At 60.9% G+C, this 56,708-nt stretch carries 51 protein-coding genes and 2 tRNA genes (1 of these 53 running past the window's edge); 24 read left to right on the forward strand and 29 right to left on the reverse strand.

The window, feature by feature from the left end:
• The coding region (locus AAFH49_RS07400; RefSeq protein ID WP_342296993.1) for a DUF6348 family protein at positions 1–499 on the reverse strand (499 nt) is incomplete at its 3' end.
• A 128-nt stretch (positions 500–627) separates the two neighbouring features.
• Between AAFH49_RS07400 and AAFH49_RS07405 the strand changes: the two genes are divergently transcribed.
• A complete protein-coding gene (locus tag AAFH49_RS07405) occupies positions 628–1,050 on the forward strand; it encodes a hypothetical protein (protein ID WP_342296994.1) in 423 nt (140 codons plus the stop codon).
• Positions 1,051–1,121: 71 nt separating this feature from the next.
• On the forward strand, positions 1,122–1,430 hold the full coding sequence (locus AAFH49_RS07410) for a hypothetical protein (RefSeq protein ID WP_342296995.1): 309 nt from the start codon (positions 1,122–1,124) through the stop codon (positions 1,428–1,430).
• Positions 1,431–1,566: 136 nt separating this feature from the next.
• Here AAFH49_RS07410 and AAFH49_RS07415 read toward each other — a convergent pair whose 3' ends face one another.
• Positions 1,567–2,220 (reverse strand): hypothetical protein, encoded by a 654-nt coding sequence (locus AAFH49_RS07415; protein WP_342296996.1) that lies wholly within the window; start codon positions 2,218–2,220, stop codon positions 1,567–1,569.
• Positions 2,221–2,587: 367 nt separating this feature from the next.
• Positions 2,588–3,169: a hypothetical protein gene (locus AAFH49_RS07420; protein ID WP_342296997.1), complete on the reverse strand. Its 582-nt coding sequence runs from the start codon at positions 3,167–3,169 to the stop codon at positions 2,588–2,590.
• Positions 3,170–3,447: 278 nt separating this feature from the next.
• Here AAFH49_RS07420 and AAFH49_RS07425 point away from each other — a divergent pair, with 278 nt between their 5' ends.
• Positions 3,448–3,774 carry a hypothetical protein gene (locus tag AAFH49_RS07425; protein ID WP_342296999.1) on the forward strand — a complete coding sequence of 109 codons (327 nt, stop codon included), beginning with the start codon at positions 3,448–3,450 and terminating at the stop codon, positions 3,772–3,774.
• 198 nt (positions 3,775–3,972) lie between these two features.
• Positions 3,973–4,401 (forward strand): hypothetical protein, encoded by a 429-nt coding sequence (locus AAFH49_RS07430; RefSeq protein WP_342297000.1) that lies wholly within the window; start codon positions 3,973–3,975, stop codon positions 4,399–4,401.
• A 58-nt stretch (positions 4,402–4,459) separates the two neighbouring features.
• On the opposite strand, the gene AAFH49_RS07435 is transcribed toward AAFH49_RS07430, so the two are convergent.
• Positions 4,460–5,407: an HNH endonuclease gene (locus AAFH49_RS07435; protein ID WP_342297002.1), complete on the reverse strand. Its 948-nt coding sequence runs from the start codon at positions 5,405–5,407 to the stop codon at positions 4,460–4,462.
• Between the two features lie 238 nt (positions 5,408–5,645).
• On the opposite strand from AAFH49_RS07435, the gene AAFH49_RS07440 reads away from it, so the two are divergent.
• The 3 genes from AAFH49_RS07440 (at position 5,646) to ppk1 (ending at position 11,889) form a co-directional block, all read left to right on the forward strand.
• On the forward strand, positions 5,646–8,945 hold the full coding sequence (locus tag AAFH49_RS07440; RefSeq protein ID WP_342297003.1) for a right-handed parallel beta-helix repeat-containing protein: 3,300 nt from the start codon (positions 5,646–5,648) through the stop codon (positions 8,943–8,945).
• 212 nt (positions 8,946–9,157) lie between these two features.
• A complete protein-coding gene (locus tag AAFH49_RS07445) occupies positions 9,158–9,652 on the forward strand; it encodes a SixA phosphatase family protein (RefSeq protein WP_342297005.1) in 495 nt (164 codons plus the stop codon).
• 164 nt (positions 9,653–9,816) lie between these two features.
• Positions 9,817–11,889, forward strand: a complete 2,073-nt coding sequence (ppk1, locus tag AAFH49_RS07450; RefSeq protein WP_342297006.1) for a polyphosphate kinase 1 — start codon at positions 9,817–9,819, stop codon at positions 11,887–11,889.
• A 117-nt stretch (positions 11,890–12,006) separates the two neighbouring features.
• Here ppk1 and AAFH49_RS07455 read toward each other — a convergent pair whose 3' ends face one another.
• Complete coding sequence (locus tag AAFH49_RS07455) at positions 12,007–12,444, reverse strand: CHRD domain-containing protein (RefSeq protein WP_342297007.1); 438 nt, start codon at positions 12,442–12,444, stop codon at positions 12,007–12,009.
• Positions 12,445–12,803: 359 nt separating this feature from the next.
• Here AAFH49_RS07455 and AAFH49_RS07460 point away from each other — a divergent pair, with 359 nt between their 5' ends.
• Positions 12,804–15,662 (forward strand): TonB-dependent receptor, encoded by a 2,859-nt coding sequence (locus AAFH49_RS07460; RefSeq protein ID WP_342297009.1) that lies wholly within the window; start codon positions 12,804–12,806, stop codon positions 15,660–15,662.
• A gap of 105 nt (positions 15,663–15,767) precedes the next feature.
• On the opposite strand, the gene AAFH49_RS07465 is transcribed toward AAFH49_RS07460, so the two are convergent.
• From AAFH49_RS07465 to AAFH49_RS07475, 3 genes are all read right to left on the reverse strand, one after another.
• Positions 15,768–16,865 carry a DUF6268 family outer membrane beta-barrel protein gene (locus AAFH49_RS07465; RefSeq protein ID WP_342297011.1) on the reverse strand — a complete coding sequence of 366 codons (1,098 nt, stop codon included), beginning with the start codon at positions 16,863–16,865 and terminating at the stop codon, positions 15,768–15,770.
• Positions 16,866–16,980: 115 nt separating this feature from the next.
• Positions 16,981–18,312, reverse strand: coding sequence for a GTPase HflX (gene hflX / locus AAFH49_RS07470; protein WP_342297012.1), 1,332 nt, complete (start codon positions 18,310–18,312; stop codon positions 16,981–16,983).
• A gap of 172 nt (positions 18,313–18,484) precedes the next feature.
• Complete coding sequence (locus tag AAFH49_RS07475; protein WP_342297013.1) at positions 18,485–18,781, reverse strand: c-type cytochrome; 297 nt, start codon at positions 18,779–18,781, stop codon at positions 18,485–18,487.
• Positions 18,782–18,952: 171 nt separating this feature from the next.
• Between AAFH49_RS07475 and AAFH49_RS07480 the strand changes: the two genes are divergently transcribed.
• Both AAFH49_RS07480 and rfbC read left to right on the forward strand, forming a co-directional pair.
• The gene (locus AAFH49_RS07480; protein ID WP_342297015.1) at positions 18,953–20,068 is read left to right on the forward strand and encodes a glycosyltransferase family 4 protein; all 1,116 of its coding nucleotides are present in this window, start codon (positions 18,953–18,955) and stop codon (positions 20,066–20,068) included.
• 189 nt (positions 20,069–20,257) lie between these two features.
• Positions 20,258–20,803 carry a dTDP-4-dehydrorhamnose 3,5-epimerase gene (gene rfbC / locus AAFH49_RS07485; RefSeq protein WP_342297016.1) on the forward strand — a complete coding sequence of 182 codons (546 nt, stop codon included), beginning with the start codon at positions 20,258–20,260 and terminating at the stop codon, positions 20,801–20,803.
• A 219-nt stretch (positions 20,804–21,022) separates the two neighbouring features.
• On the opposite strand, the gene AAFH49_RS07490 is transcribed toward rfbC, so the two are convergent.
• Positions 21,023–22,321, reverse strand: a complete 1,299-nt coding sequence (locus AAFH49_RS07490) for a UDP-N-acetylmuramoyl-tripeptide--D-alanyl-D-alanine ligase (RefSeq protein ID WP_342297017.1) — start codon at positions 22,319–22,321, stop codon at positions 21,023–21,025.
• A 108-nt stretch (positions 22,322–22,429) separates the two neighbouring features.
• Between AAFH49_RS07490 and AAFH49_RS07495 the strand changes: the two genes are divergently transcribed.
• Entirely contained in the window at positions 22,430–24,733 is a 2,304-nt protein-coding gene (locus AAFH49_RS07495; protein ID WP_342297018.1) for a T9SS type A sorting domain-containing protein, read from the forward strand.
• 177 nt (positions 24,734–24,910) lie between these two features.
• Here the strand turns inward: AAFH49_RS07495 and AAFH49_RS07500 are convergent, their stop codons facing one another.
• Positions 24,911–25,693: an amidohydrolase gene (locus AAFH49_RS07500; RefSeq protein ID WP_342297020.1), complete on the reverse strand. Its 783-nt coding sequence runs from the start codon at positions 25,691–25,693 to the stop codon at positions 24,911–24,913.
• Between the two features lie 205 nt (positions 25,694–25,898).
• Here AAFH49_RS07500 and AAFH49_RS07505 point away from each other — a divergent pair, with 205 nt between their 5' ends.
• Positions 25,899–26,495 (forward strand): DUF4136 domain-containing protein, encoded by a 597-nt coding sequence (locus tag AAFH49_RS07505; RefSeq protein ID WP_342297021.1) that lies wholly within the window; start codon positions 25,899–25,901, stop codon positions 26,493–26,495.
• A 110-nt stretch (positions 26,496–26,605) separates the two neighbouring features.
• Here AAFH49_RS07505 and AAFH49_RS07510 read toward each other — a convergent pair whose 3' ends face one another.
• From AAFH49_RS07510 to AAFH49_RS07520, 3 genes are all read right to left on the reverse strand, one after another.
• Positions 26,606–27,073: a DUF2721 domain-containing protein gene (locus AAFH49_RS07510; protein WP_342297022.1), complete on the reverse strand. Its 468-nt coding sequence runs from the start codon at positions 27,071–27,073 to the stop codon at positions 26,606–26,608.
• A 164-nt stretch (positions 27,074–27,237) separates the two neighbouring features.
• Positions 27,238–28,569: an NAD(P)/FAD-dependent oxidoreductase gene (locus tag AAFH49_RS07515; protein WP_342297023.1), complete on the reverse strand. Its 1,332-nt coding sequence runs from the start codon at positions 28,567–28,569 to the stop codon at positions 27,238–27,240.
• A gap of 76 nt (positions 28,570–28,645) precedes the next feature.
• Complete coding sequence (locus AAFH49_RS07520; protein ID WP_342297025.1) at positions 28,646–29,098, reverse strand: META domain-containing protein; 453 nt, start codon at positions 29,096–29,098, stop codon at positions 28,646–28,648.
• Positions 29,099–29,294: 196 nt separating this feature from the next.
• Here AAFH49_RS07520 and AAFH49_RS07525 point away from each other — a divergent pair, with 196 nt between their 5' ends.
• Both AAFH49_RS07525 and AAFH49_RS07530 read left to right on the forward strand, forming a co-directional pair.
• Positions 29,295–29,741: a DUF2141 domain-containing protein gene (locus tag AAFH49_RS07525; RefSeq protein ID WP_342297026.1), complete on the forward strand. Its 447-nt coding sequence runs from the start codon at positions 29,295–29,297 to the stop codon at positions 29,739–29,741.
• A gap of 250 nt (positions 29,742–29,991) precedes the next feature.
• The gene (locus AAFH49_RS07530; protein ID WP_342297027.1) at positions 29,992–31,638 is read left to right on the forward strand and encodes a hypothetical protein; all 1,647 of its coding nucleotides are present in this window, start codon (positions 29,992–29,994) and stop codon (positions 31,636–31,638) included.
• 9 nt (positions 31,639–31,647) lie between these two features.
• Here the strand turns inward: AAFH49_RS07530 and AAFH49_RS07535 are convergent, their stop codons facing one another.
• The 4 genes from AAFH49_RS07535 to AAFH49_RS07550 form a co-directional block, all read right to left on the reverse strand.
• Complete coding sequence (locus AAFH49_RS07535; protein WP_342297028.1) at positions 31,648–32,133, reverse strand: YdeI/OmpD-associated family protein; 486 nt, start codon at positions 32,131–32,133, stop codon at positions 31,648–31,650.
• An 89-nt stretch (positions 32,134–32,222) separates the two neighbouring features.
• Entirely contained in the window at positions 32,223–33,473 is a 1,251-nt protein-coding gene (locus AAFH49_RS07540; RefSeq protein ID WP_425293320.1) for a glutamate-5-semialdehyde dehydrogenase, read from the reverse strand.
• Position 33,474: 1 nt separating this feature from the next.
• A complete protein-coding gene (proB, locus tag AAFH49_RS07545) occupies positions 33,475–34,566 on the reverse strand; it encodes a glutamate 5-kinase (protein ID WP_342297030.1) in 1,092 nt (363 codons plus the stop codon).
• 307 nt (positions 34,567–34,873) lie between these two features.
• Positions 34,874–35,872, reverse strand: coding sequence for an aldo/keto reductase (locus AAFH49_RS07550; protein ID WP_342297032.1), 999 nt, complete (start codon positions 35,870–35,872; stop codon positions 34,874–34,876).
• 286 nt (positions 35,873–36,158) lie between these two features.
• Between AAFH49_RS07550 and AAFH49_RS07555 the strand changes: the two genes are divergently transcribed.
• Positions 36,159–36,863, forward strand: a complete 705-nt coding sequence (locus AAFH49_RS07555; protein WP_342297033.1) for a DsbA family oxidoreductase — start codon at positions 36,159–36,161, stop codon at positions 36,861–36,863.
• Between the two features lie 58 nt (positions 36,864–36,921).
• Here the strand turns inward: AAFH49_RS07555 and AAFH49_RS07560 are convergent, their stop codons facing one another.
• The 4 genes from AAFH49_RS07560 to mfd are packed head-to-tail and all read right to left on the reverse strand — an operon-like array spanning position 36,922 to position 43,041.
• Positions 36,922–38,400, reverse strand: coding sequence for a PAS domain-containing protein (locus tag AAFH49_RS07560; protein WP_342297035.1), 1,479 nt, complete (start codon positions 38,398–38,400; stop codon positions 36,922–36,924).
• 59 nt (positions 38,401–38,459) lie between these two features.
• Positions 38,460–38,912: a GNAT family N-acetyltransferase gene (locus tag AAFH49_RS07565; RefSeq protein ID WP_342297036.1), complete on the reverse strand. Its 453-nt coding sequence runs from the start codon at positions 38,910–38,912 to the stop codon at positions 38,460–38,462.
• 10 nt (positions 38,913–38,922) lie between these two features.
• Positions 38,923–39,612 carry a DUF6624 domain-containing protein gene (locus AAFH49_RS07570; protein ID WP_342297038.1) on the reverse strand — a complete coding sequence of 230 codons (690 nt, stop codon included), beginning with the start codon at positions 39,610–39,612 and terminating at the stop codon, positions 38,923–38,925.
• A gap of 9 nt (positions 39,613–39,621) precedes the next feature.
• Entirely contained in the window at positions 39,622–43,041 is a 3,420-nt protein-coding gene (mfd, locus tag AAFH49_RS07575; protein ID WP_425293321.1) for a transcription-repair coupling factor, read from the reverse strand.
• 243 nt (positions 43,042–43,284) lie between these two features.
• Between mfd and AAFH49_RS07580 the strand changes: the two genes are divergently transcribed.
• Together AAFH49_RS07580 and AAFH49_RS07585 are read left to right on the forward strand one after the other, a co-directional pair.
• Positions 43,285–44,025: a metal-dependent hydrolase gene (locus tag AAFH49_RS07580; RefSeq protein WP_342297041.1), complete on the forward strand. Its 741-nt coding sequence runs from the start codon at positions 43,285–43,287 to the stop codon at positions 44,023–44,025.
• Positions 44,026–44,411: 386 nt separating this feature from the next.
• Positions 44,412–45,419, forward strand: a complete 1,008-nt coding sequence (locus tag AAFH49_RS07585) for an NYN domain-containing protein (protein ID WP_342297043.1) — start codon at positions 44,412–44,414, stop codon at positions 45,417–45,419.
• A 75-nt stretch (positions 45,420–45,494) separates the two neighbouring features.
• Here the strand turns inward: AAFH49_RS07585 and AAFH49_RS07590 are convergent, their stop codons facing one another.
• A complete protein-coding gene (locus tag AAFH49_RS07590) occupies positions 45,495–45,974 on the reverse strand; it encodes a PaaI family thioesterase (protein WP_342297045.1) in 480 nt (159 codons plus the stop codon).
• 113 nt (positions 45,975–46,087) lie between these two features.
• Here AAFH49_RS07590 and AAFH49_RS07595 point away from each other — a divergent pair, with 113 nt between their 5' ends.
• Positions 46,088–46,393, forward strand: a complete 306-nt coding sequence (locus tag AAFH49_RS07595; RefSeq protein WP_342297047.1) for an Mpo1-like protein — start codon at positions 46,088–46,090, stop codon at positions 46,391–46,393.
• Here the strand turns inward: AAFH49_RS07595 and AAFH49_RS07600 are convergent.
• Positions 46,390–46,848: a GNAT family N-acetyltransferase gene (locus AAFH49_RS07600; protein WP_342297049.1), complete on the reverse strand. Its 459-nt coding sequence runs from the start codon at positions 46,846–46,848 to the stop codon at positions 46,390–46,392. The genes AAFH49_RS07595 and AAFH49_RS07600 overlap by 4 nt on opposite strands.
• A 104-nt stretch (positions 46,849–46,952) precedes the next feature.
• Here AAFH49_RS07600 and AAFH49_RS07605 point away from each other — a divergent pair, with 104 nt between their 5' ends.
• Together AAFH49_RS07605 and AAFH49_RS07610 are read left to right on the forward strand one after the other, a co-directional pair.
• Positions 46,953–47,444, forward strand: coding sequence for a YajQ family cyclic di-GMP-binding protein (locus tag AAFH49_RS07605; RefSeq protein ID WP_342297050.1), 492 nt, complete (start codon positions 46,953–46,955; stop codon positions 47,442–47,444).
• Positions 47,445–47,538: 94 nt separating this feature from the next.
• Complete coding sequence (locus AAFH49_RS07610; RefSeq protein WP_342297052.1) at positions 47,539–48,312, forward strand: TerC family protein; 774 nt, start codon at positions 47,539–47,541, stop codon at positions 48,310–48,312.
• Positions 48,313–48,399: 87 nt separating this feature from the next.
• Here AAFH49_RS07610 and AAFH49_RS07615 read toward each other — a convergent pair whose 3' ends face one another.
• A complete protein-coding gene (locus AAFH49_RS07615) occupies positions 48,400–48,810 on the reverse strand; it encodes a hypothetical protein (protein ID WP_342297053.1) in 411 nt (136 codons plus the stop codon).
• 45 nt (positions 48,811–48,855) lie between these two features.
• Positions 48,856–49,389, reverse strand: a complete 534-nt coding sequence (locus tag AAFH49_RS07620) for an RNA methyltransferase (protein WP_342297054.1) — start codon at positions 49,387–49,389, stop codon at positions 48,856–48,858.
• A gap of 249 nt (positions 49,390–49,638) precedes the next feature.
• On the opposite strand from AAFH49_RS07620, the gene mutS reads away from it, so the two are divergent.
• The 3 genes from mutS (at position 49,639) to AAFH49_RS07635 (ending at position 52,708) form a co-directional block, all read left to right on the forward strand.
• Complete coding sequence (mutS, locus tag AAFH49_RS07625) at positions 49,639–52,332, forward strand: DNA mismatch repair protein MutS (RefSeq protein ID WP_342297133.1); 2,694 nt, start codon at positions 49,639–49,641, stop codon at positions 52,330–52,332.
• 131 nt (positions 52,333–52,463) lie between these two features.
• Positions 52,464–52,539: transfer RNA gene (locus AAFH49_RS07630), tRNA-Gly, on the forward strand.
• A gap of 86 nt (positions 52,540–52,625) precedes the next feature.
• Positions 52,626–52,708, forward strand: a tRNA-Leu gene (locus tag AAFH49_RS07635).
• 224 nt (positions 52,709–52,932) lie between these two features.
• Here AAFH49_RS07635 and AAFH49_RS07640 read toward each other — a convergent pair.
• The 3 genes from AAFH49_RS07640 to AAFH49_RS07650 are packed head-to-tail and all read right to left on the reverse strand — an operon-like array spanning position 52,933 to position 54,292.
• The gene (locus AAFH49_RS07640; RefSeq protein WP_342297056.1) at positions 52,933–53,439 is read right to left on the reverse strand and encodes an XrtX-associated membrane protein; all 507 of its coding nucleotides are present in this window, start codon (positions 53,437–53,439) and stop codon (positions 52,933–52,935) included.
• Positions 53,432–54,016: an exosortase X gene (gene xrtX / locus AAFH49_RS07645; protein WP_342297058.1), complete on the reverse strand. Its 585-nt coding sequence runs from the start codon at positions 54,014–54,016 to the stop codon at positions 53,432–53,434. Before xrtX ends, AAFH49_RS07640 begins: the two co-directional genes overlap by 8 nt.
• 57 nt (positions 54,017–54,073) lie before the next feature.
• Positions 54,074–54,292: a PID-CTERM protein-sorting domain-containing protein gene (locus AAFH49_RS07650; RefSeq protein WP_342297059.1), complete on the reverse strand. Its 219-nt coding sequence runs from the start codon at positions 54,290–54,292 to the stop codon at positions 54,074–54,076.
• 310 nt (positions 54,293–54,602) lie between these two features.
• Between AAFH49_RS07650 and AAFH49_RS07655 the strand changes: the two genes are divergently transcribed.
• A complete protein-coding gene (locus tag AAFH49_RS07655) occupies positions 54,603–55,598 on the forward strand; it encodes an AAA family ATPase (RefSeq protein WP_342297060.1) in 996 nt (331 codons plus the stop codon).
• 74 nt (positions 55,599–55,672) lie between these two features.
• Here the strand turns inward: AAFH49_RS07655 and AAFH49_RS07660 are convergent, their stop codons facing one another.
• Positions 55,673–56,708: the 3' end of a T9SS type A sorting domain-containing protein gene (locus AAFH49_RS07660; RefSeq protein WP_342297062.1), read on the reverse strand. The gene runs 1,274 nt beyond the window's last position; 1,036 of the gene's 2,310 nt are visible here — the last part of the coding sequence; the start codon falls outside the window, past its right edge — the gene reads right to left on this strand; the stop codon is at positions 55,673–55,675.

Genomic DNA, 56,708 nt, shown 5'->3' on the forward strand with positions numbered 1-56,708 from the left:
ACGCCCCTTGCACCTGCAGCGGTCCCGCGACCGGGTGCCAGCGCGTGCCTTCCGGGAGGGCGACCCAGTCCAAGACCGGGTCGTGCCGGCCGTCTAAGGCCTGCAGCACCGCCGCCAGGACCCCGTCCACGTAAATCCGGGCCCCATTGGCGACCGCTTCGGCGGGGTCCGTGCCGTAGCCCACCAGGCAGTCGTCGATGGCCGTCGGGAAGTACTCGGGGTGGTGCACGCGCACGCCCAGGGTGCAGAGCACCGCCCCCGGGTGGCGGTCCACGCGGAACACCGTCGAGGTAAGGGGCAGGCCCAGTGGGGCCAGCTCCCATGCGTCGCCGCGGCTGACGACGCGCAGGTCGGGCGCGGCGGACTCGATGGCGGACCGCAGGCCCTGGCGAAGCGCTTCCAGCAGCGCAGGGGTAGCCGGGTCCTCGGGCGTGGCGCGTGGCGCAGCAGCGGGGGGCGGGGAACGAAAAAAATGCCGGAGGCGCTCAAACAAGCTCATGGAAGCATCCCACGCATAAGAAGCAAGGGGGCTGCAATAGTACTAGAAAAGCCACCATCTGATTCTCTGTTCACTTTTACGGTCGAACGAGCAAATGGAGCGTTTCTTTGGTGTGATGAATCGAGCGCATGATTGACCAACAGACCGGCCACTTGACTTTAGCCCCTTCGGTGTGCATCTGCGCCGGCGATTCGTTGGAAACGGTCGCTGCTCTCGTCGTGGGCGAATCGACGGAGGTGCGCGACTTGCACAACGGCTGGAAGTGGTTATCGACGCACAACGTCCCGGTAGGGCCGAACTACGTTCACTTCCACTTCTGTTTTTGCCAGAATTGCTTGCAGATGATTTCGGTGGGCATTTCGCCCGAGCGAACGGCACTACTTGGGAGTTGGGAAAACTGGTCGGAACGCGCTGAAAGGGAACGCTTAGGGGCATTGAAACACTGGGTGCGCGAAGAGCTAGGACGCGAAGGGCGCTTTTCCTGGGGAACCGTCACCGCGGATTATGACGAGAAGAGCGCCAGCAGCGGCATCACCATCACCTACAATTGAGCGCCCTACCGCTTCAAGGGTCGTGGCTTAAACGCGCTCCGTTCAAAAATAGGAGCGTCTAGCTTTGGTGAATGAGAGTTTCCACGCTGGTCCTGTCCGGGGTCACCGGCTGCGAAAGCAGAGCCCTCCGGTATTCGGCCTTTGAAGACTTAGTGGTGGGCTCGTATACCGTTCGCCTGTTCACCAACGGGGAGTGTGCAGTGGAAATGGGCCTGGGTTACCACGAAGGGCGCTACACCCTGCAGGGAGATACCATCCGCCTCACGTACCAGGAGGGCCCGCTGCGGGGAATGCCCACCCGCTTGCTGCTCACCCCCACTTACCTCGTTACCCTGCCTTCGCCGGAATATCCCCGGTCGACTAGGATGCACCGGCAATAGTTGACAGACGTTCAGCCAAACGGTGGCGTTTACGGACCGTGATTTCTGGCTTCGTGAGACTAAAATCACTTCTAAGCACCGGCCCTGTTGTCCCGAAGGGCCTGCCGGGCATTGCCGGGCTAACCCTTGCTCCTTTTTAGTATGGGTAGAGGCGCACGGACACAAGGACATCGTTTCGAAAAATGACCCGACAGTCACGGTCTACTTCTTCATTGCTTACGCGAATGGTGTCTGGATACCCGTTAAGTGTGCAGTCTTCGCAGATGGCTTTTATAAATTTTGCTTTGGGCATGCCAATGTCAATTCCGTGGCACATCCGGGCCAAGCGCTTGTCACTAATGAAAAGTTCGTCCAATAAGAAGTTGTAGGGGCTTTTACGAAACACAATCTTGGATTGATTTTTCGTCACCGTAATCAACGTATCCGTGGCGTTGTCATCGTAATGATTTTGCATGGTGGATTTCACGATGCTGGCGCTTCGAGACATTACACCTGCGATATCTTGCTCGTGCAGCTCGCGACAGAAAGGATCGAGAACAAAATCGCTTATTATCCGGGTGTCCTGCCGTCCGGCGGGCACTGGCTGCTTTTTACGGGGAATAGGTTCTGCTGGAGCAATGGACACCTCAACTCCGTTGGTGCGAGCAAGCGAATCGTTCGCCGTCGACAATTCGCCGGTGGAGACCGCGGCACTTCCTGTGGTTTTTGGGTCATTGCCACACGAAGCCACGAAGCAGGCCACGGTTAGCAGGCCGCAAAAAAAGATAGCAGGGGGCAACGCAAGGTTCATGTTCTTTTCTTATCATCGGCAGACCGATTAGCCGATGTGCAGACACGGCCTCGAAATATAAGTCAACGAAGGAGGGGAAGGCAATATGCTGCTTCCCTTCTGGGGCGATGGCGTCCGTTCAACAGGCGGAGCAAGGAGCCCGCGGGACGGGCCCACCCCGCCGCGGGGCAGATGCCCGCGGAGGACTACAGTTACTTCCTCCTACACGCGAGCGACAGCGCCACTGGTACTACGCCAGGTTCCAGCCTGTAAACACCGCTGATGGCTCCAGTATTCCAAGTTTACTTAAACGGTACTACGTTGAACGTGCTTCGTTCAGAAATTGGAGCCTTTGTGGAAGGTGTTAACCAGTCACAAGCCTGACTGGTCACTCCTGCACGGCGCCTTCGGGCAGCGTGTCGGGGAGCGGAAAATGAAAGAGGTCCTCCAGGCCTTGGGCGAGAACCGGCGCGGAGAAGGCCCCGGCGCACGGCGATGGCTTCCCGGACGACGCGCCCGCCTCGCGCAGCGCCTGTGCCAAGTGAAAGACGATTGCCTGGGGATCCGCGTAGGCCGCAACGGGGGCATTGCAGTACGAGAAAAGGCGTTGGCCTTTGCGGTAGACCAGCACCTTGACAATTGCCCCGTCCGTTGGCTCAATTCGAATGCCGCCCGTCCCGATTGAATCCAAGCGCACCACCTCTTGAGTTAAGGTCAGCACTTGCCGTCGTTGGGGTTCTGACAGGGCAAAACAATGGACGGCGGAGTCGGGCGCGTCCACGTTGAGGTGCAGCGCTTGTACCCGGCCAACCGAATCCATCCGGTAGGCCCACGTTTCGTTCTGGCCGTTAAAATGCAGCAGTTCCAGTACCTGGATGTCGTGCCCGGCGCCGGACGGCGCCCCGCAGCGCATGAACAGTGGCCCGGCCATGAGGAAAAAGAAGGCACCGCAGCGCGAAGGCATACTCATGGTTCAAATAAACGGTGTGTTGCACCGATTCCTAATGCTTTCTCCCTCTATCAGATAAACCGCTGCGCTTTAATGCCGAATTTCGGAGTACCAATTCAGAATGCAGAACGCGATATCATACCATACGCCGTAACCGGCCAGATACACGAAAATTTTATATCTAATAATGAGTGTATTACGATGAAAAACCCCTCCTTCCTGCCTGTTTTGATGCTGCTGGTTTCCGGCTCGCCGGGGCTTGGGGGGACGTTTGCGCTGCACTGCCCCCACACTTGCTCATGTCGTTAACCGCTTTCCTTGCTTTCCTGGCCAATATCCCGCTTAAGGGCGTGGCTGCTGGTGCCGCTGGTTTGGGGCTCAAGTCCCTGCTCAATACGCTGCTCACGAAGTTGCTTGACCGGCGAACTGAACGGCTGAAAGATGACCGCAGCGCGGTGGAACGTGAAAAGGACCGGCATCACGAAGCCAAGAAATGGCAGCACGAAGCCCAGGAACGCGAAAAGGACCGGGAGCACGAGGGTAAGAAGTGGAAGCACGAGAAAGCCCTGGCTCTCATCAACGCCCCGGCCCGCAGCACCAGCAGCAGCGTCATGGCTGTGGCTTAAGCCTCACCAGCAGCCCCGAAACGAGGTTTTAAAACCCTTTTCTCGTTTTGTCCCAATCACTCTGCTGCTGACTCACTGTAATCGATACCGTCGTGCCTTGAACGAGCTCTGTTCAGTTGAAGGAGGGTATGTTTAACATATCTGTGCCTGCGGCAACGTTACGACAACAATATATCCGTGGGACTACCCCTCATCCGTATGAAGTATGCACTCCCTGTAAAGCACAAAGGCGTATTGCTCCTGCTTAGTGGGATGTTGCTGTTCGGGTGGTATTGGGCACTTTGTGTACCTTCTCATAGAAGCTTATATGAAGCCCTCCGCTATATATATCATGAGGGAAGCCGGATAGGGCTCCTGGTTGAGTCCGCCCTGTTTTTCCTGCCGGCGGCCGCGGCACTACTACTGTATAGCAGTGCGCTCTTCCCTGCTAAACGGCGCATTAGAACGGGGGCATTCCTGCTGCTGGTGGTCGACACGCTGCTCAAGAGCTATATCTTCTTTGTATTGATAGCGCAGCAATACTTTGCCTTTTACTCAATGGATGTGCGTTTCCTGTTACCCTTTCCGAGCACCGCCCTCTTGTGGGTGCTTTTTTACATCACCCGGAAACGGGAACGAAGTGTCTGAATGGTCCCGATAGTAAAGACCAGTGTTCAGGAAAACGGTCAAAATAACAAACGGCAAGTCAGTGTCCCGCCTGCGCCGCCAGATTCCCCCGCCCCGGCCACCACTCCGGCCGGTGGGGCAGCCGCAGCTCCTGCCCCTCGAAGCGGCGCACGCCGTAGTCGCCGCCGCTGAGCTCGCCGAAATCCTCGGCCAGGCGCACACGGTAGTCGGCATCAATCCAGAACAGGTGGCGGTCGAAGGCGCGGTGCAGGTTGGGGCAGAGGGCCACGCCGTTGGGCAGGGTGTCGTCGTGGCTCACGGCCCAGGGCACGATGTGGCAGGCATCGAGCAGCGGCACGGGGCTGCTGCGGGTGCTGAGTAGCTTCAGGCCCGAGACGGCGCAGGTGTAGTCGTAGGCTTCGAGCACCACGCGCTTGAACACGCCGCTGCGCACCGTGAGGTCGAGCTCATCGGCGGGCGCTACGTGGGTGCGGTAGAGGGCGGCGGGCTCTTCCAGCATCTGGCGGCGGATGCCGGCCAGCGCCTCCTGGCCGGCGCGGGCGCGGTAGCGGCCCTGCGTTTGGGGGAAGTAGCGCGTGAGCAGGGCTTGCGTGAGGGCCGCCCGGTGGGCGGGCGCTTGCAGCAGCAGCCAGAGGTCGGCATCGAGGGCGGCGTAGGCCACCACGTCGCGCAGGTGGCGGAAGCTGCGGATGGAGCCCGAGCGGGTGAGCAGGATGTCGAGGCCGGGCCAGGTGTGCAGGTGCCAGAAGCCGTCGGAGCGCAGGTGGTAGAAGGGCAGGGCGAAGTTGGCGGCCGTGAACAGCGCCGAGGTGCCCAAATCGGTGCAGATGGCTTTGAAGGCCGCGATGAGCTCGGGCGTGATGCCGATGCGGTTGCCGGTGATGGAGCCGTCGGCGACGCCTTCGAGTACAGCCAGCAGCAGGGCGGGCTTGTAGGGGGCTTCGCCGTGCTGGCGGCTGGTGGCCACGCGCAGGTGCTGGAAGCGGCGGAGGTAGGTAGAGAGCATGAGAGGGCAGGAGAGGGCAGGGGGCCGGGCCCCGGGCAGTGGTCCCGGCCGGGCCGGAGCCAGCCGGGAAGGCGCGGGCGAGCTGGAAAAGGAATCGGGAAAAGGTACGCCGGGCGTCGCTTGCATCTGTGGCGGGCTCCGCGGACGAAGTGATTGATGGGCAGTCAGAACAGTGCAGGAGAGTAGGGGCAAAGGACGCTGGTAAGTTCAACCCATCATCACTTCCCATCCTAATCCTATGTTCAAACACTACTTTCTTGCCCTACTGCTGGCGCTGAGCTGTGGTCCGGCGTTTTCCGCTAAATTTTACGTGGCCCCCACGGGCAGCGACACCAACAGCGGCACCATTCAACAACCCTTCCTCTCCATTCAGCAGGCCCAGACGGCGGTGTCGGCCGGCGATACGGTGTGGGTGCGCGGCGGTGTTTACATGATGCAGAATTCGCAGATAGCGGGATACGGTGCCCCGTATGCCTACGTCACGCTGTTGAATAAAAGCGGCTCGGCCACGGCCGGCCGCATCAACTACTGGGCCTACCCGGGCGAGCGGCCGGTATTCAACTACGCCAACGTTAACCCCAACGTCACCAATGCCGGCGCTCCTTTCGTCGGCCCTTACCGCCTCAGCGCGTTTGAGGTGACGGGTTCGTACATCCACATTCGGGGGCTGGAAGTGGTGGGCGTGCGGGTGCCGTCCGTTAACAGCACCACCAACACGCTGTCCATCTGCTTTTCGCAGAGCGGGCAATTCGGCAACAACATCTACGAGCGGCTGAGTATGCACGACGGGCAGGCCATCGGCTTTTACCTGACCCGGGGCCCGAACAACCTCATCCTGAACTGCGACGCTTACCGCAACAACGACAATATCAACGCGCCCAACTCCACCGGCACCGCCAACGGCGGCAACGTGGACGGCTTCGGCTGCCACCCCAACCGGATAGACTACACGGGCAACGTGTTTCGCGGCTGCCGCGCCTGGCAAAACAGCGACGACGGCTACGACTGCATCTCGGCCTACACCGCCACCACGTTTGAGAACTGCTGGGCCTTTTACAACGGCTACACCCAGAACTTCGCGACCCGGGGCGACGGCAACGGCTTCAAGGCGGGCGGCTACGGCTCGACGGCCCTGACCGGCATCCCGTCGCCGGTGCCCAGCAACACCGTCCGGTTTTGCGTGTCGGTGCGCAACCGGTCGAACGGCTTCTACTCCAACCACCACCTGGAGGGCAGCACCTGGCTCAACAACACGGCCTATAACAACGCCGTGAACTTCGACATGCTGAACCGCAAGGCCCGTAATTCTACCGATTACCTCACCGATGTGCCCGGCTACCACCACACGCTGCGCAACAACATCAGCCTGCTGCCCCGCTCCACCAACGCCGCCACCCGCGACCTGAACAACTACGACGCAACGCCCGGGGCCAACACCACCGACCACAACACCTTCCTGAACCCCGCCGTGACGGTGGACCCCAGCGACTTCGTGAGCCTGGACACCACCCTGTTGCGGGCCCCGCGCCAGGCCGACGGCAGCCTGCCCGTGACCAGCCTGCTCCGCCTGGCCCCCGGCAGCGACCTGATTGACGCCGGCGTCGACGTGGGCTTTCCCTACAGCGGCACCGCGCCCGACCTGGGGGCCTACGAAACGGCCAACCCCACCATCTGGACCGGCGCGGTGAGCACCGATTGGTTTGACGCCGCCAACTGGACCGGCGGCGTGCCCACGGCCACCCTCGATGCCCTTATTCCGGCCGCAACCCGCTACCCGGCCATCGCCGCAGGCACTGCCACGGCCCAAAACCTGACCATCAGCGTTGGGGCAATGCTCAACCAAGGCGGCGGCACGCTCAGCCTTACCGGCAACCTGACCAACAACGGCACCTTCGCCGCCACCGAGGGCACGCTGGCTACCAGCGGCACCGTCAACCAGCTGTTGGGCGGCAGCAGCGCCAGCACCTATAAAAACCTGACCATTGGGGCCGGTGGCGCCGCCCTCGGCACCACAACCAGCATCCGGGGCGTGCTCACGTTGGTGGGCAACCTGGCCACCAACAGCAAAGTCCTGACGCTGCTCTCCAGTGTGAGCGGTGGCGTGGCCACCGACGCGCTGGTGGTGAACAGCGGCGGCCGGGTACTGGGCACGGCCACCGTGCAGCGCGCCATCGACCCGAGCGGCAACGCCGGGCTGGGCTACCGCCAGTACGCGGCGCCGGTGAGTAATACCACCGTGGCCGACCTGGCTACCAGCGGCTTCACTCCCGTGGTAAACCCCGCCTACAACTCGGCCGCCGCTCCGGGCAGCGTGCGGCCGTTCCCGACCGTGTACGGCTACGACGACAGCCGCCTGACCCTCACCAATACCATGAGTAGCTTCGATAAAGGCTGGTTCTCGCCGGATGCGCTGACCGATGCGCTGGCCGTGGGCCGGGGCTACACCGTGAATATCGGAGCCGGCGAGCTGGTCGATTTCCAGGGCACCCTCACCAGCGGCGACCAGGCGCTGGCCCTGCCCAGCAACCGCGCCAGCTACCCCGACGGCGGCTGGCAGCTGCTGGGCAACCCGTACCCCGCCCCGCTCGACTACTCCCTGGTAGCGCCCGCCGACCGCCCGGGCCTGGAGGCCGCCATGTATGTATTCGGCAGCAGCGCCCAGTACGCGGGGCAGTACCGCAGCTACATTAATGGCATCGGCAACCCGGTGCTGCCGGTGGGGCAGGCGTTTTTCGCCCGCGTGGCGGCCGGCCAATCCTCGGCCAGCCTCACCTTCCGCAACAGCCAGCGTCTGACCGCGCCCAGCGCCACCACCTTCCAGCGCACCACCGCCGAAACCCGGCCTCTGGTGCAGCTCACATTGCAAGGCGTCGGCCGCCCGCTGGTGGACGAGGCCACGGTTTACTTCGAAAACGGGGCTACCAGCGGCTTCGATGCTGCTTACGACGCCGAGAAGCTGCCCAACCCTTCCGGTCTTAACTTATCAACCAGCCTGGCTGGCCACCAGCTCAGCATCGACGGCCAGCCCGGCCTCGGCACCGCTCAGCGCGTGGTGCCGTTGGCCGTGGGCGTGCCGCAGGCGGGCACCTACACCCTCACAGCCAACCAACTGCTAAACCTGAACACCACCGCCGTGTACCTGCGCGACGTGCAGCTCGGCACCCTCACCGACCTCACGCAGCAGCCCACGTACCAGTTCACGGTGACCAATGCCGCCGCGCTCAACACCACACGCTTCGAGCTGGTATTTGCGGCGCGGTCGGCCCTGGCAGTAGCGTCGGCGGCTTTATCTCAGCAAGTAGCATTATACCCCAACCCGGCCAAAAATCAAGTGACCATTGAGTTCCCGCTCAGCCTAAACCGCCAGCCGGTAACGGCCGCTTTGGTTGATGCCCTGGGCCGGGTGGTGCGCCAGCAGGTGCTGCCCGCTGGTGCGGTTGCCCACGCGCTGGCCTTGCCTAACGTGGCGCCCGGCGTCTACTCCCTGCGCCTGACTACGGAAGTGGGAGTGGTGGTGAAAAAGCTGATTGTGGAATAATCGGAAAGCTGGGAAAAGCCCCGTCGCCAGGTTGGCGGCGGGGCTTTTTTGTTGCGGCTTCTATATTGAACGGTCATGCTTCGGCTCCGCTCAGCATGACTGTTCAATTAACACGACCGTTCAGCTGTTAAGACTTCTCAAGCAGACTTCTCCGCCCCTCATAACCTTTTCCTAATGCCCGGGGTAAGCAAAAGCCCGTTAGCTTCGCCCGTATGAAAACCCTCTATCTCCTTCGCCACGCCAAATCCAGCTGGAGCTTCGATGAGCTCAGCGACCAGGAACGCCCGCTCAACGACCGTGGCCGCGACGATGCCCCCCTGATGGGCCAGGCGCTGGCCAAGCGCCGCATCTGCCCCGATGTGATTGTGAGTTCGCCCGCCGTGCGCGCCATGAGCACGGCCGTGCTGGTGGCCCGCGAAATGCAGTACCCGCACGATAAAATCGTGGTCGAGTCCGGCATCTACGGGGCCGACGTGGACGATTTTCTGGCCATTCTTAAGGATTTGCCCGATTCGGCCGCCTCGGCCCTGGTGGTGGGCCACAACCCCACCATCACCGAAACGGCCAACACCCTCTCTCCCTCCAGCATCAATGAGATGCCCACCGCCGCCGTGGTCTGCCTGCGCTTCGAGTGCGAGCAGTGGGCCGAAGTGAGCAAGGTAAACGCCGAGTTTTATTTCTACGACTACCCGCGCAACGCGGAGTAGAAACGGAGCACTAATCAGGCCGGGGTAACAAAAAAAGAACGTCATGCTGAGCTTGTCGAAGCATCTCTACCGTAGAAGTAATCAATGCTCTTGCAACGAAGCGGTAGAGATGCTTCGACAAGCTCAGCAGGACGTTCTGCTCATTCTTAATCGACTTCCAAGAATTGAAAACCCTTTCCCGCGACCTGAGCTGGCTGCGTTTCAACGCCCGCGTGCTGCAAGAAGCCCAGACGGATACCGTGCCGCTGCTGGAGCGCCTCAAGTTCCTGGCCATTTTCAGCAGCAACCTCGACGAGTTTTTCAAGGTGCGGGTGGCCACGCTACGACGGCTGACTAAGCTCAAAAAGAAAACCCGCGCCAAGCTCGGCGAAAGCCCCAAGCGGCAGCTCAAAGAGGTGCTGGCCGAGGTGGCACGGCAGCAGGAGGAATTCGGGGCCACGTTCCGCGGGCAGCTGCTGCCCGAGCTCAACCGCCACCACATCCACCTGCTCACGGAGGCCGAGCTCACCGATAAGCAGCGCGAGTGGACGGCCCGCTACTTTGAGAAAAACGTGCGCGACCTGCTCTCGCCCGTGGCCCTCGATGATACCCTGCACCACCTTTTCCTGAAGGACCAGGCCGTCTACCTCACTTTCTTCCTGAGCCAGCCCAACGCTGCCACCAGCAAAGCCAAGAACAAGCACGCCGACGAGCGGGTGCTGATAATGGAGCTGCCCACCAAGCGCCACGGCGGCCGCTTCGTGCGCCTGCCCGATGAGGGCGAGGAGCGTTACGTCCTGTTTCTGGACGACGTAATCCGCGTAGGGGCGGCCGGACTGTTCCCTGCTTATCAGCAGGTGGAAGTCAATGCAGTGAAACTCTCACGCGATGCCGAGCTGGACATCGAAGAAGAGGTTTCGGGCGATTTGATGGAGAAAATCCGCAGCAGCCTGGCCAAGCGCACCACCGGATTCCCGGCCCGCATGCTCTTCGACCCCCAGATGCCGAAGGAAGTCCTGCGCGCCATCAAGCAGAAAACCGGCATCACCGACGAAGAATTGGTGGAGGGCAGCCGCTACCACAATTTTCGCGACTTCTTCGGCTTCCCCAATTTTGGCGAGGCCGACTTTCACTACCCGCCCCGGCCGGCGCTGCCGCACCCCACGCTGCCGCGCACGGGCAGCCTGCTGGCGGCCATCGGCCAGCGCGACCACCTGCTGCACCCTCCCTACCAGTCCTTCGACTACGTGACGCGCCTGCTGCGCGAAGCCGCCGCCGACCCGCGCGTGTCCGGCATCAGCATCACGCTCTACCGCGTGGCCAGCAAAAGTGCCGTAGTAAAAGCCCTGCTCAAAGCCGCTAAAAACGGCAAGCAGGTCACCGTGGTAGTCGAGCTGAAAGCGCGGTTCGATGAGGAATCCAACCTCTTCTGGGCCGATAAGCTGAAGCGGGCCGGCGCGCACGTCGTCTTCACCCCGCCCGAGCTCAAAGTGCACAGCAAGCTCCTGCTCATCACTCGCCGCGAGGACGACGAAACCACGCGCCGCTACGGCTATTTCAGCACCGGCAACTTCAACGAAAGCACCAGCGAGCTTTACACTGACCACGGCCTGTTCACGGCCGATGAGCGGCTGACCCGGGAATCAGCCGCCGTGTTTGAGTACCTGCGCGACCAAGCCACCGTGCCCGAGCTACACCAGCTGCTGGTGGCCCCTTTCGGCCTGCGCTCCGGCCTTTGTGCCCTGATTGACTACGAAATCAAACAGGCCAAAAAAGGCCACGAGGCCTACATCATCCTCAAAGTGAATGCCGTGGAGGACGAGGGCATGATTGCCAAGCTCTACGAGGCCAGCCACGCCGGCGTGCGCGTCGAGCTCATCGTGCGCGGCATTGGCCGGCTGGTGCCGGGCCAGCCCGGCTTCAGTGAAAATATCAGCCAGCGCGGCCTCGTCGACCGTTTTCTGGAGCACAGCCGGGTGTACGTGTTCGGCCACGGCGGCGAGGAAAAAGTCTACGTGTCTTCCGCCGACTGGATGACCCGCAACCTCGACCGCCGCGTGGAAGTCGCCTTCCCCATCCTCGACGAAAGCCTGCGTGCCGAGGTACGCCACCTGCTCGATTTCCAGCGCAACGACAACGTGAAGGCCCGCGATTTCGAGAATGCGTTCATCCCGGCCGTAGAGGGCGAAAAGCCCCTGCGCGCTCAGGAGGCCACCTATGCCTGGCTGAAAGGCCAGAAGCGCCGCCAGCGCAAATAGCGCAGCTTCGGCCGCTGTTAATAAGAAAAGGCCCGCTATCAGCATAGCGGGCCTTTTTTGCGGACTCAACTTGGGCTGTCCCACCGGCAATAATGAGCCGATAGCTGACCCGGCTGATTACTTCTTTTTGATGTCGCCGCGAATCTCGCCGTTCGGGAAAGCCGTCGAGTGCATGTTCACATACATGCCATTGTTGAGCAGCTGGGTAGCCTGGTCGTCCGTGAGCGTTACCGTGCCCGTGATGGGCGACGTCAGCGAAGAGAATGGAATGGCCACTGCTCCGTTGACGCCCGGGGCGCCCGAGTGGATGTGAGCCGCCGAAGGCGTAAAACCAGAAAACGTAACGGTGTACGTGAGCTGCTTATTGCTGCTGGTGTATACACCTGCAAAGGTCCCGGCGGCAGTGGTGCTGTTGGCCGGCACCTGCTGCGTCCCATTGATGGCAGCCGTTAGATTGGTGGTGGTGCTAGCTGCGGGCGTGGCGTCGTCTTTTTTGCTGCAGGCAGTAAAGAGGCTCAATGCGGATGCTGCGAAGATAATGTAGGACTTTTTCATTTTTTGAAATTGAGTTGGTGTCTAATTGGGCTTTGAAAAAAGTTTAAGTTATTGTGACTATAACTTAAACAAAAGGAAAAGGTTTAGGGTATTATTCCATAATGGGGACGTGCAGTTACACTCTATTGCGCTTTGACCCTGTTTTTTCCCAATTTGGGACAAATAACAGTTTTCCCTTTTCGGTCTCTAAAACAAGATTTTACCTGGACAGTAATAAGTCTGCAACTGGCTGTTTATAAAAGCAGAATAAGATTATTCCGGCTTGCTGTTGCGTTAAAAGTGTTTCGTTTACGACTCTTTTTTCTGCGCTGGGTTCAACATTTAGTCTTTTTATAATTTTTTTCTCCTCCCGTTTTCGCATGAATAATTTTACCCTGCGTTGTTTCCTATTGGGTGTTTCGTTGAGTCCGGCATTGCTACCGGCCACCGCCCAGGCGCAAACTCCCATTACCCCAGGCGAGGGTGCCGGGGCCACCACCGCCGGCAGCTCGTCGACCCTGACCGGCCAGGTCACCTCTGCCCAGGGACAGGTGCAGCCTAATACCTCGGTGTCAATCATCTCGCTGGCTACCAGCCAGCGCCGCACCGTGCAGGCCAGCCAGACGGGCACGTTCACCATTGGCGGGCTGGTATCTGGCGGGCCCTACGTGGTGCAGGTGCAGCAGCCCGGCTTCCGGGTGCAGAACATCACCAACGTGTTTCTGAAGGCCGGTGAAGCCACTGTGCTCACCGTGACGCTGAACCCCGAAACCGTAGCCGTAGGTACCCGTCGTAGCGACCGTACCGCCCTGGAATCGGCGGTGCCGGTAGATGTGGTGGAAATGAGCGAACTGGTGCGCACCGTGCCCCAGACCGACCTCACGCAGCTGCTGCAATACACGGTGGCGGCCTTCAACTCGACGCGCCAGACGGGGGCCGGCGGCTCCGACCACGTGGACCCGGCCAGCCTGCGCGGCCTGGGTACCGACCAGATGCTGGTGCTCGTGAACGGCAAGCGCCGCCACACCACCGCCCTGGTAAACCTGCTGAGCAACCGCGGCCTGGGCAGCGTGGGCACCGACCTCAACACCTTGTCTAGCTTGGGCGTGGAGCGTGTGGAAGTGCTGCGCGATGGTGCCGCGGCCCAGTACGGCTCCGACGCCATTGCCGGCGTAATGAACATCAACCTGAAGAGTGACAACCACGGCGGCAGCGTGCTGCTGAGCTCGGGCGTGACTTCGGAGGGCGACGGCCTGGCCACGCTGCTGGGCGTGAATAAAGGCTTCCGCTTGGGAGAAAAAGGGTTTTTGAACCTGACCGCCGACGCTGACTACCGCGGCCGCACCACCCGCGGTTACGCCCGCGACCCGCTGGTGAGCCCCGTATTCGTGGCCAACAACCCGGCCGCTGAGCAGGCCGCGCTGGCGGCCGCCGGCAAGACCTACAAAGACTTTGAGCAGCACAACGGCGATGCCCGCGTGCGCAACGTGCGCGGCTTGTTCAATGCCCGGGTGGAGGTATCGGAAGCCCTGGCGTTTTACGGTTTCGGCAGCTACAACTTCCGCCGGGGGCAGGCCAATACGCCGTGGGTACTGCCCGCCACCCAGCCCAACGAAGTGGTGAAGGAGCTGTTTCCGTACGGCTACCAGCCCGAGGTGAACACGCGCATCCATGACGGCGCGGGCACGGTGGGCGTGGTGCTGGGCCGCAGCGGCCCCAACCATTGGACCCTGGACCTGAGCAACACCACTGGCTACAACCGCATGAACTACGACCTGGCCAACACGCTGAATGCGTCGCTGGGCTCGGAGTCGCCCACGGTGTTTGCCAATGCCGGCGGCTTCCAGTTTCTGCAAAACGTGACCAACGCCACGGCCAACCGCTTTTTTGATAAAGTGCTGGCCGGCACCAACGTGGCTTTCGGCGGCGAGTTCCGGGCCGACCGCTACGAAATCATGCGCGGCGATGAGCGCGCCGAGGCGGAGTACGACAATAACTCGCTGGCCCAGCAGGGCGCGCAGGGCTTCAGCGGCTTTGGCCAGGCCTCGGCGGTAGTGGGCAGCCGTACCAACGTGGGCGCTTTCCTCGACGTGGAAGCCGACGTAACCAAGCGCTGGAGCGTGAGCGGCGCGCTGCGCTACGAGAACTATTCCACCTTCGGCTCGGCCTTTATTTACAAGGCCACGACGCGGGTGAAGGTGGCGGATTTCCTGGCCGTGCGCGGCGCGTTCAACACGGGCTTCCGGGCGCCGTCGCTCCAGCAGGTGCTCTACCGCCAGATTACGCAGCGCCCCGGCGTGAGCGGGGTGGTGTACTCCGGCATTTTCAACAACCAAGACGAACTGACCCAGAAAGCCCAGGTACCCACCCTGACGCCCGAAAAATCGCGGAGCTACAGCGCCGGTCTGGTGCTCACGCCCACGCCGTCGTTCTCACTCACGGCCGATGCGTATTTGATTGACATCGACAACCGCATCACGCTGTCGGGCTTGCTGCGGCCGGGTTCGGGCATCAGCCCGGAGTTTACCCAGCTGCTGGCCAACAACCGCGTGAGCCAGGCCCAGTTCTTCACCAATGACCTGGACACCCGCACGCAGGGCATCGACGTGGTGGGCAGCTACCGCCATGCCCTCGGCAAGGGCCAGCTCACGGTGACGGCGGCGGCCAACTTCAACCAGACCCGCACCCGCGCCCAGAACATCCCGGCCAACTTCAGCAGCCTGCAAACCGACGACAACCCGACCACCAACTACATCGACCCGCGCCAGCTTTCGCTCATCGAAACCGGCAACCCGGCCAGCAAAATCCTGCTCGGCGTGAACTACAGCCTGGGTAAATTCGGCATCGGCCTGCGCAATACGTACTTCGGCGAAGTAAAATACTACGACGTGGCCCCCGACCCGGCCCGGTACGATTTCGGCAGCTACCTGCTGGTGTTCAAGCCCCGCACCGTGACCGATTTGCTCATCAGCTACCAGCCCGCCAAGGCGCTGACGCTGACCTTGGGCGCGCAAAACCTCTTCAACGTGAAGCCCAATACCCTCAACGAGGCGGCTTCCAACGGCGTGGCACCCGGCGGTTTCGCCAGCCGAGGCGATTTCGAGCGGTATTTCCAGAACCGCTACGGTGTGCCGTCGCCCTTCCCCGCCAACCACGACGTGTACCCATATGCTCCGGTGCAAATGGGCTTCAACGGAGCTTTCCTGTACCTGAAGGCGGTGTATAACTTCGGGATTTAGGTAGTAAAAAGCAGTAGGGTGCGGGGCTTGCCCCCGCCCGGCGTTGAACGGTATCATCGTTCAATGCCGGGCGGGGGCAAGCCCCGCATCCTACTGCTTTTATTTCTACTTCCGGCTGCGTTCAGCCTTTTGCAGCAGCTTCCGGGGCGGCACGATGAACAGGTCCAGGCTGGCGTAGGGCGTGCCGCCGAGCTGGCTGTTGATGAGGCGGTCGCGGGTGCTGTTGGTGCGGTCGAAGGCGTTGAACTGGTAGTTGTAGCGGTAGCCGGCTTCGATGCCCGTCCAGAGGAAGGACAGGAGTTCGTGCTCGTAGCGCAGGCGGAATTTCAAGTCAATCTGGCGCAGCTCCAGCGAGGTGACTTTGGGGTTGTTGGGCGCGGCGAAGGGCGTGCGCAGCTTCAGGTTGTAGTTGTTGCTGGCCACCTCGTAGCCGGCAAACAGCAGTGAATTGGACGACAGGTTGCGCCGCACCAGCACCCGGGCCGGAAACAGCGCCTCCACGCCCCAGCGCGGGTTGAAGGAGCGGTTGTACACCAGCACGGGGTAGATGCTCTGGCGGCCCAGGTTGTAGCCCAGCTGCACGCCCAGGCCCCAGGCAAACGTGGGGCTGCGCTTCCAGCCGTAGATGAATTCGGAAGTGACTTTGAGGTAGTCGCTCACGCTGAGCTCGTCGGAATTATAGTCGCCGTTAAGCTCGGTTTTGGTGCGGAAAAGGTACCAGTGCACCGCATCCACCGGCCGAATCACGGCCAGCTGCGCGCCAATCACGCTCAACCCCTTGTTTTCGATGTTGCTGTAGAGGCCGTACTGGTCGGTAGTGGCCGGCGTACTGAACTGGAATTCCTGGCGGTCGTAGTTCAGGCCTAGAATGAGCTTGAGGTGCGGGTGGTTGAGCAGCGGCGCGTAGGCCTTGATGACAAGGTTGGCGTTTTTGCTAACCTGGGTATTGTAGTCAGAACCCCCGCCCACGGCCGTACTTTTCAGGCTGAAATTGCCCGGAATCCGCTCGTACTTCACAATCAGACCCTTGCTCGGCCCCATGCCCACCACCTGCGAGTTGGCAAAGGTCTGGGCATCGGAGCGGCCGGCCCCGGCCGTATCGAGCGGCGCGGGCGGCGGGTACACGGGGATATCCTGCGCGGCGGCTCGGCCCAAACCCAGCAGCAGTAGAGCACCCAAACGAAGAAAGCGTACCTGATTCATGACAGAAAAGGCCGGGCCTGATGTAGCCCGGCCTTCGCCCTTACGATAATATTCACGTAACGTTCATGCCCAATCGGCCCGGCAACAATTTGATAATGCTGCCGAACCGATGGGGCTATTCGCTGGCCCAAGTGTTGGCCTGGTAGGGGTAGCGCTGCTGGTGCAGGGCCGCCACGCGCTTGCCCAGCAGCTCACGCAGCTCGTCCAAGTTGGTGCGGTCCTGGGCCGAAATGAAGACCACCGGGTCGTGCAGCTTGGCCATATAAGTAGCTTGCAGCTGCTCCAGCGGCGGGCGCGGAGCAGTGCCGTCGTCCTCGGCATCCAGCACTTCGCCGAAGGGGTCGTGCTCCACGTCGTCGTGCTTGTACTGGTCTATTTTGTTGAACACCAGCAGTGTGGGCTTGTCGGCCGCGCCGATGTCGACCAGCGTATCGTTCACCACCTGAATCTGCTCCTCAAAATTGGGGTGCGAAATGTCCACGACGTGCAGCAGCAAATCGGCTTCGCGGATTTCGTCCAGCGTGCTCTTGAAGCTCTCGATGAGCTTGGTGGGCAGCTTGCGGATAAACCCAACCGTATCAGAGAGCAGAAACGGCGTGTTTTCGAGCACCACTTTGCGCGTGGTGGCGTCCACGGTGGCGAACAGCTTGTTTTCGGCGAATACATCGGCCTTGCCCAGCACGTTCATCAGGGTGCTTTTGCCCACGTTGGTGTAGCCCACCAGCGCTACCCGGATGTTGCCGCCGCGCGACTTGCGCTGGGTGTGGCTCTGCTTGTCTAGGTCTTCGAGCTTCTCCTTGAGGAAGGCAATCCGGTCGCGCACAATGCGACGGTCAGTTTCAATCTCCGTTTCACCGGGTCCTTTCATGCCCACGCCACCACGCTGCTTGTCCAGGTGAGTCCAGAGGCCGGTGAGGCGGGGGAGGAGGTACTGATACTGCGCCAGCTCGACCTGCGTGCGCGAAGTGGCCGACTTGGCCCGCAACGCGAAAATATCGAGAATGAGCAGCGAGCGGTCCACGATTTTTACCAGCAGCTCGGCCTCCAGGTTGCGGAGCTGGGAAGGAGAGAGGTCATCATCGAACACGACCATGCTGGTGCCTTCGTGCTGCACGTAGGCCTTGATTTCTGCCAGCTTGCCCTCGCCCACGTAGGTGCGGATATCGGGCTTTTCGAGCCGCTGCACGAAGCGTTTGGTGGCAGTAGCGCCGGCCGTTTCAATCAGAAATGCCAGCTCATCAAGGTATTCAGTGGTCTGGGCTTCGGACTGCCGGCGCGGGGGCACGGAGATGAGCACGGCGGTTTCGTGCTCTTTGGCGGTTTCGTAGGTGCCGTTGTCGGCCGCCTTCAGCAGGATGCGGCCCGCCCGGCCTTTCACGCCGTCGACGGCGCCGACGTGGCGGGTGCTGTTGCCGGGCTTGCGGCCGCCGGATTGGGTATTTGCCATGGGAATGTTGTTGTCAGTATTGGATGGGCTGGATTCGGCTATAAACGCAAATCCAACCAAAAAGAACGTCATGCTGAGCGAAGTCGAAGCATCTCTGCCGCTTCGTTGCAGCAATTGAATTAGTTATGCGGTAGGGATGCTTCGACTGCGCTCAGCATGACAAATTTGGGCCTTACTTCAAAGTAAGCGAATACGCCACTACCTGCTGCACCTGCGCTGGCGTGAGCGTTTTGCCGAAGGCCGGCATCTTGCCCATGCCGTTGGTGACGAGGTAGGTGCGGCCGAATTCGTTGAGGTTGCTCTTGGTGAGGTCGTGCGCGCCGTTGAGGCCGCGCTTGCCGTTGGCCCCGTGGCAGCGCACGCAGTTTTTCTGGAAAATGGCTTGGCCGGGCAGCGCCGGTGGCGCGGCCGAAACCAGTTGCGGCAGCAGTGCCAAAAGAAACAAGAAGACCGAAAGACGAAGGTTCATAGCAGGCACAACACGCAAAGAGCCCACAAAGTACCGGCGTATTTTGGTGAAATGGTGAGTTGGTGAAATAGTGAGCCTCTGACTGCCTCGGATATAAACGAGCGGAGGTAAAATCCGTAAGGCCGACCTTTGCCCCCGAACTCACCATTTCACTCCTCACTACTCACCGTTTTGCGCGTCGCCATCGTCATCAATACCAGCTGGAATATTTGGAATTTCCGCGCCAGCCTTGTGCGGGCCCTGCAGGCCGCCGGCCACGAAGTGCTGGCCATCGCCCCGCCCGATGACTACTCGGCGCGCCTCGAAACCGAGTTGGGCTGCCGCTTCGTGCCCATTTTGATGGAGAATAAGGGCACCAATCCCATCAAGGATGCCGCCCTCACGCGCCGCTTCTATCGCATCTACCGGCGCGAGCAGCCCGATGTGGTGCTGCACTACACCATCAAGCCCAACATCTACGGCAGCATCGCGGCCCGCATCGCGGGTATACCCAGCATCAATAACGTGAGCGGGTTGGGCACGGTGTTCATCATCAAAAACTTCGTGAGCAAAGTCGCGCTGGGCCTCTACCGCTTCGCGTTCCGCTTCCCGGCCAAAGTGTTTTTCCAGAACGGCGACGACCGGCAGCTTTTCCTCGATAACCGCCTGGTGAAGCGCGGTATCACCGACCTGCTGCCCGGTTCCGGCGTCGATACTACCAAGTTCCGGCCCGCCGCCGGCTTCGTGCGCCAAACCCCGTTCGTGTTTCTGATGGTGGCGCGGGTGCTCTATGAAAAGGGCGTGGTCGAATACTTCGAGGCGGCTAAAATTATCCGGCAGGCCGTGCCCGGCACCCGCATCCAGCTATTGGGCGGGCTCGATGAGGCCGGCGGCGTGGGCGTGCCCCGCGCCACGTTTGAGGAATGGCTGAAATCCGGTGACATCGAATACCTGGGCCGGTCCGACGATGTGGCCGCCCACCTGCACAAAGCCGACTGCGTGGTGCTGCCCAGCTACCGCGAAGGCACTCCCAAAACCCTGCTCGAAGCGGCGGCCGTGGGCAAGCCCATCGTGACCACCGACGTGCCCGGCTGCCGCGAAACCGTGGTGGACGGCCGCAACGGCTACCTCTGCCAGGTGCGCAGCGGCGAAGACCTGGCCGCCAAAATGCTACAAGTGCTGCGCCTGCCCGACGCCGACCTGCAGGGCATGGGCCAGAACAGCCGCTACCTCGCCGAAACCAAGTTCGACGAGCGGCTGGTGCTCGATAAGTATATCGCGGCCGTGGCGGCGGTGGGGCGGAAGTAGCGTAAGTCTGTCATCCTGAGCACAGCGAAGGACCTTATCGCCGAAGAATAGTTTGCAGTAACCCAATTGCTGCGAATGTGATAAGGTCCTTCGCTCCGCTCAAGATGACAGACGGGAATCCCTCATTTTCCGCTCAATTCCCCTTCCCCCGCACCAAACCATCCTCCCCAATCTTCTACCTTTGCCCCAATGGAAGTAAAGACGTTCCCCCTCGCCGGCCTGATTGAGTTTACCCCCCGCGTTTTCGCCGACGACCGGGGCGTGTTCTTCGAAACCTTTAGCGAGCGCCTTATGGCCGAGGCCGGGGCTACCGCCCATTGGGTGCAGGACAACCAGTCGAACTCCAAAAGAGGCGTGTTGCGCGGCCTGCATTTCCAGCGCCCGCCCCACGCGCAGGCCAAGCTGGTGCGCGTAGGCCAGGGCCGCGCCCTCGACGTGGCGGTTGATTTACGCAAGGATTCGCCCACCTACGGCCAGCACCAGATGGTGGAACTCGCGGCCGAGCGGGGCAACATGCTCTACATTCCGGCCGGTTTCGCCCACGGTTTCATGGCCCTGGAAGACAACACCATCTTCCTCTACAAGTGCTCCGACTACTACGCCCCCGCCACCGAAGGCGGCCTGCGTTGGGATGATGCCGACCTGGGCATCAACTGGGGCACCGAGGTGCATCCGCTCGTGTCGGGCAAGGATAATGAGCTGCCGGCCTTCAAGGATTTCGTGAGCCCGTTCTAACGCAGGCCGTTTGTCATTGCGAGTGGAGCGCAGCACGCGGCAACCTAAGTCAGCGTAGCTAATCCGTCCTGTCAAACACCAGAAATGTTCTTTTACCAGAAAGCCCCATTACTTCACAGTATTGGGGCTTTCTGTTGTTGAAAAGGGCTGTGTCACATCTCAAAGCTGGACGCAGAGAGAGGACGGATTGCCACGGCCTGCGGCCTCGCAATGACAGGGCTACAGCAGCTCCACCAGCGTCTCCAGAGCCATGCCGCGGCTGCCTTTCACCAGCACCTGGCGGTTGCGCACGGGGTGGGCGCGGAGCCACTCGGCCGCTTCGGCTTTGGTGGCGAAGTGCTGTGCGGTGGGAGCCAGCGCCGCCGCCCGCGCCATTTCCGGGCCGATGAGCAGCACCTGCGGCAGCTGCAGCTCCGCCAGCAGCTGGCCGAGGTTGCGGTGTTCGGCGGGGCTGTCGTCGCCCAGCTCGAACATATCGCCGAGCAGCACCAGCTTGGTTTGGCCGGCCGCCACCGGGCGCGCCGCGAAGCTGCGCAGGGCAGCCGCCATGCTGCTGGGGTTGGCGTTGTAGGCATCCAGCACCAGCTCGTTGCCGGCGGGGGTACGCACCAGTTGCGAGCGGTTGTTCTGCGGGTTGTAGCGGGCCAGGGCGGCGGCGATTTTATCGGTTGAAATCCCGAAATACTGGCCCACTGCGGCGGCGGCGGCCAGGTTGGGGAAGTTGTAGTCACCGGTGAGCTGGGCCACCACTTCGGTATTGTCGCCCAGACGCAGGGCTACGGCGGGGGCAGCCGAGAGCAGCGTGGCGGGGTAGTTATCCATCACGCGGGGATAGGTGAGGATGGTGGGCACCTGCGCCGCCAGGCTGGGCAGGCGCGGGTCCAGGGTGTTCACGAAGGCCGTGCCACCGGTGCGGGTGAGGTAGTCGAACAGCTCGCCCTTGCCCAGGGCCACGCCTTCGGCCCCGCCAAAGCCTTCGAGATGGGCCTTGCCGATGTTGGTGATGAGGCCGTGGGTGGGCTCGGCCCACTCGCAGTAGGCCGCGATTTCGCCCCGGTGGTTGGCCCCCATCTCAATCACGGCGAAGTCGTGCTCGCCCTGGCGCAGGCGCAGCAGCGTGAGCGGCACGCCGATGTGGTTGTTGAGGTTGCCAATTGTGGCCAGGACCTTGAATTTCTGCGCCAGTACGGCCGTGAGCAGCTCTTTGGTGGTGGTTTTGCCGTTGGAACCCGTGATGGCCAGCACCGGAATGCGGAACTGTCGGCGGTGGTGCCGCGCCAGCTGCTGCAGGGCCACCAGCGGGTCGGGGGCGTAGGTGTAGTGGATGGGGTCCGAAGCGGCCAGCAGCACATCGTCGACCACGGCGTGGCTGGCTCCGGCGGCCAGCGCCTGCGGGGCAAAGTCAGCCCCGCGAAAGCTGGGGCCATTGAGGGCGAAGAACAGGGTGCCGGGCTGGGGCTGGCGCGAATCGGTGCTGACAAGGCCGCCGGCGGCCAAATAACGGGAATAGAGCAACATGCTGCGGAACTGGAAAAGCTAACCGGGTGTAACTTGCTGCAAAGGTGGGCGTGATTTTTGTTCCGCGCCCCGCGAATCCTTTTTCGCCATTTAGCTACTTCCTTTCTGATGAATCGTTTTTACGCGTTGGTGCTGGCTTCGCTGGCTTTTTCCGGGGTAGCCCGGGCCCAGTCGGGCAGTGCGGCTTTTGGGTTTGAGAGCCGGGCCACGGCCAAAGTGGTGCAGGGCACCGACACCCTGCGCAATGCCTGGGCCGGCGGCTTCAACACGCCCCAGTTCAGCTCCATCGACCTGAATAATGACGGCCAGCAGGACCTGTTCGCCTTCGACCACGAGAGCAGCCGCTGCTACACCTTCCTGAGCGTGGCCGCGCCTACGGCCCCCAACGGCCGCCGCTGGCAGTACGCCCCCCAGTACGAAAGCCTGTTTCCCAGTGACCTGCGTGGCTGGGCACTGCTGCGCGACTACGACTGCGACGGCCGCGCCGACTTGTTCACCTTCATCAATGGCGGCGAAATCCGGGTGTTCCGCAACGCGCTGGTGAACGGCCAGCCCAGCTTTTCGCTGGCTACCAACCAGATTCGCTTCGGCGGCAACTTCACGGGCACGGCCAACCTCACCGTGGGCGGCTACAACCTGCCCGCCATTCAGGACGTGAACGGCGACGGCAAGCTCGACATCATGACGTATGATTTCATCAGCGCGTCGTTCATCGAGCAGTATATCAACACCAGCCCGGGCACCTGCGGCAGCGCCCTCACCTTCACGCTCACCACCGACCACTGGGCCGATATCCAGTCCTGCGGCGGTTGCGCCGAATACAAGTTCAATGGCCAGCAATGCTTCACGGCGGCCCGGCCCACCCACACCGGCGGCCATAGCCTGCTGCTGGTGGACCTGGACGGCGACGGCGACCAGGACCTGCTCGACGGCCGCGACAACTGCCCCGAGCTGACGCGCCTAATCAACTCGGGCACTGCAGCGGTGCCGGTGGTAACGCAGGCGGGTGTCAGCGCCAGTTTCCCGTCGGCGGCTACGCCGGTGCGGGTGCCGGTGTTTCCGGCCGGCTATTCGTTCGATGCCAACTTCGATGGCAAGCTGGATTTGGTGGTAGCGCCCAACATGGTGAACAACGTGGCTGACCTGGTGAGCATGCGCAACCACGTGCAGCTGTTCACCAACTCGGCCGCCAGCGGCGCGCCGGTTTATACCAGCCAGCCGGCTGGCTTCCTGCAAAACGACATGATTGACGTGAGCGAGGCCGCCGCGCCCACCTTCGGCGACATCGACGGCGACGGCCTGCCGGATATGCTCATCGGCAACCGGGCCGACCGCGTGAGCAACGTGTACCGCGCCAACCTCACCTATTACCGCAACGTGGGCACCCGCGCCCGGCCGGTGTTCCAACTCATGAACAGCGACTACCTGGGCCTGTCCACCCAAAGCCTGCAAAGCATCAAGCCCGTGCTCGTCGACCTGAACCGCGACGGGGCCCTCGACCTGGCCTACTCCGTTTGGGACCGGGGCACCAACATCATCTACTACATTCTGAATACGGCCGCCGCCGGCCGGCCCGTGGCCTTCAGCGCGGCCAATGCCGTCGATATCAAGCCCCAGTTCGCCACCACCGGCACCGGCCTGATACCCTATTCGAAGGACGACATGCCCTGCTTCACCGATGTGGATAATGATGGCTACGTCGACCTGCTCATCGGCACCAACGAGGTGCGCGAGCCGGGCATGGCCCTGCGCTATTTCCGCAACCGCGCCCGTGGCCCGCTCGACAGCGCCTTTGTGCTGGTGAATAACGACTACGGCCGCATCCGTACCGCCACCGGCGACCGGCCCGCCAACCTGAGCCCCACCGTGGCCGACTTCGACGGCGACGGCCGCCCCGACCTGCTCACAGCCGATGCTACTGGCTACCTGCGCCTGTTTTCCGACTACCGCAACCAGTCGCCCGCCCTGTTCGCCGAGCGCACCGATTTGCAGTACAATCCCCTCACCGCCATCTATGAGCCCACCCGCCTGGGCCTGGGCGACTACTCGCACTGCGCCCTGGCCGCTGCCGACATCAACGGCGACGGCGCGCCCGAGCTCTTCGTGGGCACCGAGGCCGGCGGTGTGCTGAGCTATGGCACCCGCAACCGCACCATCACGGCCACCCGCACCGAGGCCGCCCGCGCCCTGGCCCTGAGTATCTATCCCAACCCCGCCACCGCCACGGCCACCGTCGAAACCGCGCTGCCCACCCGCGTCTCTGTGCTCGACCTCACCGGCCGCGTGGTGCTGGCCGCCGATGCCGCCCAGCGCCGCCACTCACTCACCCTCACCGGCCTGGCCGCCGGCGTGTACCTGGTGCGCGCTGAGGGAGTTGACGGGGCCGCCGTGCAGCGCCTGCTGGTGCGGTAGAAAGGCAAGCCCCGTAGGGGCGACATATCGGTAGTAAAACCAGCTTGTTTGGTTGGAAAAAGCCCCAGCGGGGCGGCACTCGTTCAACGAATGTCGCCCCGCTGGGGCTTTGGCCGTTTATGCCGTTTCTATACTACCGATATGTCGCCCCTACGGGGCTGGCCGGCGGATTGCAAATTATTCCACCAGTTCAAACGCGTCCCCGTCATTCAACGCGGTGAACTTGCTACGGAAATCATCCAGCTCGGCCCGGCTCAGGGTGTGGGTGAAAATACCGTCCTGGTCGTGGGCTTCCACCAGATATTCGCCTTTGGCATCAATCAACGCGGAGTCGCCGGAATAGGCGTGGCCTTTGCCGTCCTCACCGATGCGGTTTACGCCCAGGGTGCAGGCCACATTCTCGATGGCGCGGGCGCGGAGCAGGGTCATCCAGGCGGGGCGGCGCACGGCGGGCCAGTTGGCCACGTAAAGCAGCAGGTCGTAGGGCGCGGCGGGGTGGTTGCGGCTCCAGACGGGGAAGCGCAAATCGTAGCACACCAGCGGGCAGATGCGCCAGCCGCGCCAGTCCTCCACCAGGCGCTCGTGGCCGGGCGTGTAGGTGAGCTGCTCGTTGGCCAGCGTGAAGAGGTGGCGCTTGTTGTAGCAGCTCAGGCTGCCGTCGGGGCGCACCCAGAGCAGGCGGTTGTAGAAGTGGCCGTCTTCCTCGATGATGACGCTGCCGGTGATGACGGCGTCGTGGTCGGCGGCGCGGCGGCGCATCCAGGCCACGGTTTCGCCCTGCATGGTTTCGGCTTGGGCGGCGGCTTCCATGCTGAAGCCGGTGGTGAACATCTCGGGCAGCACGATGATGTCGGCGGGGATGGTTTGCTGGGCCAGGTATTGGTCGAAGGCGGCGCGGTTGGCGGCGGCATCGTGCCAGTGCAGCGCGGTCTGGATGAAGGAAACGGTGAGGTCGGACATAGGAAGCGGCAGTTATTGCGGCCCTGAAACTACGCGCTGGCGCGTTGGCAGGCCCTGTGGGGCCGGCAGTGGGGGGCGGGCATCAGCAGGCGATAAAAGTGCCCTGGCAAAGTCGTCGGGCAATAAACTGGGCCATAACCTTTGCCCGGCCAAGCGGGTAAAATCCTTAATTATCTCTCGTCCACCATTCTTCTGCACTATCCCTATGAAACATTCCATCGTTTGGGCGCTGCTGCTGCTTGGCTGGCTCAGCGCCTGCTCCTCGGCCGTGACTGTGGAACAACAGCCGGGCGTCAATTTCAACCAATACCACTCCTTTGCCTGGGCCGATACCGAGGTGAAAACCTCCGGCGACCAAAACCCGCTGCTGCGCAGCCCCATTGCGCAGGAGCGCATCCGCGAGGCCATTGCCGCCGAGCTGGCCAGGCGCGGCATCCGCGAGGTAGCGAGCAACCCCGATTTCTACATCACCACCCACCTTTTTGTGGAGCAGGCCGAGCGCACCGTCACCGACCCGCCGCCCGTGGGCTACGTCTATCCCTACCTGGTGCGCTACCGGGGTATGCTGCTGCCCGTAAACTATGGCTACTGGTACTCGCCGGCCTACTACCAGACGACGCACACCGAGCAGTACCGCGAAGGCACGCTGGTGCTCGATTTCATCGATGCGAAAACCAACAACCTCGTCTGGCGCGGCTCGGTGGCCGACCCCGTGGACAACCCCGCCCGCTTGGGCAAGCAGTTTGCCCGGGCGGCCAAGGACATCCTCGACAAGTTTCCGAAGGAGAAAATAGGCTCCTGAACCTAGGCACTCGCTATGCACAACGCCCGGCCGTACTGGCCGGGCGTTGTTGTTTAGTTAGGAGTACCGCTAACGGCCATCATAATGATACATATGACTAACTACGGACATTACTCCAGCCGCGTCAGGTACTCGGTTTCTTCCGCCACATCGGCCAGGGCGAGGCGGGACTCGCGAATGAGCAGCACGCTGGCGTAGAGCAGCAGCCCGGCCCCCAGCACGCTGAGCACGGCCACCACCCAGGTGGCGGCGCTGTGGGTGAGTTCGAATACCCCGATGGTGAGAATGCTGGCGATGAACACGCCCAACGTGAGGTGCAGCACCGTCATGGCCTGCTGGAGCAGCCGCGCCCGCCGAATGGCAAACGACAGCTGCTGCCGGAGGTGGGTGCGTTCGGCCGGCTCCGGGGCGGGCTGGTGGCGCTGGTGGTGGTGCAGCAGCCGCGCCACTTCGCGCTGCCGCTCCACGCTGCGGCTCAGGCGCTGTGACGTGGTGAGGATAAGCGAGGCGCAGGCCGACACCAACACCGCCGGCGCAAACATATCGGTGAGGATGCTGAGCGTGCCGGTGAGGGGCATGGTTGCGTGTTAATTATTAAAACGTCATGCAGATAGAACGTCATGCAGAGCGCAGCGAAGCATCTTTACCGCCATCACTAATCCTGTCAATTGGATTACTACTGCGGTAAAGATGCTTCGCTACGCTCTGCATGACGGGCTTATTTAAACGTTCAATTCAGTCGCTACACAATGGCCTTCTCCTCCATATCCTTTTCCACCAGCGGAGCCTTGGTTTTGCCGATGATGTAGCGCAGGCCCTTGTCTTGGGTAAAATAATTCCAGGCCCAGGAGAAGAACACGGCCACGCGGTTGCGGAAGCTCACCAGCGACATGACGTGGATGAAGCTCCAGGCCAGCCAGGCAATGAAGCCGTCGAGGTGGTATTCACGGCCGAAGAGCTTGATATCGGCCACGGCGTGGTTGCGGCCGATGGTGGCCATCGCACCCTTATCGTGGTACACGAAAGTCTCCATGAGCTGGCCGTTGAGCTGGCGTGTCAGGTTGCGGCCCAGCCAGTCGCCCTGCTGAATGGCGGGCTGCGCCACCATGGGATGGCCTTCCGGCGTGGCCTCGGTTTTCATCATTGCAATGTCGCCGATGGCGAAGATGTTCTCGTAGCCGTGCACGCGGTTGTAGCCGTCCACCAGGTAGCGGTTGCCGGCCAGCAAGCAGTCGGCGTTGAGGCCAACGATGGGCGCGCCCGTTACACCTGCCGCCCAAATCAGCGTGCGCGCAATGAGTTGCTGGCCGTTGTTGAGCGTCACGGTGTAGCCGTCGTAGGATTTCACCCGCGTATCGAGCCACACCTGCACGCCCAGCTTCTTGAGGTATTCCAAGGACTTGGCCGAGGCGTTGGCCGACATGCCCTTCAGCAGCACCGGCCCGCTCTGCACCACGTGGATGTCCATTTCCTTGAAGTCGATTTCGCGGTAGTCCTTCGGGAAAACGTGGGTGCGCAGTTCGCTCAGCGCCCCCGCAATCTCCACGCCCGTGGGGCCGCCGCCCACAATCACGAAGTCCAGCATGCTGTTCAGCTGCTCATAATCGCCGAGTTGCAGGGCTTGCTCGAAGTTGGAAAGCACCGTGTTGCGCAGCTCCAGCGCATCTTCCACGCTCTTGATGGCGATGGCGTTTTTGGCCATCACCGCATCGCCGAAGTAGTTGGTATTCGCGCCCGTGGCCAGCACCAGAAAGTCGTAGCGGATGAGGCCGATGGTGGTTTCCACCACCTGCTCAGCAGGATTAACACAGGTAACCTCCGCCAGCCGGAAGTAAAAATTTTCCTGGCCGTTCAGGATTTTGCGAAACGGCGACACGATGTCGCCCTCATCCAGCCCGGCCGTGGCCACCTGGTACAGCAGCGGCTGAAAGGCGTGGTAGTTCTGCTTGTCAATGAGCACCACCTGCACGGGTGCATCGGCCAGAGCCTTGGCCAGCTCCAGGCCGCCGAAGCCGCCGCCCACAATCACCACGCGCGGCTTGCCGAGGTCGTCAATTTTCGTTAACCCTTCCATGGCGGTAAAGATGCGGGCCAGACGCTGGCCCACCATTGGGCTGCTTACCTACTTTGCCGGCCCGAGGTTGCCCGCCCTACTGCGCCTTGCGCCGAAACAGCAGGCGCGGGGCGGGCGCGGTGGCATCATACAGCCGCAGCTCGTCGCCGCTGATTTCGTAGCGCGCCGTTAGGGCCAGGTTGTCGAGGTAGCGCGTTTCGAGGTCCTGCACGGGGCAGGTGGCGCGGGTCGAAATCTGGGGCGTGATGTGCAGCTCCTGCCCGCCACCCGCCAGGCTGTAGCGCCCGCTGAAATTATTGCACGGCCCCAGGCCCACGGTGCAGGTGCCCAGCTCCACAAATTCGAGGTAGGATTTGCTTGTTTCGGAGTAGCTGGAAGCCGCCACCGGGAAGGCGTCAATCTGCGTCAGCTGCCAATGGCTTTGCAGCAGCGCGGCGGGTTGAGTGGGCAGGGCAGCCTCGTCTTTTTCGCAGCTGGCCAGCGCGAAAGTCATCAACAAAGCCAGGGGGAAAAGGCGGCGGGTAGTCATCAGCAGAGTAAGCAAGCGTGGGAGCACAATAGTAGCAGGAAAACGAATAAGTTGGCCGGTATTGCCGCCCAAGGCCGCAGAACCTCGGCGAACCGACGATTTAGCCGGGCGAAATCAGTTGTTATCGAACCCTTTGCGTAAGCAGGGGCGTTGGGTCCGTATCGTCCTCCATTCGTCACCAGTCAATTATTCGCTTATGAACGTGTTATCGCTTTGCTCGTTGTTGATTGGCGGCAGCCTGCTGGGGGCCGCCGTGCCCGCCCCGCCGCCCGCCGAAACCTCTTCCGTTACGGTGGTGGTGTCGTCGCTGGTATCTACCACCGCCGCCGTCCGGCTGTATTTCTACAACACCCGCGAAGGCTTCCTGAAAAGCGGCAAGTGGGCCTTCTCCAAATCCGTAAATCCCCAGGGCAAGAGCGAATTCACGCTGCCCGTCGATTTGCCCAGGGGCGAGTGGGCCGTGGCCATCACCCAGGACCTGAACAACAACGATAAAATAGACAAAAACTTCCTCGGCATCCCCACCGAGCCCTACGCTTTCTCCAACAACGTGCGCCCCACCGTGGCCGCGCCCGGTTTCGATGAATGCAAGTTCACGGTAGGCGAGCCCGGCAAGGTGGTAAGCATCGTGCTGAAAGACTAAAACGTAAAGACAATCATGTTCTTAGTTGAAAAGCCACTGCAAATGCAGTGGCTTTTTTTATGATTTTTTGGTGGCAATAATGGTCTATATAGTACATATTGCATTAATTGATTGTACTTAATTTTTTAAACAAATTCTTGATGAGGTTATATATTAAGAGTGTGCTTATGTTTGAGCTCGGTTTGGATTTTCACACTTTTATTTTGGCTTTATGATGCGAACTTTACTCAGCCTCCGTTCAGGTTCTTTCATGCAGGTCGCCCGCCGTTGCGGGTACGCCGGGATACTGCTGCTGGCCATTGCCGGCACTGCCGGGCAGGCTCAGGCTCAGACGTATGACGTGGGCAATTCGACTAAAAAAAGCGACTTCAACCTGAAAGCCGGAGAAAGTATCTCCATTCGCTTCAACGTGAAGTACGAGGGTACGATAACCATAGAGGGCAATAACGCGACCATCGTCAACAACGGGGGCGATATAACCGGGACGGTGCTGGTGAAAAGCGGCGTGCTCGGCACGGTCATCACCAACCTGGGCGATGTTACCTCGCAGAATATTACGCTGAACGCGCCGGTTACCATCAACAACGGCAGTGCCACGGTGACCAATGCTACCTGGACCGGGTACGTAGACAATCGGTTCGCCGCCAGCGGCATCGTGATTAATAACTACGCCAACTGGGGCAGCCAGATTAACGGCCTGCCCAGCGGCACCATCAACAACAACGGCACCTGGACGGCTTATTTCACGCCCACCGGCACCACCGTCATCAACAACCGGGGCAACTGGACGGCCTCCGACCTGAACTACTCCGGCAGTCTTACCATCAACCACTTCAGCGGCAGCTGGACGACGAACCTCAACCCCGGTACGGCCCTGGCCATCAACAACAGCGCGACCTGGACGCGGGGCTTCAACTTCCCTAGTACCGGCCCTAATAGCTTCGTCAACAACGCGGGCGCCACGGCTACGCTCGACCGCGCCCTGGGCATGGGCAGCAACACCACCATCACCAACAGCGGAGCCATGACCCTGACGCAGGGCATGGGCGACATCAGCGCCAACTCGCTGCTGACCAACAGCCGCGGGGCCACGTTCCGGGTAACGGGCCAACTTGTGAACTACGGCACCGTGAGCAATGCCGGCGTGGTTTCGACCACCGCCAACTTCGCCAACATGAGCGGCGGGAGCATGACGGGGCCGGCCGCGCCGTATCGGGGCAGCTTCACCACTTCCGGCTATTCCTCCAATGCGGGGGCCTTTGGCATGGTGGGCCGCCTCGATTTCTGTGATTCCGGCAATGCTATCGGGTTCGACTCGCAAACGGGTAGCGTGGGTCCCAGCACTAGTTTCTGCTCGCTGCGGCCCCTGCCCGTTGAGCTCACGGCATTCACGGCCGAAGCGGTGAAAGGCACCGTGCAGCTGCGCTGGAATACGGCCACGGAGCGCAACAGCGCCTGGTTTGTGGTAGAGCGCAGCGCCACCGGCAAGGAATTCAGCACCGTGCGCGAGGTAGCGGCCCAGGGCAATTCGACCACCGCCACCGACTACGCCACCACCGATGCCGCGCCCTTGGCCGGCCTGAGCTACTACCGCCTGCGGCAGGTTGATTTGGATGGCAGCGCCGAATACTCGCCGGTCGTAACCGTAGGCCGCAAGGCGAGCTACGAATCCCTCAACTTCTATCCCAACCCCGCCACCGACCGCCTCACTCTCGACCTGACCGCCGCGACGGCCACACCCTGCGAAATGCGCCTGCTAAGCCTGACGACGGGCCAACTGCTGCGGCACGACACGCTGGTGGGCGGCCAGCTCCAGGAAATTTCGCTGGCCGGCATTCCTGCCGGGCTGTACGTGCTGAAGGTGGGCAGCGCGGTGCAGCGCATCGAGAAGCGCTAGAACCGGCGCTTAGTCGCCCCGAAATGGATGCAGCCCGCGACCCAGTCGTTCCACCAGCGTTACGGCGCGGCGGGCGCGGGTGGCGGGCTGTTTGGCTTCGGCTACTAGCCGGGCCATGGCCCGGCGGTGCGCTCCGCTGTAATTGTTGAAAGCTGTTTCGGCCTCAGGCCAGGCGGCCAGGGCTTCGGCTAGCTCGTCGGGCAGGTCCACGTGGTCGGGGTTTGGGTCGGGGGCTATGCTGATTTCCAGCTCCTGGCCCAGCGCAATGCCCACGGCTTTGCACACATCCTTGTTCAGCATGAGGTAGCGCCCGCCGCCTTCCAAGGGCAGCAATCCCAGCCGCAGCGCCTGCCCTCGAATGGTGACGATGACGCGCTTCGCGGCCTTACCGCCGAGGACTTCGAGCACTTCAGCCGGCACCACGATAGTTTGGGTGGGCATGAAGCTGGGGCCGCCCGGCTCCAGCACGGCGCGGAAATGGATGGGTGAAGACATCGGAGTGTAGAGACGCATATTTGCGTCTCGTCGTTAAACGAATATGAATGGCGCGGCCGACAAAACGCAAATATGCGTCTCTACATCCTTTATGAATTTCGGATTTGTCCGGTGCCGCGCACTAGCCATTTGTAGCTCGTCAATTCCTCCAAGCCCATCGGCCCGCGGGCGTGCAGTTTCTGGGTGCTGATGCCGATTTCGGCCCCCAGCCCAAACTGCCCGCCATCGGTGAAAGCAGTGGAGGCATTGGCATACACGGCCGCCGCATCCACGGCATTGAGGAAGGTTTCGAGGTTCACCGCATCCTCCGAGATAATAGCTTCGCTGTGTTTCGAGCCAAATTGGGCAATGTGCTCCAACGCTTCATCCAGCGAAGCCACGGTTTTTACGGCCATTTTCAGGGAGAGAAACTCGGTGCCGAAATGCTCCGCCGTTGCAGGAGCCAGCAAGGCCGCCGGATAGTGACCGGCCAGCGCGACGTAGGCCAGCGCATCGGCAAACAGCTGCACTTCGGCGGCAACCAAAGGGGCCAGTAGCGCCGGTAAATCGGCCAGTCGGCTGGCGTGGATTAACAGGCAATCCAGCGAGTTGCACACGCTCACGCGACGGGTTTTGGCGTTGGCGATGATGGCCGCGCCGCTGGTCAGGTCGCCGGTTTCATCGAAGAAAGTGTGCACCACGCCGGCCCCGGTTTCGATGACGGGCACCCGCGCATTTTCCCGCACGTAGTTGATGAGCACCTGGCTGCCGCGCGGAATCACCACATCGACAAATCCCACGGCCCGCAGCAGCGCCTCGGTGGCGGCGCGTTCGGGCGGCAGCAGCGTGGCCACGGCGGGCGGCAGGCCGTGGCGGGCCAGCACGGGCGCGGCCACCGCCAGCAGCGCGGCGTTGGAAAACGCGGCATCCGAGCCGCCCTTCAGCAGGCAGGCGTTGCCGGTTTTCAGACACAGCGCCAGGCTGTCGATGGTGACGTTGGGACGGGCCTCGTAGATAATTCCGATGACGCCCAGCGGTACCCGCACTTTGCTTAGCTGTAAGCCATTCGGCATTGTTTTCTGGCTGAGAATTGCGCCCACCGGCGAGGGCAGGGCGGCCACGGTGCGCAGGTCGGCAGCGATGCCGGCCAGGCGCTCGGGCGTGAGGCGGAGGCGGTCGTGGCGCGGGTCGGTTTCGGGCATGCCGGCCAGGTCGCGGGTGTTTTCGGCCAGCAGAAAGCTGGTTTCGGCCACCAGCGCATCGGCCAGGTCGCGCAGCAGCGCATCGGTGGCGGCGGGGGCGAAGGCGGCCAGCAGGCGGCTGGCCTGCCGGGTGGCTTGAAATTGCGGGCTCAGGTCCACGTTAGGCGAGGTCAGGATTCAGAAACAGGTAATCATAATGCACCAACGGGCGCTGGTGCTGGTGCCCCAGCCGCTCCAAGGCCTTATCGAGGCCGTATTCGGCAATGCCGAGGCCCAGCGAGAGGCCGGCTTCGTCGGCAATCTGTACAATATCACCTTTTTTAAATTCTCCTTCGATGCCGAGAATGCCCACCGGCAGCAGGCTCACGGCCTTGCCGGGCGTGCTGAGGGCGGCGCGGGCCCCGGCGTTCACGCGCACGGTGGCTTTCACGGCGCTATGCGCGTGGGCCAGCCATTTCTTTTTGCCCGAGGCCGTTTTGCTGGGCCGAAACCAGGTGCTGAGCGCAGTGCCGGCCAGCACGCCGGGCAGAATATCCGTCGTTTTGCCGTTGGCAATGTGCACGCTGATACCCAGCTTGGCCACTTTGTGCGCCATGTGGCACTTGGTGAGCATGCCGCCGCGCCCAAACTGCGAGCGCTGCGCGGTGATGAACTGCTCGAAACCAGTATCAGCCGGCGCGATTTCCCGAATCAGCTCGGAGTCCGGCAGGCGCGGGTCGCCGGTAAAAATGCCGTCCACGTTGCTGAGAATAATCAGCGCATCGGCATCGAGCTGGGCCGCGATGAGGCTGGCCAGCTCGTCATTGTCCGTAAACATCAGCTCCGTGACGGAAATGACATCGTTCTCATTCACAATAGGAATGACCTGCTGCTGGAGCAACTCCTGGAAGCAGTTGCGCATGTTGAGGTAGTGCTGCCGGTCGCGGAAATCCTCTTTGGTCACCAGCACCTGGGCGCAGAGCAGGCCGTGCTTGGCCAGCAGCTCGGCGTAGGTGCTCAGCAGCTTCACCTGGCCCACGGCGGCCAGGAGCTGGCGGCTGCGCACGGCATCGGCTTGGGCCGGCACGGTGATGAGGCTGCGCCCCGCTGCCACCGCGCCCGATGATACCACGATGACTTCGAGCCCCTGGGCTTTGAGCTGCACAATCTGGTCCACGAGGTGGGCCATGCGGGGCAGGTCGGGCAAGCCGTTGTCCTGGGTGAGGACGTTGGAGCCGATTTTGACGACGAGGCGGCGATAGGGGAGGGGCATGGGCAATGCGTTAATAGCCCTGCAAAGATGTGCCCGCCGCTCTGCCCGCCCGCACTTGCCTTCCGATAACAACCGGTTCAGTTCCGGAGACAACTGCTTCAGCTCGGAAGGTAACCAGTTCGGTTATGAAGACAACCAGTTAGGTTCCGAAGGCAACTGGTTCGGTTCCGAAGGCAACTAGTTATGCTCAGCGAGCAACCGGTTCAGTTCGGAAGACAACCGGTTCGGGTCGGACCCAAACAAGTTGCCCCCGGAACCCAACTGGTTTGGGTCCGAGGGCAACTTGTTTGGTTTGGGCGGATGGCGGCTAGGCGATGGCAGGTGCCAGCTCCCGCAGCTGCTTGTTGATAAAATCCACCTCCTCAAACGTGAGCTGGAAATTCATGGCGCGGGCGTTTTGCACGGCCTGCTCGGGGTTGCGCGCCCCTACCAACGCCACCGATATGCCGGGCTGCGCCAGCGTCCAGCGCAGCACGAGCTGGCTGAGGGTGGCGTTTTTGGTTTCGGCCAGCGGGCGGATTTTGTTGAGTACGGTGTTCACACGCTTCACGTTTTCGGGGGTGAAGAAGCGGTTGCCGTTGCGCAGGTCGCCTTCGCCGAACTCCTGGCCGGGCTTCATTTTGCCGGTGAGCAGTCCTAATTGTAAGGGGCTGTAGACCAGAATAGACTTGTTGTTTTCGATGCAGTACGGCACCACGTCGGCCTCAATATCGCGGCGCAGCATGCTATAAGGCACCTGGTTTGAAACAATATTCAGGGTCTTTTCGGCTTCCTGCATCTGGGCCACCGAGTAGTTGCTCACGCCGGCGGCCCGCACTTTACCTTGTTCGATGAGGCGACTCACGGCTTCCATCGTTTCGTCAATCGGGGTGGTCACATCGGGCCAGTGCTGCTGGTAGAGGTCGATGTAGTCGGTGCCGAGGCGGCGCAGGCTGTTCTCGCACTCTTTGATGATGCTGTCGCGGCCGGCGTACTTGTACACGTCGAGGTCGTGGCCGTCGTTGTCCTTGGTTTTCATGGCGAAATCGCCTTTCGCCAAATCCCAGCGCATGCCAAATTTGGTAAGGATTTGCACCTTGTCGCGCGGCAGGCTTTTGATGGCTTCGCCCACGATTTCCTCGCTGAAGCCCATGCCATACACCGGCGCGGTGTCGATGCTGGTCACGCCCAGTTCGTAGCTGGCGTGGATGGCGCCCACGGCGTCGTTTTGCTCGGTGCCGCCCCACATCCAGCCGCCGGCTGCCCAGCTGCCAAAGGTGATGCGCGAAACGGAAACGTCGGAGGAGCCTAGTTTTTGATATTCCATGAGGATTGATGGTCGGGTTGAAGGAAAATGGCCGCGTTGGGGCCGGGGGTGTTAACCGGGCTTTGGGGATGAAGGTTGTGGAGCAAGGGAAGAGAGGAAGGAAAAGCACGTCATGCTGAGCGCAGTCGAAGCATCTCTACTGCAATACTAAATGAATTGCGTTGTGCGGTAGAGATGCTTCGACTGCGCTCAGCATGACGTTCCAATCATCTTCAATCTTCACCCGAAACTTTTCGCCCCATCAGTTTCTTTTAGCCACTTCCATTGCTTCAAAATACCCAACGATATGAAAGTTGAAATCTGGTCCGATGTGGTGTGCCCGTTCTGCTACATCGGCAAGCGCAAGTTTGAAAATGCCCTCAAAGACTTCGCGCACCGCGACGAAGTGGAAGTGGTGTGGCACAGCTTCCAGCTCACGCCCGACTTCGAGCCCATTCCCGGCGAGAGCATCCACGAGTCGCTGGCCAAGAAAAAGGGCGTTTCGGTGGAGGAAGGCCGCAAAATGAACGACTACATGACCACCGCCGCCAAGGAAGTGGGCTTGGATTATCAATTCGATAAAACCATTCCGGCCAACACCTTTCTGGCGCACCAGCTCATCCATCTCGGCGCGCACCACGGCAAGCAGGATGCCACCAAAGAGCGCCTGATGGCCGCCTACTACCTCGAAGGCCAGAATATCGGTGACCTCGACACGCTGGTGAAGCTCGGCACCGAAGTCGGCCTCGATGCCACCGAAAGCCGCGAAGCCCTCACGGCCGGCACCTACGCAAATGCGGTGCGCCTCGATGAATATCAGGCCCAGCAAATCGGCGTGCGCGGCGTGCCCTTCTTCGTATTTGAGGACAAATACGCCGTGTCCGGCGCGCAACCCAGCGAGCTATTCGCCGAAGTGCTGGAGAAGGTGTATGATGAGTTCAAGCCCACCAAACCCGCCCTGACCATGGTGGCCGACGGTGACGCCTGCGGCCCCGACGGCTGCGAAGTGTAGCGAAAAAAACATCATTAAAAAAGCCTCAGCAAACACTGCTGAGGCTTTTTTAATAATATTAGTGGATTGGTTGCGTCCCGGAGCGCAGCTGTTCCTGTAGCGCTTCGGCTTGCTGGCGGGCCAGCACTTTGTCGGTCACATCCACGATGAAGGCCAGAATGCCCAGCGTAGCGCCCTGCTCGCTGAGCAGCGGCTGATAGGTGAAGTCGACATAGCGGAGCTCCGGGCGGTCCGTAGTGGGGTCGTAGAGTTGGACGGGCATTTCGCGGCCCTGGAAAGGCACGCCCGTGGTATAGACTTGGTCGAGCAGGCCGATGAAGCCTTGCTCCACCACTTCCGGCAGTGCTTCGGCCACCGTGAGCCCCAGCTGGGTGCGGCCGCCGGACAGCTCCTGGTAGTGCTCGTTGAAGAATGAAAAGCGGTGCTCCGGCCCGGTGAGCGTGGCAATGCTGGCCGGCACCTGCCCCAGAATCTGGCTCAGCAGGCGCTGCTGCTGGGCGGCGGAAGTACGGTGCTGCTCGGCATCGGCCAGGGCGGTTTCGAGCTGCTTGGTGCGCTCGGCCACGCTGCCTTCGAGCAGCTGTTGCACTTTCAATACTTCCTCCTGATTGGTAAGCAGTTCGGCGTTGCTTTCGTGCAGGGCACGGTTCACGGCCGCGAGCTGGTCGTTGAGGTCCTGGATTTGCTGGCGGGCCTGCACCTGCTCGCTCACCTCGGTGGCTACCACCATGGCACCCGTGATGGTGCCGTCGTCTTCGCGCAGCGGCAGGTACACGAAGTTCCAGTACACGGACTCGGGCTGGCCATTGCGCACAATGGTGGAGAGCATTTCCTTGGCTACGTGCGGGTTGCCGGTGGCCATCACCTCATTCAGTAGGTCATCGAAGCCCTGGCCGGTAATCTCGGGCAGCAGCTCGAACAGCGGCGTGCCGATGGCCTGCGCCGGCGTGCGGTCCCATAGCTCCAACACCTTGGGGTTGGCCAGCTCAATGACGAACTGGGGGCCGCGGTAAGTGGCAATGGCCACTGGAGCCTGCTCAAAAATGCGGGCCAGCTCGCCGCGCTGCCATTCGGCGGCTTCGCGGGCTGCCTGCTCGCGCACCTGCGCATCGTGTAGCTGCCGGGCATCGCGGGTTTGGGCCGTGATGTCGACCACGGTGTGGAGCAGGTGCGTTACGCGGCCCTGCTCATCAAGCACCGGCGCATTGCGGGACTGCCAGTAGCGCTCAATGAACTGGCCGGGCTGCGCCGGGTCGGGCGTGTCGTAGGGTTGCACGGGCAGCTCGTGCGGCTGGCCGGTAGCCACCACCTGCTCCATCGAGGCGCGCACATCGCGCACGCTGTGTGCTTCCGGGGTATCGGGGTTGTCGGGAAATACGTCGAATACGTAGCGCCCAATCATATCGGAACGCTTCATGCCGGTTGCGGTCAGGTACGTGTCGCTGACCGCCTCAATCAGCAGTTCGGGCGAAAGCAGCAGGCTGGCGCTGGGCAGGGCACTAAAGATGGATAACAGGTCCGAAGCAAGGGTGGGCATAAATCAGATGTGAGGACGGCGATAATGGAGTGCGAAATACGCAGATTTTAACAACTTGGCTAGGCGGGCCGCACCATGGGAATGTGCGGAATGCCGTCCTCCACATACATCGGCCCCGACTGCTCGTAACCGAATTCGTTGTAAAACCGCTCCAGGTGCTGCTGCGCCCCTATTTTATTGGCCTGTGGGCCGAATAAGGAATCCGAAAAGGCCAGCGCCTGCCGCATCAGTTCGCGGCCCAGGCCGTACTGCCGGAAGGGCTGCGCCACAATCACGCGGCCGATGCTGGCCTGCTCGCCACTCTTGCCCGCATCGAAGAGCCGGGCGTAGGCGGCCAGCTCGCCGGCTTCGTTGTAGCCCAGCAGGTGGTGGGCATCCATGTCCAGCCGGTCAATATCCTGAAAAGCACAGTTTTGCTCTACCACAAACACCTCGGAGCGCAGGCGCAGCAGGTCGTAGAGAATCAGGCTTGGAAGGGCGGCGAAGGGAAGGCAATGCCAGCGAATGGTCATAAGCGGGGTTCTATTTGGGCATTTTCTCAACGTCTTTCAACGTCAATACACGGTACTGAATCCCCAAATTAGCGGCATTCTGCTCTACAGTGGTTGGGAAGCCGGCCTTTTTTCGGCGCTCGTTCACGCTGGCCGCCTCCTGAATAGGCCACACGAAGGGCGGCTGCGCCTCGCGCCGGCCGGTTTGGGGGTTCAGCACGCTGTAGCCAAACGCCTGGGTGCCATAAATCTGCGCCTTGCCGTCGCGCATCAGCTGGCGGTCCAGCATCTGGGCGTAGAGGTAAAACGGTAATTCACCCTTGCTAGCAGCCTTTTTGATGAGCGGCAGGTAGTGGTCGATGTCGTCGGAATGCTGGATGACGTACCACGCGGCCTCGTTCGTGGGCTCGCCCACAAGCGTCTTGCCGGGGTAGCCGTACTGTTTCAAAATCTGCTTCACCCGCACCAGATTGGTCGAATCCGTGCGTAGCATCTGGCCCGGGATGTAGGTGGGCAGGCTTTCCCGCGTCACGCCCAGCGCACGGGCCAGCGAGTCGGGCCGGTGCCGCTGGTGTGGGTCGAAGAGCATGCTGCGCCACTTCTGGTCCACGGCGTATATGCTGTCCAGTTCGTGCTTCAGGCGCGCATTCTGCGGCGTCGTTTGGGCAGCGGCGAGTTGTGGCAGCAGCCCCAGCAGCAAGACGAAAAACAGAGATTTCATGCTGTCAAATTACGCCGTCACTGCCTCCTCGCTGCCCAGCTCACTCAGCACGCGCTTGGCCTGCTGAATGGACCGCACTTCCTCAAACGTCACAATGAGCTGGGCCTTGTGTTCCTTCAGCTTGGCCGTGCGCGGGTGCGTTTGCACGTAGTTGAGGATGGTGCCGAACTGCTCGCCCTGGAAGTAGGCCTTGTGGTCGTCGTCGGCGGGCAGGTAGCCCTTCAGCGTGTCGCGCTTGAGGGTGATTTTGGCGAAGCCCACCTTGCAGGCCTGCCAGCGCAGCCGCACAATGTCGGCCAGCTGCTCTACCTCCGGTGGCATCGGCCCGAAACGGTCCACCATGCTGGCCAGCAGCTTGCGTAGCTCCTCCGGCTTCTGGGCGCGGTCGAGCTTGGCATAAAGTTGTAATCGCTCCGAGACGTTGCTCACGTACTTTTCGGGGATGAGCACCTGCTGGTCCGTTTCCACGTTGCACTCCTGCACGCGGCCCGCGCCGGCCGCCAGCTGCAGCCGCTGCTGCGAGTTCGCATCGCCCAGAAACAGGTCGCGGAATTCAGTTTCCTTCAATTCCGTCACCGCCTCGTCCAAAATCTGGTGGTAAGTCTCGTAGCCCAAATCATTGATAAAGCCCGACTGCTCACCGCCCAGCAAATTGCCCGCGCCGCGAATATCCAGGTCGCGCATGGCCACGTTGAAACCCGCGCCGAGGTCCGAAAACTCCTCCAGCGTGCTCAGGCGCTTGCGGGCATCGGCCGGCAGCTGCGCCACTGGCGGCGTCAGCAGGTAGCAGTAGGCCTTGCGGTTGGAGCGGCCTACGCGGCCGCGCATCTGGTGCAAATCTGAAAGGCCGGCCAGGTGGGCGCGGTTGATAATGATGGTGTTGGCGTTGGGGATATCGAGCCCACTTTCGATGATGTTTGTTGAAACCAGCACATCGTACTCGCCTTCCACGAACTTCATCATGCGCTTTTCCAGCATCTCGCCGTCCATCTGCCCGTGGGCGAAGGTGATTTTCGCATCCGGCACTAGTCGCAGAATCGTGCCGGCCATTTCCTCAATGTCCTTCACGCGGTTGTGCACGAAAAACACCTGCCCGCCGCGCTTCAATTCCCGCGCCACCGCGTCCCGAATCAGAATCTCGTCATACACGTGCAGCTCCGTGTTCACCGGCTGCCGGTTGGGCGGTGGCGTGGCAATCACGCTCAAATCGCGCGCTCCCATCAGCGAGAAGTGCAGCGTACGCGGAATCGGCGTGGCCGAGAGCGTGAGCGTGTCCACGTTCACCTTCAGTTCCTTGAGCTTGTCCTTGGTCTTGACGCCGAATTTCTGCTCTTCGTCAATAATTAGGATGCCCAAATCCTTAAACTTAATGTCCTTATTGGTTAGCCGGTGCGTGCCAATCAGAATATCGGTTTTGCCCTCCGCCACGCGCCCTAATGTCTCCTTAATCTGCTTCGTCGACTTAAACCGGTTGATGTATTCCACCGTCACCGGCAGCGTGGCCAGCCGGTCGCGGAAGGTCTTGTAGTGCTGCATCGCCAGAATAGTCGTCGGCACCAGCACGGCCGCCTGCTTGCCATCGGCCACGGCCTTGAACGCCGCCCGAATGGCAATTTCCGTCTTGCCAAAGCCCACATCGCCGCAAATCAGCCGGTCCATCGGGTGGGGCTGCTGCATGTCGTTTTTCACGTCCTCCGTGGCCTTGGCCTGGTCGGGCGTGTCCTCGTAAATGAAGCTCGATTCCAACTCCGCCTGCAAAAATCCATCCACCGAAAACGCGAAGCCCGGCGCAGTCTTCCGCTTGGCATAGAGCCGAATAAGGTCGGCCGCAATGTCCTTCACCTTCTTCTTTACCGACTTCTTCTTGTTCTCCCACTCCGGCGAGCCCAGCTTGCTCATCGTGGGCGGCGAGCCCTCCGCGCCGCTGTATTTCGCAATCTTATGCAGCGAGTGAATGCTAACCGTCAGCAAGTCATCATCCCGATAAACGAGGCGAATAGCCTCCTGAATCTGCCCGTTAATTTCCACCTGCGTCAGGCCCGCGAAACGCGCAATTCCATAATCCTGGTGCGTCACGTAATCACCCGGTTGCAGCGTTTTTAATTCGCGCAAAGTCAGCGCTTTTTTCTTCGAGAATTTCCGCGCTTCCTGCGCCCGGTAATAGCGCTCAAACAACTGGTGGTCGGTATAAACGGCCAATTCAAGCTGCTCATCAATAAAGCCTTCGCGCAGCGCCATCAGCAAATGCTGGAACTGCACGTTGTTGTCCAACTCGTCAAATATCGTTCGCAGCCGGTCGGCCTGCCGCACGGTATCGGCGGTAATTATCGTGGTGAAATTACGCAGCTGGTTTTCCTTCAAATTCTTCACCATTCGCTCGAATTCCTTATTGAAACTCGGCTGCGGCTTGGCGCTAAATTGAAACGTGTCGGCGTTTTTGAAATGAAACCGCTTTCCGAATTCCACCACCGCGAATTCATCGAGCAGCTTCTTAAAGCTCTTGCCCGATTCAAATAAATCTCCCGGCTTGCTCACTATTTGCATGCCGCCGCTTTCGCTCAGCATCTGCTGAAAATTCGCCTCCGCTTTCTCGAATAATTCCGTCACTACGTCCAGCGTCTGACGCACGTCTTTGGCCCAGATACAGGCCGTGCGGGGCAGGAAATCAAAGAATGCCTCCCGCGTTTCGGTCAGCATCTTGGTCTGCACATTGGGAATAATGCTGATGCTGGGCCGCGCCTCTACCGATAATTGCGTCTCGGGATTAAACGTCCGAATGCTCTCAATTTCATCGCCGAATAATTCGAGCCGAAACGGCAATTCATTCGCGTAGCTGAACACGTCCACAATGCCGCCGCGCACCGCGTATTGCCCCGCTTCGTACACGAAATCCGTCTTCTCAAAATCGTACTCGCCCAGCAGCTCGCCCAAAAAAATCACGTCCAGCTTGTCGCCCACCTTCGCATTGAACGTGTTTTTAACCAAACTCTGCCGGTTAATCACCTTTTCCGTCAGCGCCTCCGGGTAGGTCACGATAAACACGCTGTTGCCCGTGCTGGCCGCCCGCGTCGTGTTGATGCGGTTCAGCGCCTCGGCGCGCATCAGCACGTTAGCATTCTCGGTTTCGTCAAACTGGTAGGGCCGCTTGTAGGAGCTTGGGAACAGCAGCACTTCCGGTCCCTCCGGCAGCAGGTGCTGCAAATCGGCCAGGAAATACGCCGCCTCGTCCTTGTCGTGCATGATGAACACGTGCGGGTGCTGGGCGTGCGCCACCGCGGCCGCTACCACCGCGTCCTGGCTGCCCACTAGGCCGCGCAGGTGCAGGCGGAGACTGCTGGGGTTGGGCTTGGCGGCTTCGCGCAAGCGGGAGGCCAGCACCTGGAGCTCGGGGGAAAGGCGATATAAACGAAGAAAGTCAGCTACTTGCACAAAGAATCAGGCTAGGACAGGGCAAATGAAGTAGCCCGGCCAGATGAAAATCCGGTCGGGCAGCGGGGTAAATACACCGCAATGGTAACGAAGGTTTCCGGACTAGCCTCGTCATTCTGAGCGGCACGAAGAATCTGAATAATGTGGAATTGACCACTAATCGATTTGCGATAATCACGCGCTAATTCGCGGTGCTCAGCAGGACAACTGGTAGCTTCGTGCCCCCAATTCCCCATTCCTTGCATGCGCGGCTCTTCTCACCTGGCCATCGGCCTCATCACCGGCGTGGCCGTGGCCGGGCTGGCCCCGGGCATTCCGTTCTCATTGGCCGGTATTGCCCTGGCCGGCTTCTCCAGCCTCGCCCCCGACCTCGACCACCCCGATAGCCGCCTCAGCAAGCGCCTCGGTTTCACCCAGACTTATGTGCGCTGGGCCTTTGTGGCCGCAGCGCTGGCCCTGGCCGCCTACGCCTACCTGCAGCTGCGGCCTGGGGCCGAGCAACGCCTGTTCTACACCGGCGCGCTGGCCTTTGGGCTGATTGGCGTGGGGATGCAGGGCGGCTCCACGCGGCGGCTGGCGCTGTTGTTCACGGGCCTGGGCACGGTGGTGGCCGGCCTCTATACCGAGCAATTGTGGCTAAGCCTGCTGGGCACGTTTGTGGCGCTGGCGCCCTTCACCGCGCACCGCTCTTGGACGCACACCATCTGGGCCACCGCGCTCTGGACCTACATCGGCTACCTCGCCGACCAGCACCTCGGCTGGCGCGGCGTGGCCCTGTACGCGGGCAGCGGCTACGCCTCCCATCTGGTGGCCGATACCCTCACCAAATCGGGTGTGAGGTGGTTTTTGCCCATCTCGGAGTTCTCCTTTAAAGTGCCGCTTATCAGCACCGGCTCGGCCAGCGGCAACCTGCTGGAAGTGGGCATTTGCGTGGGCTATGCGCTGCTGGTGCTGGGGCTGGTGGTGGGGCACATGGGCTTTTAGCCGGGCGCGGCTCCGCCGATTGGCGCAGTGGTACCAGAAACGCCATCCGCTTGATTGTGGGCGCTGTTGCATAAGTCAGCTAAGACCGTTAGCTTCGCAGCAGATATGCTGGTAAAATAGGGTCGATTTTGTATTGAATCGTGTTATTATTCTGCGTTTTCAATCGTTTTCGCCAGCCGGTATCCTTTAAAATCAATTAAGCTACATTTTAATCCCATCAACGGCCGCCTTCTATCGGGCCGCTTTGCTGCCTGGGGTTGCCTACTGACTATACTGAAAGCTGGAACGGGTGACGAGTAATTTGTCGCGTGTGGTTCCGGCATTTCTCTTGATTCACACTCCTAGTCCCACTCAAAACACTTCTCTAACTTTACTTAACGCATCCCATGAACCAGATGAACAGCCCCTTGATTCGGGTTGGTGTCTTTTATGACGGCAACTATTTCTTAAAAATTAGCGACTATTATTATTTCCAGCACGAACGCAAAGCCCGCATTAGTCTGGAAGGCCTGCACGAGTACATTCGCCACCAAGTTGCTGAGGAAGAAGATGTTGACGTGCGCCTGGCGCAAATCACCGATGCCCACTTTTTCCGCGGCCGCCTCTCCGCCACCGAAGCCCGCGACAAGGACCGTCTGTTCCACGACCGCCTGCTCGACGACATCCTGATGAACCTGGGCGTGCAGACGCACTACATGGCCCTCAAAACCCGCGACGGCCGCCTCCAGGAAAAAGGCATCGACGTGTGGCTGAGCCTCGAAGCCCTCGAACTCGCCCTGCACAAAACCCTCGACGTGGTCGTGCTCATCGCCGGCGATTCCGATTACGTGCCCCTCATCCGCAAGCTCAACACCGTGGGCACCCGCGTGATGCTGCTGAACTGGGACTTCAAATACGAAGACTTCAAGGGTGAAACCCGTGTTACGCGCGCCTCGCAGCAGCTGCTGGAGCAGGTGACCTACCCCGTGGCCATGCACGACGTGATTGACCGCGGCCTCGCCCAGCAGGACGAGGTGGTGGAAGCCATGTTTGTGAACCAGTCGGAGCCCGCCGCTTTTGCGCCCAGCACCGCTGCCGCGCCCAAACTGGCCCGTCCCACCGGCCCCACCGCCGCCGGCCCCGTGGGCACGCTCGGCATGAGCACCATCAAAAACCTGAAAAACGGCTTTGGCTTCGTGGTAATGCCCCCGAACAACCTGTTCTTCAGCTACGCCGACCTGACCGAAGGTGACTTCAACGACCTGCGCGAAGGCGACTGGGTCGAGTTCACCGTGGGCCGCAACCACCGCGACGAGGACTGCGCCCGCAACGTGCGCAAAGTGCCCGCCCCGCAAATGACCGACGGCGACGACGAGTACGAGCCCGTAGGCGTACACGCCACCGCCGAGCTGTAATTCGACTACTCGTTAAGATAAAAAAAGCCCGCCAGATAATTCTGGCGGGCTTTTTTGTCTTAACTAAGGTAATGCCTACCCCATCAACAGTTGCGCAAAGTCGCGTTTGGAGGCCGGGTAGCGGTTGAAAGTGCCTAAGCCACGCGCTACGGCTACATCGCTGTGGCCCGCCTTCACGCGGTAGACTACGCAGCTGCTCACCACCAGCGAGTTGCCGCTATGGTCGACTACGCCGCGTGCTACCAATTCATCGTGTAAATGCACGGCGTGCAGGTAGTTCATCTTGAATTCGACGGTGGATACCAACTCCATTTTGGTGAAGGCCAGGGAAAGGGCGGCCGCGCCCAGGGCCGCGTCCATCAGGCCGGCCAGCACGCCGCCGTGGCAGGTGTTGGGGGAGGAGAGGTGCTCGTCGCGGATGACCATGCGGTATTCGATTTGGCCGGGCGTGCTCACCGTCAGCTCCATGCCGTTGGTGCGGCCGTAGTGGTTCATCTGGTTGTAAGCAGCCACCATGGTGGCGAGGTCGGGGAGAACAGGGGCTTTGTCGGACATGGGTGAGGGCGGGAATTGCCACGGCAAGTTTGCCGAAAAATTTGCTTGATTTGTTGAGTGCGGCATTTTTCGGGGGCGAAAAGCCGTAGTTTCCCCTCTTTCTGATTCCCGCCATGTCCTTGCAGCCACTCACGTTTGCCGAGTTTTATCCCCGCTACCTGCGCGAGCATAGTCGGCGGGGTATGCGGGTGCTGCATTTCGTGGGCACTACGCTGTTTATCATCTGCCTCGTGATGCTGCTGCGTACTGGCAACTGGAACTGGCTGGCGGCCGGCGTGGTGGCGGCTTATGGCTTTGCCTGGGTCGGCCATTTCTTTATTGAGCACAACCGGCCAGCCACCTTCCAGCACCCGTGGTATTCGCTGCTGGGCGATTTCCGCATGTATTTCGACTTGTGGCGCGGCCGCGAGAAATTCTAAAGCTGCTTCCGCATCAGAAAATGCGGGATTTCACCAAACAGCAGGTGCGAAGGCTCGACCACTGCGTAGCCCAGCTTTTCATAAAATCCCACGGCCTTTTCGCGGGAGTGCAGCACGATTTCTCGCAAGCCCACCACCCGCGCCTGTGCTTCCAGATAAGCCACCACGCGCTGCCCCAAGCCTTGGCCCGCCGCCTCCGGTGCTACGGCCATAAAGCGGATTTGGCCCTGTTCATCACTGGTGGGCTGGAGCATGCCCACGGCCAGCGCGGCGGGCGGGCCGGTGGTTTCGGCCAGCAGCAGGGCGTGGATGGTGCCGGGCTCGTCATCGGCCGGCACGCGCTCCGAGCCGGGGGGCTGCTGCCAGGGCTGGCGCAGCACGGCGTAGCGCAGGGCATAGTAGGCGGCCCACTCGGCGGGGGTGTGGGGTGGCTGGATGGCGGTGGCTGAATTCATGAGGGAAACGTGAAGTGTGAGCGCAACCAAGGCCGATGCGGGGCGTTACCTTTGCGGCCCGGCCAATCCCGGTTTAATCTTCTCAAAACTACGCCCCACCCGCCATGGCATCCTTCGACATCGTGAGCAAAGTTGACCCGCAAACCCTCGAAAACGCGGTAAATACGGCCCAAAAAGAACTCCAGACCCGCTACGACCTGCGCGACACCAAGGGCGGCATCGAGCTGAATAAAAAGGAAAACACCATCCTGCTGTCGTCGGAGAATTCGATGCGCATCAAGGCGCTGGAAGACATCCTGCTCGGCCGCGTGGTGAAGCAGGGCATCGACGGCACCAGCCTCGACTTCTCGGCCGATGAGCAGCCCAGCGGCCAGCTAATCAAGAAGACCATCAAGGTGCGCGCCGGCGTGGACAAGGAGTTCGGCCGCAAAATCATCAAGGCCATCAAGGATGCCAAGGTGAAAGTAGAAGCCCAGATGCAGGACGACCAGGTGCGCGTGTCGGCCAAGAAAATCGACGATTTGCAGGCGGCCATTGCCGTGCTCCGCAAGGCCGATATCGGCCTGCCGCTGCAATTCGTGAACATGAAATCCTAGCGCGAGGAAATAAGGTGGGAAAGCTGTAATGCCGGGGCTGCTTGCTCCGATTAAGCTTTTTCACAACCCCAGATATCACCCCCAGAGTTACTTAATGTACGATTTTTCGGCTTTTGCCCACCCCGCTACCTGGGTTAGCTTGCTCACCCTCACGTTCATGGAAATCGTGCTGGGGATTGACAACATCATCTTCATTTCCATCGTCGTGAACCGGCTGGCGAAGGAGCAGCAGGCGCGGGGCCGCACCATCGGCCTACTGCTGGCGCTGGTGTTCCGCATCGGCCTGCTGCTGAGTATTTCCTGGATTGTGAGCCTGCGCAACCCGCTGTTCAACCTGCCCAATTTCCCGTGGCTGGACGACAAGCCGTTTGGCGTGACCGGGCGCGACCTGATTCTGCTGGCCGGCGGCCTGTTCCTGATGTACAAGAGCACCACCGAGATTCATACCAAGCTGCAGGGCGAGGAGGAAGAGGAAACCATGGGCGGCAAAGGCGCGTCGATGATGAGCATCATTCTGCAAATCGTGGTGATTGACATCGTGTTCAGCTTCGATTCCATCCTCACGGCCGTGGGCCTGGTGGACAACGTGTTGGTGATGATTGCAGCCGTGATTTGCGCTATGGGCATCATGCTGAGCTTCAGCGGCGTGGTGGCCAATTTTGTGAATAACAACCCGACCATCAAGATGCTGGCGCTGTCGTTCCTCATCATGATTGGCTTCATGCTGGTGATGGAAGCCGCCCACAAGGAAATCGAAAAAGGCTACCTCTACTTCGCCATGGCTTTCTCGCTGACGGTGGAAGTGCTGAACCTGCGCCTGCGCAAGAAAACCAAGCCCGTACACTTGCGCGACTCACAGTACGACTAAGAAATTTTTACTCCAGAAAGCGCAGCCAAAAGGCGCAGAGGTCGCAGAACGTTCTGCAACTTCTGCGCCTTTTGGCTTCAGTGAGAATTACACGATGGCCATTGCTGCTACTTCATTCGCTTGGACGAGGACACGGCGCTGGGCCATCTCGAGCAGGCGGCGGTTCAGTTCGGAGCGCTGCTGGCGGTAGAAGGCATATTCATCAGACGTGAAAAAGCCAGTTATCAGGCCCACCACGGTATAGCGCAGTTTGGTATTGCGGGTCAGCAACTCGGTTAGCTGGTGGTGCTGGTCGGTGGGACGGAGGGTGATGTGGTGGTCGCACACGAAATCGGCCACCACGGCCAGCAGCAGGTCATTTTGCAGCTTCATCACTGGGCGTAGCGTGGTGTGTAGGAAAGCCCCAACGGTGCCATCTGCGTCGGTCGTTTCGGTGACGACGACGGGGCGCAGGGCCAGCAGGGCCGCATTGGGGCGGGCGAATTCAGGGACGGACATGGCGGGCGAAAGCAGGGAAACCGGCGCGCCCGTCAATGGTTGCCGCTACACCACGCCCAGTTTCACCAGCGCGTCCCAAAGCACCACGCCGGCGGCCACGCCCACATTGAGCGAGTGCTTGGTGCCGAACTGCGGGATTTCCACGGCCACGTCGCACAACGCCAGCACGGCATCGTCCACGCCGAATACTTCGTTGCCCATCACCAGCGCCAGCGGGCGGCCGGGCTCGGGCCGAAACTGCGGCAGCGAGACGCTGCCAGTTGTTTGCTCCACGGCCGCAACGTGGTAGCCGGCGGCTTTGAGGGCGGCCACGGCGGTCACGGTTTCGGCTGCGTATTCCCAGGCCATAGATTCCTCGCTGCCCAGCGCCGTTTTGGTGATTTCGCGGTGCGGCGGGCGCGGTGTGTAGCCGCAGAGGTAGATTTTTTCGAGCGCAAACGCGTCGGCCGTGCGGAATATCGCTCCCACGTTGTGCATGCTGCGCACGTTGTCGAGCACCAAAACCACGGGGCTTTTGGGCGTACTTTTGAAGTCATCAACCGAGGCCCGGTTCAGCTCGGCCATTGTGAGTTTTCGCATGGAAATAGCGCGAACTTTGCGGTTCGCTTTGTCGGTTTAAAATAGGGTGGCAGGCAGGTTTGATGCGCTTCGTCAAGCTGCGTTCACAACTTCGGAAACTGCCGCTCCCTCTTGTTCACATCAAAAAGCTGCGCCCTGCAAAGGTCGCGCGCCGTTGCCTTGCCTGCACCCAAAAAAGAATTCGTTATCAAGTCCGTCGGCCCCGACCACTTCACCGTGCCCATCCCGGCCGTGACCGAAACGCCGCTGATGAAGCAGTATTACCAGCTCAAGCAGCAGCATCCGGGCGCGGTGCTCCTATTCCGGGTGGGCGATTTTTACGAAACCTTCGGCGAAGATGCCGTCACGGCCAGCCGCATTCTCGACATCACGCTCACCAAGCGCGGCGCGGGTAGCAGCAGCGAAGTGGCCCTGGCTGGCTTCCCGCATCACTCGCTTGATAACTACCTGCCCAAGCTGGTGCGCGCCGGCCAGCGCGTGGCCATCTGTGACCAGCTCGAAAACCCCAAAGAAGCCAAGGGCCTGGTAAAGCGCGGCATTACCGAGCTGGTGACGCCCGGCGTGAGCATGCACGACAACGTGCTCGAACGCCGCTCCAACAACTACCTCGCCGCCATCCATTTCGGCAAAACAGAAGCCGGGATTTCCTTCCTCGATATCAGTACCGGCGAATTCCTGGCCGCCCAGGGCACCTTGGATTACCTGGGCAAGCTGATGCAGAATTTCAGTCCCGCCGAAGTGCTTTTCTGCAAAAAAAGCCGGGGTGATTTTGAGCAAAACTTTGGCCCCGACTACTGCACTTACGCGCTCGATGACTGGGTTTTTGGGGCTGACTACGCCCACGACATTCTCACCCGCCACTTTCGCACCACGTCGCTGAAAGGCTTCGGTGTTGACAACCTGAAAGAAGGCGTGATTGCGGCCGGCTGCATCCTGCACTACCTCGCCGAAACCAAGCACACCGACATCCAGCACATTGCCAGCCTCGGCCGGCTGGAGGAGGACAAGTACGTATGGCTCGACCGCTTTACGGTGCGCAACCTGGAGCTGGTGCACGCCCAGCACCCCGGCGGCGTGCCCCTTATCGACGTGCTCGACCAGACCCTCACGCCGATGGGAGCACGCTTATTGCGCAAGTGGATAGTGTTGCCGCTCAAAGAAGTAAGCCAGATTCAGCGCCGCCTTGATACCGTGGCGGCTTTAGTTGCCGATGAAGAATTGCTGGCCGACCTCACTCAGCACCTGCGCCAAATCAACGACCTAGAGCGCCTGATTTCCAAAGTCGCCGTGCGCCGCGTGAACCCGCGCGAGCTGCTCCAACTGGCCCGCGCCCTCGAAGCCGTGGCGCCCATGCGCGAGCGGCTGGCCGCCTCCGGCGTGAAGGCGTTGGTAAAACTGGCCGAGCAGCTCAACCCCTGCGCCAACCTGCGCCAGGAAATCTTCGCCAAAATCAAGCCCGATGCGCCCATCCTCACCAACCAAGGCGGCGTGCTGAATGCGGGTATTGATACCGAGCTGGATGAGCTGCGCGCCCTGGCCTTCTCGGGCAAAGACTACCTGTTGCAACTCCAACAGCGCGAGCAGCGCAATACCGGCATCTCGTCGTTGAAAGTAGCTTACAACAAAGTGTTTGGCTACTACCTCGAAGTCACCAACGCCCACAAAGACAAGGTGCCCGCCGAATGGATTCGCAAGCAGACGCTGGTGAACGCCGAGCGCTACGTGACCGAGGAGCTGAAAACCTACGAGGAGAAAATCCTCAACGCCGAGGAAAAACTCTTCGTGATTGAACAGCGCATTTATAACGACTTGGTGCTGGCGGCGCTTGATTTCGTGCCCCAGATTCAGCAAAATGCCCGCGCCATTGGCGTAATGGATTGCCTAGCCAGCTTCGCCCTCACGGCGCGGCAGCAGCGCTACGTGCAGCCCGTGGTGAACGACGGCACCCTTCTCGACATCAAAGCCGGCCGCCACCCCGTCATCGAGCGCCAGCTGCCGCCCGGCGAAAGCTACATCCCCAACGACATCTGCCTCGACCAGGACGACCAGCAGATTGTGGTGATAACCGGCCCCAACATGGCCGGCAAATCTGCCCTGCTGCGCCAGACGGCCCTAATCGTGCTGCTGGCCCAAATCGGTTCTTTCGTGCCCGCCGATGCCGCCACCATCGGCATCATCGACAAGATTTTCACCCGCGTTGGCGCTTCCGACAACCTGAGCAAGGGCGAAAGCACATTTATGGTGGAGATGACCGAAACCGCCTCCATCCTCAATAACCTATCGGACAGAAGCCTGGTGCTGATGGACGAAATCGGCCGTGGCACCAGCACCTACGACGGCATCAGCATCGCCTGGGCCATCGTGGAGCACCTGCACAACAACCCCAAAGCCAAGGCCAAAACCCTCTTCGCCACCCACTACCACGAGCTCAACCAGCTGGCCGACGACTGCTCCCGCGTCCGCAACTACAACGTAGCCGTGAAGGAGGCCGACGGCCGCATCCTCTTCCTGCGCAAGCTCCAGCCCGGCGGCTCCGAGCATAGTTTCGGCATCCACGTGGCGCGGCTGGCCGGCATGCCCACCAGCGTAGTCCTGCGCGCCAACGAAATCATGCATCACCTCGAAGTGGAGCGCACCAGCGCCGGTGCCGAGGACAACATGCCGACAGAATTCGACGATGTGCTGGCCGGCATTGAGCCCAATGGCAATGCCACGCGCGCCGGTATAGCCGTGCCGCCGCCCCGTGAGCCTGCTCAGCCCAAACCCCGTGCCACTACGGCCGTAGCCACTGCCCCCCGCGCCCAGCTCAGCATCTTCGAGCCGAGCGACCCGGCCCTGGAGCGCATCCGCGAGTTGCTCCAGCACCTGGATGTGAACACGCTCACGCCCATCGAAGCGCTGATGAAGCTGAACGAATTGAAGCTGACATTAGGGAAAGGTTAAATTTTTCGGCCTGAAAATGAAGCAGAAAGGCCTCTGGGATGAATATTTCCACACCTGCTACTTGCTTCCTCAAAAAATCGCCCTACCTTTGTCGCACCATTCAGCACAACGAAAATTGTTCTGAACCTCCTGCGAGAGTAGCTCAGTTGGTAGAGCGCGACCTTGCCAAGGTCGAGGTCGCGAGTTCGAACCTCGTCTCCCGCTCCAAAAACAAAAAACGCTGTCTTCGGACGGCGTTTTTTGTTTAAACAGAGTCCAGATTTTTTAGAGTAGTTTTGGCATTCGCCAAGCCTGCCGGAGTGGTGGAATGGTATACACGAGGGACTTAAAATCCCTTGCCTTCACGGGCTTACGGGTTCGAGTCCCGTCTCCGGTACAAAATATAAGGACGCAAAAAAGCCGGCCCACTTCGCAAAGTGGCCGGCTTTTATTGTGTTATTAGCTCACAGTAGAGCCCATTTTGAGGATGGTAGTTGACGCAACAGTCTAGTATCCACAGCGCTCAAGGCCATTGGGGAGCGTGGAACATGATGTTGCTACCGATTGGTGCGCCTGAGAGCATCACCGCCGTTACTAACATTCACAGCACATTGATAGACTCTAAACACGGGGCATCTGTGGGCCGAATCCTGCCCGGAATAGCACATACAGGCCTGCCAACGGCAGTGGGCTTACCACGAAGTCCAGAATCTGGCGGCTGAGCCGGTAGGCCCACACAGCATCGCCAGCCAGCTTGCCCACTAGCACAATGCCCACGTACACAGCCAGCGTGCCAGCATAAAGTGCCACCGCCACGCGCCACTGGGCTGGGGCCAACAGCAGCCGAAGCAGCAGCAAGCAAATGCCAAGGTAAAGGGCCGCGTAGGTGGCCACGGCGGGCAGCAGCCGCTTAGTGATTCCGCCGTTAATGCCTTGCTGCATGGCTGCTGCCATGTGTTGGAGGCCAATGGCGGCCAACAGCCGCTGCCACATGTTGGTCAGAAAGGAGAGGGTTTGCTCATCATACACGCCAATGAGTAGCAGTGCCAGCAGGAGCAGCGCTACCAGTGCCCTGCGGCCCGCTGGCCGGGAGCGTGTTGCCGGCCGGGCCAGGGGCAGGTCAGGCACTGGCAAGTGCAATTGGCGGGGCAGGGCGCGGGCTATTTGTTGTTGCTAGGCGTTTGGCCCACAGCATCCAAAGTCCGAAAATGCAGCCATACACCACGAAGGTGAACGTGTAGTGGTGGTTGAAGTCGACGGATTTATGGGCGTAATGGTGGTTGATAGCCAGGGCCGCCACGCGCACCACGTTCAGTACCCAGATAAGCGCAATGCCCGCCGGAATGAACCATAGCTTCCGGCGCCAGGAGCCAGGAAAAGCCAGCACAAACCCCGCGAAAAGCGCATAAAGCACCAGCCCGTTGCAAGGAATGCCTACAATCACGGAGGGGTGGCCGCTCATCAGCAGCAGGTAGGCGTTGTGCGGTGCCACGGCGGCATCGAAACCAGCAGTTTGCAGCACCCGGGCACTGGCCCGGGCAATGTTGGCGCACAAAGCGGTATCCAGGCGGCCATCGAGGGACAGCCACCGCTCGTAGCCAAAAAACCAGACCAGATACATCGCCGTGGCCGCCAGCAGAAAGCGGAGCAGAAGCCGATTGCCAGCGTTGTGTGCAGTGGGGGAGGCAGCCAAAAAATCAGCCATAAGCCGCAAGAGTAAGGTGCAAAGCAGCGCCAGGGCAACTACCCTGGGCCAGGACCATTAAGCCTGTTTGCGCCGTACCCGTAGGCGCTTGAGGCCGTAGGCCACGCCGCCGGCCAGCAGCAGCGACACGCCGCCGTCAATAGGGGTGTCGATGGGGTCCGGGTCGGGACCGGGGCCGCCGTTATTCGGATTCGTTCCCTGTGCCAGGGCAATGGCGCTGGAGGTCATTACCAGTGCGAGCACCGGCAGTAAGCGCTTGAGGAGAAGTAACTTCATACGTAAGGTGCCAAACAGTGGGGTAAATTTGATAAATGCACGTGAAAGTAGGAGAGTGTAAAAGTAGAAGAATCTTTTAATTATACCTCTAAATGATGCCAAATTATGGGCTGACTTTGTTGTTCGATACGTGTATGACTCAATTAAGTTCTTATTATCAAGGTATTAGTATGCAAAATAGTCTCGGTTGAGTAGGCTCGGACTATCAACTGGGAAGCCTGGCAGGGCTTAAGAAATAGGATGCTCTGGTACCCGCTAGCACCGGCGTTGTGCCTACCTTGCAGCTACTGTTTTGCCCATTATCTTACGTATGACCCCTGTTTCTGATACTTCCGTGCCAGCGGCACCCATTGATTATCATCCGCTCATCCGCCAGGTATTTGCGGAGATGGGCAAGGTGGTGGTGGGGCAGCAGCCCCTGCTCAGCCGCCTGCTGATTGGGCTGTTTACTGGCGGGCATATCCTGCTGGAAGGGGTGCCGGGCCTGGCCAAAACCCTCACCATTTCGACGCTGGCCAAGGTGTTGCACCTGCACTTTCAACGGGTGCAGTTCACGCCGGATTTGCTGCCTTCGGACCTGGTGGGGACTATGATTTACAACCAGAACCAGTCGGTTTTTGAGGTGAAGAAGGGGCCGATTTTCGCCAACCTTGTGCTGGCCGATGAAATCAACCGCTCGCCGGCCAAGGTGCAGAGCGCCCTGCTCGAAGCCATGCAGGAAAAGCAGGTGACCATCGGCGATACCACATATCCGCTCGACCTGCCTTTTCTGGTGCTGGCCACCCAAAACCCCGTGGAGCAGGAAGGCACCTACCCGCTGCCCGAAGCCCAGGTGGACCGCTTTATGCTGAAGGTGCACGTGGACTACCTCAAGAAGGCCGACGAACTGGAGGTTATGCGCCGCATGGCCAACCTCAGCTTCGTGGAGGACGTGCAGCCCATTCTGACCAAGGAAGATATTTTCGGCATCCGTCAGCAAATCAACCAGGTACAGATTTCGGATACGCTGGAAAATTACCTCATTGAGCTGGTGTTTGCTACCCGCCGGCCCGCCGACTACGACCTGCCCGAATTTGCCCAGGCCGTGCAGTTTGGGGCCAGTCCCCGGGCCAGCATTGCGTTGCACCGCGCTTCCAAGGCCGTGGCTTACCTCGAAGGCCGTGACTACGTGCTGCCCGAAGACATTAAGGAAGTGGCGGCCGATGTGCTCAACCACCGCATTCTGCTCACCTACGAGGCTGAGGCCGACGGCATCCGCACCCAGGATTTGATTGAGGCCATTCTGCGGAAGGTGCCCATCAGCTAGATGCACGATGCAGCAAGGGCAATAAAAAAGGGCTGACCATGCGGTCAGCCCTTTTTTATGCAGTGTGGGGGTGGTTATTCCACTACCACGCGCTTCACTACGAGGTCGGTGCCGGATTTCAGGGCCAGCGTGTAGATGCCGGGGGCAAGGCTGCTCACGTTGAAATCGGCGGTGCCGCCGGCGGCAGGCAGGCTCAGCTGGCGCGACTGCACTACCTGGCCCAGAGCGTTGCTTAGCGTGGCCGAGGCGGTGCGCAGGCTGGTGGGCACGCTGAGCTGGAAGCTCTGGCGCGCGGGGTTGGGGTACAGGCTCACGGTGGCGGCCAGGGCGGCGTTGGTAGTGGCCGTGATGGTGCTCAGCGTTGCGGCCAAAGCCGGGCGGAACGTAACGCCGGCCAGGCTGCCCAGGTCCGCGAATGTGGTGCCATCAAAAACATAGAAGGTATTCAGGCGTAACGGCGACTCGGTCTGGTAAGCCAGGCCTAGGTTGGTGGTCGTGAGCTGGCGCACCCCTACGAAGAAATCACCGGTAACCGCAGTAGCCGGGATGGTCACCACATCGGCACCACCGGCTAACGGCCGCACCCGGGCGGGAGACGTGTATAGCACCGTGCCGGGGGTACCGGTAGCGGATACGGCTGCTACCAGCACCTGATAGTTGTTCGAGGCGGTGGCCGTGCCTACGAAGGTGGGCGTTACGGCCGTCACGGCGGCGTTGGCGGTGCTGGCGGTGTATTTGGCGTAGAAGGCGGCCGTGGTCACCGTGGTAGAGTTCGAGCCAATGCCACCCGCAAAGGTGGTGGTGGCCGGCGATACGTAGCTCAGACCATTGGCGGAAACAACTTGGGGCTCGGCCAGCGAATTATTGGTGGTTACGGCATCGTTGGGTACGCTGACGCTGACGGTCACGGTGTTGGTGCCAATCGTGCCGCTGGGGTAGGCGGCGAATACCACGGTGGCCGAAGCGCCGGCGGCCAGGCTGGCCACGGTCTGCGTGTTGGTGAAGGTATTGGCTCCCGTCACGTTCAGCGTCACGGTCACATTGGTTTGGGCAGCGGTGCCCACGTTCTTCACCACGGCCTGCACCGCGTGGGGAGACACATAAGGCGAG

This window comes from Hymenobacter segetis (assembly GCF_038448715.1).
Lineage (GTDB): Bacteria > Bacteroidota > Bacteroidia > Cytophagales > Hymenobacteraceae > Hymenobacter > Hymenobacter segetis.

Coding starts and splice junctions, on each gene's coding strand:
- AAFH49_RS07425 (WP_342296999.1), top strand. CDS start 3,448: ATGTCGTTAACCGCTTTCCTTGCTTTCCTGGCCAATATCCCGCTTAAG.
- AAFH49_RS07615 (WP_342297053.1), bottom strand. CDS start 48,810: ATGTCCGTCCCTGAATTCGCCCGCCCCAATGCGGCCCTGCTGGCCCTG.
- mutS (WP_342297133.1), top strand. CDS start 49,639: ATGAAGCAGTATTACCAGCTCAAGCAGCAGCATCCGGGCGCGGTGCTC.
- AAFH49_RS07570 (WP_342297038.1), bottom strand. CDS start 39,612: ATGAAATCTCTGTTTTTCGTCTTGCTGCTGGGGCTGCTGCCACAACTC.
- AAFH49_RS07475 (WP_342297013.1), bottom strand. CDS start 18,781: ATGAACCTTCGTCTTTCGGTCTTCTTGTTTCTTTTGGCACTGCTGCCG.
- AAFH49_RS07495 (WP_342297018.1), top strand. CDS start 22,430: ATGAATCGTTTTTACGCGTTGGTGCTGGCTTCGCTGGCTTTTTCCGGG.
- AAFH49_RS07455 (WP_342297007.1), bottom strand. CDS start 12,444: ATGAAAAAGTCCTACATTATCTTCGCAGCATCCGCATTGAGCCTCTTT.
- AAFH49_RS07535 (WP_342297028.1), bottom strand. CDS start 32,133: ATGTCTTCACCCATCCATTTCCGCGCCGTGCTGGAGCCGGGCGGCCCC.
- AAFH49_RS07420 (WP_342296997.1), bottom strand. CDS start 3,169: ATGAGTATGCCTTCGCGCTGCGGTGCCTTCTTTTTCCTCATGGCCGGG.
- AAFH49_RS07460 (WP_342297009.1), top strand. CDS start 12,804: ATGAATAATTTTACCCTGCGTTGTTTCCTATTGGGTGTTTCGTTGAGT.
- AAFH49_RS07445 (WP_342297005.1), top strand. CDS start 9,158: ATGAAAACCCTCTATCTCCTTCGCCACGCCAAATCCAGCTGGAGCTTC.
- AAFH49_RS07555 (WP_342297033.1), top strand. CDS start 36,159: ATGAAAGTTGAAATCTGGTCCGATGTGGTGTGCCCGTTCTGCTACATC.
- AAFH49_RS07520 (WP_342297025.1), bottom strand. CDS start 29,098: ATGACTACCCGCCGCCTTTTCCCCCTGGCTTTGTTGATGACTTTCGCG.
- AAFH49_RS07405 (WP_342296994.1), top strand. CDS start 628: ATGATTGACCAACAGACCGGCCACTTGACTTTAGCCCCTTCGGTGTGC.
- AAFH49_RS07440 (WP_342297003.1), top strand. CDS start 5,646: ATGTTCAAACACTACTTTCTTGCCCTACTGCTGGCGCTGAGCTGTGGT.
- AAFH49_RS07530 (WP_342297027.1), top strand. CDS start 29,992: ATGCAGGTCGCCCGCCGTTGCGGGTACGCCGGGATACTGCTGCTGGCC.
- AAFH49_RS07565 (WP_342297036.1), bottom strand. CDS start 38,912: ATGACCATTCGCTGGCATTGCCTTCCCTTCGCCGCCCTTCCAAGCCTG.
- AAFH49_RS07610 (WP_342297052.1), top strand. CDS start 47,539: ATGTACGATTTTTCGGCTTTTGCCCACCCCGCTACCTGGGTTAGCTTG.
- AAFH49_RS07525 (WP_342297026.1), top strand. CDS start 29,295: ATGAACGTGTTATCGCTTTGCTCGTTGTTGATTGGCGGCAGCCTGCTG.
- AAFH49_RS07605 (WP_342297050.1), top strand. CDS start 46,953: ATGGCATCCTTCGACATCGTGAGCAAAGTTGACCCGCAAACCCTCGAA.
- AAFH49_RS07590 (WP_342297045.1), bottom strand. CDS start 45,974: ATGTCCGACAAAGCCCCTGTTCTCCCCGACCTCGCCACCATGGTGGCT.
- proB (WP_342297030.1), bottom strand. CDS start 34,566: ATGCCCCTCCCCTATCGCCGCCTCGTCGTCAAAATCGGCTCCAACGTC.
- AAFH49_RS07595 (WP_342297047.1), top strand. CDS start 46,088: ATGTCCTTGCAGCCACTCACGTTTGCCGAGTTTTATCCCCGCTACCTG.
- AAFH49_RS07560 (WP_342297035.1), bottom strand. CDS start 38,400: ATGCCCACCCTTGCTTCGGACCTGTTATCCATCTTTAGTGCCCTGCCC.
- AAFH49_RS07465 (WP_342297011.1), bottom strand. CDS start 16,865: ATGAATCAGGTACGCTTTCTTCGTTTGGGTGCTCTACTGCTGCTGGGT.
- AAFH49_RS07505 (WP_342297021.1), top strand. CDS start 25,899: ATGAAACATTCCATCGTTTGGGCGCTGCTGCTGCTTGGCTGGCTCAGC.
- AAFH49_RS07410 (WP_342296995.1), top strand. CDS start 1,122: ATGAGAGTTTCCACGCTGGTCCTGTCCGGGGTCACCGGCTGCGAAAGC.
- AAFH49_RS07500 (WP_342297020.1), bottom strand. CDS start 25,693: ATGTCCGACCTCACCGTTTCCTTCATCCAGACCGCGCTGCACTGGCAC.
- AAFH49_RS07550 (WP_342297032.1), bottom strand. CDS start 35,872: ATGGAATATCAAAAACTAGGCTCCTCCGACGTTTCCGTTTCGCGCATC.
- AAFH49_RS07490 (WP_342297017.1), bottom strand. CDS start 22,321: ATGTTGCTCTATTCCCGTTATTTGGCCGCCGGCGGCCTTGTCAGCACC.
- AAFH49_RS07620 (WP_342297054.1), bottom strand. CDS start 49,389: ATGCGAAAACTCACAATGGCCGAGCTGAACCGGGCCTCGGTTGATGAC.
- AAFH49_RS07655 (WP_342297060.1), top strand. CDS start 54,603: ATGACCCCTGTTTCTGATACTTCCGTGCCAGCGGCACCCATTGATTAT.
- AAFH49_RS07435 (WP_342297002.1), bottom strand. CDS start 5,407: ATGCTCTCTACCTACCTCCGCCGCTTCCAGCACCTGCGCGTGGCCACC.
- AAFH49_RS07415 (WP_342296996.1), bottom strand. CDS start 2,220: ATGAACCTTGCGTTGCCCCCTGCTATCTTTTTTTGCGGCCTGCTAACC.
- AAFH49_RS07585 (WP_342297043.1), top strand. CDS start 44,412: ATGAACCAGATGAACAGCCCCTTGATTCGGGTTGGTGTCTTTTATGAC.
- AAFH49_RS07510 (WP_342297022.1), bottom strand. CDS start 27,073: ATGCCCCTCACCGGCACGCTCAGCATCCTCACCGATATGTTTGCGCCG.
- xrtX (WP_342297058.1), bottom strand. CDS start 54,016: ATGGCTGATTTTTTGGCTGCCTCCCCCACTGCACACAACGCTGGCAAT.
- AAFH49_RS07430 (WP_342297000.1), top strand. CDS start 3,973: ATGAAGTATGCACTCCCTGTAAAGCACAAAGGCGTATTGCTCCTGCTT.
- hflX (WP_342297012.1), bottom strand. CDS start 18,312: ATGGCAAATACCCAATCCGGCGGCCGCAAGCCCGGCAACAGCACCCGC.
- AAFH49_RS07580 (WP_342297041.1), top strand. CDS start 43,285: ATGCGCGGCTCTTCTCACCTGGCCATCGGCCTCATCACCGGCGTGGCC.
- AAFH49_RS07515 (WP_342297023.1), bottom strand. CDS start 28,569: ATGGAAGGGTTAACGAAAATTGACGACCTCGGCAAGCCGCGCGTGGTG.
- AAFH49_RS07600 (WP_342297049.1), bottom strand. CDS start 46,848: ATGAATTCAGCCACCGCCATCCAGCCACCCCACACCCCCGCCGAGTGG.
- rfbC (WP_342297016.1), top strand. CDS start 20,258: ATGGAAGTAAAGACGTTCCCCCTCGCCGGCCTGATTGAGTTTACCCCC.
- AAFH49_RS07650 (WP_342297059.1), bottom strand. CDS start 54,292: ATGAAGTTACTTCTCCTCAAGCGCTTACTGCCGGTGCTCGCACTGGTA.